The sequence below is a fragment of the Sphingomonas sp. CFBP 13720 genome, assembly GCF_014842075.1.
GTDB lineage: Bacteria > Pseudomonadota > Alphaproteobacteria > Sphingomonadales > Sphingomonadaceae > Sphingomonas.
Window position 1 is genome coordinate 171,039 of sequence record NZ_JACYVA010000004.1, and the last position, 56,497, is coordinate 227,535.

Genomic DNA, 56,497 nt, shown 5'->3' on the forward strand with positions numbered 1-56,497 from the left:
CGCGGATTTCGCCTTCGACCCCGCCGATCGCCTGTTGCAGCATACGCGCGAAGGCGGGGTTCGGCTTATCGACCGTAACGGGAAACTGAAGCCGTTTGTCATGATAGTACATGCTGGTCTCCGACAAGGTTGCTTACCGGATGAAACCCACGACGGCGGGTTAAGTTGTTGATTTTATGTATGCTTTAAGTTAGTTTCCGTTGATTGCAGCCTGTGTTGCGATGAACGTGCCTCCGCGTGGCGTTCTGCTTAACTTGCGTAAGGCGGCGGGTGCGCGGTTACCGGAAGATGTCCTTTGAAATGTGCGTGATCCGGCACGCCAGATCGGCTTCGCCCGACGCGACGATATAACGGTCCCCGCCATCGGCGATGCCGGTGGTGAACACTACGTCGCGCACGTACATCTGATGTTCGATCGGGCGAGTCAGATCGGGGTTCGCTTCAAGTAGCGGCGTATGATCGGTCGCGATCGTCCGGCCGGGATCGTCGCGGTCGAGGATCGACCAGTAGGTGCGATAGATCCCGACGATTTCTTTCGGCTCGACGCCGTGCCACAGGGTAAGCCAGCCGCGATCGGTCAGGATCGGCGGCGTGCCTCCGCCCATCCGTGCCGTTGCGACGGTCGCGGCATGCGGGCGGATGCCCGGTTTGCGATACGGCTTCCAGTGCAGCGCATCGGGCGACGAAGCGAGATTGATCGACGGCCCGGCCCGCCATTCGCTGTCCGGCGGGTAGGCGAAATACAGATCGCCGAGCGGTCGCGTCTGCGCCCAATATTGTCCGTCGATCCGCCCTTCGAAGATCAGCATATCCTTGTTCTGATGATCGAGGACAATATCCGCGAACGTCCAGTCGAGGCCGTTGTCCGATGTGTAGAGCGTGGTCGAATGACGTTCGGGACTGACCGAACAGGTCGTCATGAACCAGCGATCGCCGACCTTGCTGATCCGGGCGTCCTCTACGCCGTACATCTGGAAATCGGCATGCGGGGCGATCGCGCGGTCGTAATGATGCGCGACGACCTCCAGCCCGTCCGGCGTCAGTTCGACCGGCAGCAACCACGCAAGCGAGGTCAGCGCCATTACCTTCCAACCATTGCCCTGCAACAGGAACTTGCGCGGGTCGGCGGTGTCCGCCGCACCCAGCGGCCATGCGTCGAGTACGTAGCGACCGTCGCACCAGCGGATATTATGGACATGCCCGTCGAACACCGGCTTGCGCAGCGCCTCCGCGACCCGGACCATCATCAGCAGGTTGCCGTTGGGCAGCCGGGTCAGCGCCGGGTTGAACGCGCCGAGGACATAGGTCTCTACGCCCAGTTGCCCCGCCAGGGGGGATCGCGACAGGTCGACGTCGTCGGGGGTCAGTACCAGTTTGTCGACGGCGTGTTTCATTCGCCCGCTTCCCCGCGCGGGGCGATGGTCATCTGCTGGACGACCGAGCGGCGCGGCTGGGTCAGGATGAAACGGACGCCCGCCGCGATGTCCTCGGCCCGCAGCATCGTTTCCGCCTCGATCCGTTCGCGCTGCTCGTCGACGGAAATATCGGGGGTCTGCATGTCGGACCCGGTCTTGCCCGGTTCGACGTTGCTGACGCGGATGCCCTTCGGTCCGAGTTCGCGCCGCAATGCCTGCGAAAACCCCTGAATGCCGTATTTGATGCCGGCATAGATCGTCGACCCCGGCCCAAGGACATAGGCGCTCATCGACCCGATGAAGACGACGTCGCCACGGTCGCCCATGCGTTCGGCGGCGATGCGCGCGCCCAGCAGATAGGCGGTGAAATCAGCGGCGATCGCATAGCGAAGGTCGGCTTCGCTCGTCTCGCTCAGCGCCCCCGCCGCGACGGCGGCGTTGAGGACGATGATATCCGGTGTTCCGATGGCCGCTTCGGCGGCATCGAACAGTCGGGTGTTGTTGTCCGCTTCGGCAAGGTCGATCGCGATGCCTTCGCCGTGACCGACGGCCCGGATATCCGCGAGCGCTTCGTCCACATGCTTCGGATCGCGTCCGCAGATGAAGACATCCGCCCCCTCGCTGGCCAGCAGTACCGCGATGGCGCGACCGATGCCGGTAGTGCCGCCGGTGATGATTGCCTTGCGGCCTTTCAGGGGGACGTGTTCGCTGGCGGCTTGGGTAACGGGGGGCATCGGGCGTCTCCTGTAGGGTCCGATGTGCCAAGTCGCGTGCGTGCCTGAAGTTCCGACTTGAATCCAAAGGCTTCGCTGTTCGTCGTACGCGACCGTCCTCCCGTCGGGGCTGGGCCGGGACAGCCCGGTCGTGCTTCGATGCGCAGTCCGACCGGGTGCCTGTTCAGACCTCGAAGGACGCGAGGATCGGGCAGGGGCCGTCCCGGCCCGCAGCGCACTCCGTCGCCAGTCTTGTCAGGGCATCGCGGGCGCGTCCGAGTTCCTCGATTTTCGCATCCAGCGCTTCGATGCGGCTTCTGGCCAACGCACGGGCACGACCGCGATCCTCGCCCGCGTCCAGTTCCAGCAGTTCGCGTATCTCCGCGAGCGTGAAGCCCGCAGCCTGCGCCTGCCGGATGAAGCGCAACCGGCGGAGTTCCGCACTGCCGTACCGCCGGCCCCCGGTTCCGCGCGCCGGTGTCTCGATCAGACCCTTGCGTTGGTAGAAGCGGATCGTTTCGACGCCGACACTCCCTCCTTCGGCCAGTTGTCCGATCGTCAGTAATTCAGGGTCTTGACTCCGTACCATGGTACGGAACCTATATTCGTGCTGATACGATGGCAAGGAGTGGTACGATGCCGGACCCAGGCAAGCAGTCCCCGACCAGAAAGACGGCAGTCGTCTATCGCATGGTGATGCCTACGCACGTCTGTCCATACGGCATCAAGGCGCTGCATTTGCTGAAGCGCGCGGGATACGAGGTTGAGGACCATCATCTTGCGACCCGCGAACAGACGGATGCGTTCAAGGCGAAGCACGGCGTCGCGACGACCCCGCAAATCTTCGTCGGCGACGTTCGCGTCGGGGGGCATGACGACCTGCGGCGTTTTCTGGGCAAGCGGGTCGCGGACCCAAAAGCGACCAGCTATCGCCCCGTCATCGCCCTGTTTTCGGCAACCGCGCTGATGGCGTTGGCGGCAAGCTACGCCGTCACCGGGAACGTGGTGACCTTGTTGACGGCGGAATGGTTCATCGGCTTTTCGATGGTGGTTCTGGCGTTGCTGAAACTACAGAACCTCGAAAGCTTCGCGACGATGTTCCTGAACTACGACCTGCTCGCCCGACGCTGGGTGCCCTATGGCTATCTGTACCCGTTCGCCGAGGGGCTGGCCGGCGTGCTGATGATCTCCGGCGCGCTGCCGTGGTTGTCGGTTCCCGTCGCGCTGTTCATCGCGACGATCGGTGCCGTTTCGGTGTTCAAGGCGGTCTATATCGACCGGCGCGAACTGAAATGCGCCTGCGTCGGTGGATCGAGCAACGTGCCGCTCGGGTTCGTATCGCTTACCGAAAATCTGATGATGATCGCCATGGCGGTATGGATGGCGCTGGCCGCCGCCGGCCTTGCGACCGCAGCGGTCCACACGCTCCCCTGAACCGACGTCCCTGTCGCGCGCGGCCTCAGGCTATGGGTGGATCGCTATCGGCTCGCGCGGCGGGGCGGCTGCGATCCGCCAGATCCGGCCACCCTTGTCGTCGACGACCAGCAGCGATCCGTCGTTTGCCGTCGCGAGTGCGCGGGGGCGGCCATGGACATGATCCGGCCCGTCGGTAAAGCCGGTCAGAACCGGTTGCATCGGCCCCACCGCCTTTCCATCGCGGAACGGCACGAACACCACGTCATATCCGAGCAGCGTCGAACGATTCCATGATCCGTGCCGCGCGACGAATGCGCCGTCCCGGAACCGCGCGGGCAGCGACGTGCCCGCGCCGAACGCGATGCCGAGCGCCGAGGCATGCGCCCCGACCGCGAAGTCGGGCGTAATCGCCTTCGCTACCAGATCGGGCCGTTGCCCTTTCAACCGTGGGTCTGGGTTTTTGCCCCAATAGCTGTAGGGCCAGCCATAGAAGCCCCCCTCTTTCACGCCCACGATATAGTCGGGGACCAGATCGTCGCCCAGTTCGTCGCGTTCGTTGACCGAGGTCCATAGCCGTCCGGTTCGTGGCTCCAGTGCCATTCCCACTGGATTGCGGATGCCATCCGCGAAGACCCGCTCCCGCCCGCTTGCCAGATCGATCGCGAGGATCGCGGCACGACGCGCTTCCCGCTCCATGCCGAATTCACCGGCGTTACTGGCCGATCCGACCGCGATGAACAGGGTGCGCCCGTCCCGGCTCGCCAGAAGATTGCGCGTCCAGTGATTATTGTAGCCGGTCGGATCGAAGCGGGTGATCCAGTTGCGCCGCGCATGGTCGGCGATCCGCATGGTGCCGGGGGTGTAGGGGGTCCAGAACACGCCGTTCGCGTTGGCGATGTACAGTTTCCCGCCGATGAGTTGCATTCCGTAGGGCTGGCTCAGGCCGCCGATCAGCGTCTCGCGCACATCGGCGCGGCCATCGCCGTTCGTGTCGCGCAGCAGCAGGATGCGGTTGCGTCCGACCGCACGATAGTTCGGATCGTTGCTCTTGCGCTCGGTCGTGGCCTCGGCGACCAGCACGTCGCCGTTCGGCAGCACCACGGCGTTGCGCGGGGAATCCAGCCCTTCGGCGAAGACGTTGACGGCAAGCCCGTCGGCCGCGCGCACGCTGGCGCCTTCGTGAAAGGGCGTGGTGTCGGGCGTGTTGGTGACCGATTTCGTGCTGTACGGCGCGGGCAATACGGGCGTGTTGCCGATGCTGGGACCGCTGGTCTGGGCGTGTGCCAGACCGGCGGCGAGGATCATCGGCAGGGGCAGGAGGTAACGCGGCATGAGAGGCTCCGGTCCTGAACGGGGATGTAGTCGGGGGACGAACCGCATTACTTCTTCTGCGCCTGTAGCGTGATCGCACCGGGCTTCAGGCCGTCGGCGCGGACGTGCACGGTGAAGCGTCCATCGCCTGCACCGCGTACCAGCGCCACGGCGCTCCCGTCGCGCGGTTGGCGATCCGGCGAGGCGAAGGGCCGGTGGTCGGTGACCGATCCGTTGTCGGTCGCGATCAGTTCGCCGGCACCCTGTACCGAGAAATGCAGAAGCTGCTGCGCCGCGGGTACGGTCACGCCCTTCGCATCGACCACCAGCGCCCGGATATAGGCCATGCTGTCGAAGTCCGACCCGACCGTCGCCGCATCTGACGACAGCCGGATCGCCACCGGACGCCCGGCGGTGCGCAGCCCGTCCGATAGGCCGCCGACACGCGGATCGCGGCAGACGGCGCGCACTTCACCCGGCGCATAGGTGACGGCCCAGCGGCGCGGCGACGCGTCGGCGTTGATCGGCAGGGTGCCGAGCGAACGGCCGTTCAGGAACGCCTCTACCCGGGCGCAATTGCTGTAGACCTCGATCGTTTCGGGATGCGGTCGCGGGTCTGCGGGTGTCCAATCGTCGAACAGCGCGACCGGCGGCTGGGGCGTCGCGACCGCGATCATCGTCGGCAGCGTCGGCTGGTTCGGTCCACCGGCACCGTCGGTCGCCGGGCCGGCGGCATTCGGGATAGCGTTGCGCACGACATGGAGGACGGGTTTTTCCGACCACCAGCTTGCCCGCTCCAGCCCGCGAACATGCGGTGCGCCCGTCCGGTCGAGCAGCCCGGTATGGCGGCTGATGAACGGCCAGCCCGCGCGGTTCGATTCGCCGAGATAATCGATGCCGGTCCACAGGAACATGCCGGCATAAGCCGGGTTGTCGCGCACCGGCAGCCAGTTGAGCCGGTTATGGCCGTTCTCCGTCCCGACGATCCGGCGGCGCGGGTCCTGACGATGCGCCGCCGCTAGTTCGGTTTCGCGATAATTCTGGCCGACCACGTCCAGCATGTCGGCGAAACCATTGGCATAATCGCCCGTCACGTTCGGCCGGAACAGCCCCATCGTCACCGGTCGCGACGGATCGTTGGCATGCGCGACGTCGAGCAGCGACCGCAACGCCGCCTTCGCCTGTACGGGATAGGCGGTGTCGTGGATTTCGTTGCCCGCGCTCCACAGGACGATGCTGGGATGATTGCGGTCGCGCCGGATCATGTCGGCGGCATCGCGTTTGTGCCAGTCGCTGAAGAACAGGTGGTAATCCTCCGGCGTCTTGGCGACGTTCCACTGGTCGAACCATTCGTCCATCACCAGCAGGCCGAGTTCGTCGGTCAGGTCGAGCAGTTCGGGGGCGGGCACGTTGTGCGCGGTGCGGATGGCGTTGACGCCCAGCGCCTTCAACGCGGTCAGCCGCTGGCGCCACACCGCAAGGGGCACCGCCGCGCCCACCGCGCCGCCGTCATGATGGATCGCCACGCCCTTCAGCTTGACGGTGCGTCCGTTCAGCCGGAAGCCGGTGTCCGCCGTAAATTCGGCTTCGCGTACACCGAACGATACGGTTTCGCTGTCCAGCACCGCGCCCTGTTCGTCGAGGATGCGGATCGACGCGCGGTACATCGCCGGATCGTCGATGTCCCACCGGCGGGGGGATGTCAGCCGGATTTCCCGGGTCACGTTGTCCGTCCGACCGGCACCGACCGGCGCAAGCGGCGAGCGCGCGCGAGCGGCTTCGCGACCATCAGGACCGGTGACGACCACGTCCACCATCGCGCCACGCGATGTCGCGCCCGCATTGTGAATTTCGGTCGATACCGACACGGTGGCGGCATCGCCCGCGATCGACGTCGTGCGAACGAACGCGCCCCCTTGCGGTACATGGACGTCGCTGGTTTCGATCAGGCGAACGTGCCGATAGATGCCCGATCCGGTGTACCAGCGCGACGAGGGTGCCGCCGCCGTGTCCGCGCGTACCGCGACGATGTTTGGCCCGTCCCGGCGCAGGTGGCGCGTGATGTCGTAACGCAACGAGACATAGCCCATCGGTCGGTAGCCGACATGGTGGCCGTTCACCCACACGCCGCTGCGTTCCATGATGCCGTCGAATTCGATGAAATAGCGGCGGTCCGGCACTGGTACGACGTTCAGGTCGCGACGATACCATGCGATCCCGGACGGGAAAAAGCCGTTCTCGCCGCCCGCCTTCGCATCGGAAGCGACCGGGCCGGCGATCGCCCAGTCATGCGGAACCGACACGGTGCGCCAGCCCGCCGTGCGTGCGTCGGCGCGTTCGGCACCTTCGGGATCGCCCTGAACGAACAGCCAGCCGTCGGGCAGAGGCATAGTCTTCCGCTCCGCCGCCGTCGCTACACAGGAGAGGGTGATTACCGATGCAATCATCGCTGCCCGGCCGACTCCGCGACGCATCCGCCCCTTGCTGTGCATGCCACTCTCCCTGACCGCCATCGCTGCGCCATTCGCAGTCTATCGACAATTAATGAGACAGCTTTTCACATAGTGAACTGCGACAATCAATCCTTGGTATATGCACGATCGTTCGGACAACGGGTGCAATCGGTCGGGGAAGGGCAGTCGCACGTAATGTCTGCCGATCGCTCCGTCGGGCGCCATGCAGCGTTCGCGAAGTTTCCGGCTTTGATCCGCCGTGCGAACCGCGGCAGGCACCGACGCGAACGTCCGTCGCGTCGTCTCTCGGATGAACCCGGCCGGGCGCGCTCCCCGAAACGGCAGCGACCCGATCTCGACGCGCCGGCCGTTTGGCGGGGGGCTTACCCCAGATTTTCGGCGTACCGCCCTCGCAACGTCGACGCCGAAGCGTTATGTGCGTAGTATGTTGAATTCGGTCTCCTTGTCCGTCGTCCATTCTGTCGGTCGAGCCTGATGGTCTGGTACGAAAAGCTCGCGATCGTCGCTTTCATGGTGCTGTTCATGGAATGCTTCGCATGGGCGGCGCACCGATATGTCATGCACGGCTGGGGATGGGCCTGGCACAAGTCGCATCACGAGGATCATGAGGGCTGGTTCGAAAAGAACGATCTGTACGCGGTCGTCTTCGCGATCGTGCCGATCGTCCTGTTCGTCGTGGGGTTGTGGTGGGAACCGCTGTGGTGGGCGGCGCTTGGCATCACGGTGTATGGCGGCATCTATGCGTTCGTGCACGACATGCTCGTCCACCAGCGCGGCGGTTTCCGCTGGGTCCCCAAGCGCGGATATTTCAAGCGGTTGTTGCAGGCGCATCGTCTGCACCATGCGGTCGAGGGCAAGGACGGGACGGTCAGTCACGGCTTTCTGTTCGCGCGCAAGCCGGCGGTGCTGAAGGCGCAGCTGCGTGCGAACGCCGGCCGGTCGCCCCGTACGCCATCCCCCGGTGAGACCGCCGGTCCAGTTACATCCGATGCGCAGCGGTGAGCACGACGGTTTCCCGATCGCAAGCGGCCATGCGACGGCAGACGCGGATCGGCGTATCGTTGTCCGCCGCAATCGTGATCGCGTGGCTGGCGATCCATATCACCGGCATCTTCTTCTGGCGCTGGACCGTCCAGACGGCGCCGGTCGGCATCGCGATGATCGTCGTCCAGACATGGTTGAGTACCGGACTGTTCATCGTCGCCCATGATGCGATGCACGGCGCCTTGGCACCGCGCCACCCGCGACTGAACCGCGCGATCGGTGCCACTTGCCTGTCGCTCTACGCCTGTCTTTCCTACGCCACGTTGCTGCCGCAGCACCATCTCCACCATGCAAAAACCGGTCGTACCGGCGATCCCGATTTCCATGGTGGCGATCCCCGGCTGATCGGGTGGTTCATGCAGTTCTTCCGAACCTATTACTCACATGGCCAGATCGTCCGCATCACGGTGATGGCGTTGATCTACACGTTGCTGCTGGGTGCGCCGCTCGGCAATATCGTCGTCTTCTGGGCAGTACCGGCGTTGGGAGCGGTCGCGCAGTTGTTCGTGTTCGGAACGTGGCTGCCCCACCGCGACCGTGCCGAGCCGTTCAAGGATTCGCATCGCGCCCACAGCATCGAGGTCGGTCCGGCACTGTCGCTGCTGACATGCTTCCATTTCGGCGGCTATCACCACGAACATCACCTGTCGCCGGGAACGCCGTGGTGGGGACTCCCAGCGCGACGACGCGCGCTTGCCGTGCGGGATGCGGACGGGTGACGTTGCGGAGGGGAGGATTCGATGCAGTTCCAGTTCCCGTCACCGACGCGTTCGATTGTCGGAAACACGGTATCTGTTGCAGGCGGTCAGTCGGCTGAACTCCGGCGTTGGTCAGGTTGGTGCGGACGACCGCGATTGGAAGGGCAGGAACCGGGCTGTGGTTATCAAGCGCAGGTCCGCCGGGCGGCCTATTGCCGATAGAATGCTGACAGGTTGTTCCGTTCTCAGACCGCGTACGCGATTTGTCTAGGGAACGGTGACACGGAACCACGACGGTCCGTGATCGGCCTCGAGACGGTCTTGCTTTAGCGGAAGATCAGCGTTCCTGTGAGTTTCGTGGGTTGTATGTGTCGACAATATGTAAGTGCAACATGGATGACGATGTGGCTCCTAACCATGCCGCGTCACGTACGGTTTCATTCAGGCTGTTGACCTGAACCAGTTGGAGATCGTCAACCCTGTAGCAGTGTAGGTTCGTCCACCCTCTGCTAACGTATGTGACTGAAAAACCTAGGAACAGACGCGTCGCTGGCGGGGTTTTTCCATCCTACGCAATGGAGGCTGGCATGGCACAGAAGGGCGCAGGCGGAAATCCCGGAGCAGTAACAGCCAAAGGCGGCGACGGCGCTCGTGGCAGCCTTGGTACAGGTCGGGGCGGCGGCTCAGAAACAGCGGCAAAGAAGACCGCTAAAAAGAAATCCGATCAAGACGGCGATCACAGCGGTCAGAAGGTCAACGGCGCCTGACACTTGTTGTTGGCGGAAGATCGATGCGACCGTTTGCTTCGTACGGTCGCCATCGCAACGGTGACGGCAAGATCGGCCGGAAACACGGTAATCGGACGCTGCGCGGGCAAGACGTCGTGGTGTCGCATCGGGTGAGGATGAATGCGGAAAGCGCGTTATATTTTCGGAAGCCGTCCGAACCTCCGGTGACGAATTTGGGCATTAGCTTGGCCTGAACGAACTTTCGAAGCGCGGGTGGGGGATCACTTCCTGTGCGCGCACGCGGGCTTTCATGGCACGACGTGCGGCCACGCAAGCCGCTGTTCCGCCAGCAATGGACAGCGAAGCGGTTTTCCTGAACGTTATAACCTACATCGCTGTTCAGGCTGCGGAATCCGGTATGATGTCGCGATGAGAGCGCTGCGATGTCGGATATAAAGTCCACTGGTTCCTACTTCGCGGAACGTCGCAATGCGCGGTGCCGTCATCGATGGGGCGCAGGGATGCGTCGGGCCGTTACCGGCGCGTATGTTTCGGTCGGACGATCGGGTCGACACGACGATGAGAGGCCATCTAATTCACGATGCGGAGTTACGCACACGCGCGACGTCGTGATGATGCATCCCGACGCCATCACCGACGCAGGATCAACGACGGGGCAGGTGACCGCACCGGCGGGTCTCGTTGAGCTTGGCTTGGATCGGCACGTCGGCGGTCGGAGGGCGATGCCTTTCGTGCTTCCGTGCAGCGCATCGCTGGGCGATTACTAACAATGAACCTCTTGAGATCACGAAAATGTCTTGACCGGGGGCCGGAGGTGGCGGCGGTGCAGGCCCTCCCCGTGCGGACTAACGCCTGATGCGGACAGGGCGCGGGATAGTATTGCTGACCGCTGCAATCGTGTCGGGTTGTACCGGCGAGGCACGCACCGTGACGCCGGCCGTGCCACAGACGGCGCCGCGTTCGGATAGCGATCGGCGCATTCCGGCTTATCAAGCTAACTTCTATCAGATCGGCCAAGGCGGCCGCTATTTCGGATGGTATGGTTGCGCCGCCTGTCATCATGAGCGGGCCGATCCGGTCCGCAATCTGGCAGATGGTACGTGGCGGCATGGCGGGGGGTTCGCTGCCGTATATGCCGCGATCGCCGATCACCATCGTGGAGCCGACTATGGTCGCGTAATCCCGCCCGAACAACTTTGGCAGATTACTGCCTATGTCCGCGACTTGCCGACCCACACGCCGGAAAAACGCCGTCGAACCAGCATCGATCAATCCGCCGAGCCACAGGGGGATGCGTGGCGCGGCCCCTTATGACGCGCGGGCCGGCGGGCGTCGCCGCGCTGCTGCTTCTCGCTGGCTGTGTCAATATCCAGTCTCCGCTGGCACCGACAGGGGATCAGGCGAACGCGCTGCACCGGCTGCTTGTGCTGATGACCATCGTCTGTGGTGCAGTCTATGCCGTCGTCCTTGGCGGGCTGGTCTGGAGCCTGTGCCGTGCGCGACAGCGGCTCAAACGCGACCGAGACGACCGGCTTCTTGACCGGGGGCTGTGGACGGCGGCGGCGGTGATCGTCGTCGGGCTGACGGTGTTGATCGTCGGCAGCTTCGTCGCCGAGCGGGCGCTGGTCGCAACGCGTGACGATCCGGTGCTGCATGTCCGCGTGACCGGTCATCAATGGTGGTGGCGCATCCAATATCGTGACCCGGCTTCCGGTGGCTGGGTGGAAACGGCGAACGAACTGCATTTACCCGTCGGGCGGACGACCCGCGTGTCGCTTGGATCGGCGGATGTCATTCACAGCTTCTGGGTGCCGAATGTCGCGGGCAAGATCGACATGATTCCCGGTCGCCGCAACCAGATCGACCTGACCCCCCGTCGCGCTGGCTGGTTTCGCGGACAATGTGCCGAATTTTGCGGGACGCAGCACGCGCACATGGCACTGGACGTCAAGGTCGACGCGCCTGCCGACTTCGACCGCTGGCTGATCGCACAGGCCCGGCCCGCAGGCACGGGCGCGCCAGCGACGTTCGTACGAAGCTGCGCCGCTTGTCACACGGTTCGAGGAACGTCGGCGGTGGGGCGCGCCGGACCCGACCTCACCCATGTCGCCGCACGGCGATCGATCGCGGCCGGCACGCTGCCGATGACGCGGGGCGCGTTGCAGGGCTGGATCCAGCAACCGCAGGCGCTGAAGCCCGGGACGTCGATGCCGGCGGTTCCGATGTCGGCGGCGGACGGCCTGGCGGTCGCCGATTATGTTGCGGGGCTGCGATGATCCCGGCGCAGGACCGTATCGACCAGTTGAACGCGACATGGCGTGACCCGCCCGGCATTCGCGGCTTCCTGACGACCGTCGATCACAAGCGGATCGCCGCCCGCTACATCGTTACCGCGCTGCTGCTGATGTTCCTCGCGGGCATGCTCGCGCTAGACATGCGCTGGCAACTGTCGGTGGCGGACAATACGCGGATGACGCCGCAGTTGTATAACGAAAGCTTCTCGCTCCACGGCTCGACGATGTTGTTCCTCGTCTCGGTTCCGGTGATGGAGGCGATGGCGTTCTGGCTGGTGCCGTTAATGCTGGGGACGCGCAACATGGCGTTTCCACGTTTGGGGGCGTTTAGTTACTGGCTGTATCTGGGTGGCGTGCTGACGATGTGGGTCGCCCATGCGATGGACATCACGCCCGATCTGGGCTGGTTCGAATATCCGCCACTGTCCGGCCCGTCCTATTCGCCGGGCCACCGGGCCGACATCTGGGCACAGATGATCACCTTTACCGAGGTCGCTGCGCTGGCCGCATCGGTGAATGTCGCTGCGACCATCCTCAAGATGCGGCCGCCGGGCATGACGTTGGCGCGAATGCCGGTGTTTCTATGGGCAATGCTGATCGCGTCGATCATGACGATCCTGTCGATGCCGGCGATCATGCTGGTCACGTCGATGCTGATCGCCGACCGGCTCGTCTCCACGCATTTCTTCGCGCCCGCGGCCGGTGGCGATGTGCTGTTGTTCCAGCACCTGTTCTGGTTCTTCGGCCACCCGGAAGTGTACATCATCTTCGTGCCCGCGACCGGCTTCGTCTCGTCGATCGTCGAGACCTTTTCGCGCCGGCGCCTGTTCGGGCACAATGTCGTCGTGTTGGCGATCATGGCGATCGGTGCGCTGGCCTTTGGCCTGTGGGTCCATCATATGTTCGCGGTCGGGCTGCCGCGGCTCGGCAACAACTTCTACACCGCCGCGAGCATGGCGATCGGGTTGCCGGCGGGGTTGCAGATCTTCTGCTGGATCGCGACGATGTGGAGCGGGCGGCCATGGCTGGCAACGCCGATGCTGTGGGTGATCGGCTTCATCGCGACCTTCGTCGTCGGCGGCCTGTCGGGGATCATGACCGCGTCGGCCGCGCTCGACCTGCAACTGACCGACAGCTACTTCATCGTCGCCCATCTGCATTACGTCCTGATCGGCGGCGCGATGTTCCCGCTCTTTGGTGCCTTTTGCTACTGGTATCCCAAGGCGACCGGGCGGATGATGTCGGAACGGTGGGGGCGGCTTGCGTTCGCGTTGATCGTCGGCGGGTTCAATCTCGGCTTTTTTCCGATGCACTTCCTGGGGCTGATGGGGATGCCGCGGCGCATCTATACCTATCCCGCCGGCATGGGATGGGACCTGTTGAATCAAGTCGCCACCGCCGGCAGCGCGATCGCGGTACTGGGTGGGCTGGTATTCGTCGCCAACGCGATCGTCAGCTATTGGCGGGGCAGCCCGGCGGGAGCCGACCCGTGGCAGGGATCGACGCTGGAATGGTCGGCGGCTTCGCCCGCTCCGGCGTGGAACGTCGCCTATACCCCCATCGTCGACAGCCTGACTCCGATGTGGAACGGTGATCGACCGATCCGGGTTCTCGACGGCGTCGCGATCGAGCGGCGCGAAGTGCTGGTGACAACGGTGACCGATGCGGAGCCGATCTACCGGCAGGAAAGTGCCTCACCCTCGATCTGGCCGTTGGCCGCCGCGCTTGCGACCGGGGCGATGTTCGTCGCCAGCATCTTCACCCCATGGGCCGTCGCGATCGGCGCGGTGCCGATCGCGATCACGCTGATCGGCTGGTTCTGGCCCAGTCGCCCGCGCGCGGACAGCGGCCCGCTGGCGGTGCCGCGATGAAGTTCGGGCGCGGGATCGAGATCGAGGGCGACCTGTCGCGCCTGCCGGTCAGCACCACCGGCACGCGGCATCTGGTCTGGTGGGGCAATATCGGCTTCATGTTGATCGAAGGCACCGGCTTCGCGCTGGCGGCGGCGGCCTATCTGTACCTGATGACGCAGCATGCGAGCTGGCCGCCGCCGGGCGACCCGCTGCCCGACCTGCTGTGGGGCGCGGTCTTCACCGTCGGCATGTTGCTCAGTGCCATTCCCAATGTCTGGCTGCTGCGCTGTGCGCGGCGGAAGCATCTTGCGGGCGTACGCTGGGGCATGCTGGCGATGACCGTGCTGACGCTGTTGCTGATGATCCCGCGCGCGTTCGAATTCGTGCATCTGAACGTCCGCTGGCACGACGACGCCTATGGATCGGTCATGTGGCTGTTGCTCGTGTTGCACACAACCCATCTGGTCACCGAATGGGTGGAAACCGCGGTGCTCGCCGTCTGGCTGTTCACGCACGAGGTCGGCGACGATCAGTTCGCCGATGTCGAGGACAATTCCAATTACTGGACGTTCGTCGTCCTGTGCTGGCTGCCGCTATATGCGCTGATCTATTGGGCGCCGAGGGCGGCATGACGGTACGCGCCCGTGCATGGACCGGCATCGTCGTTCCGCCGCTGACATGGTTCCTGTTCGAACAGGGGCTGTCGGCGTTGCTTCATGCCGATTGCAGGCGGTGGTGGGCGGGAATCCTGTGGGGCATCGCCAGCGCCGCGATCTGCGCGGCTGCGTTGCGTCGGGTCTGGCCCTTGCGGCGCGACGTGGGCGATCAGGCGGATTTCTGGCTTGCCCGGCTGGCACCGATGATCGCCGGCCTGTTCACGCTCGCCATCTTGTTCCAGACCCTCGCCGTCCTGCTGGTGCCGTCATGCGTGCGTTGAGGCGGATCGTTTGCGTGGCGATAATGGCGCTGACGTCCGTCCAGGCATGGGCGCATGACACGAGCGTCGCCCATGACGAACCGCCGGACTGGACGCTGGACCCGCTGATCCTGTTCCCGTTGCTGTCGGCGGCGGCGGCGTTTGCGATCGGTTGGTGGCGATTGACGCAGCGGTCGCGGCGCGGGGAGGGGGCGCTGCGTCGGTCGGCGGGGCTGTTCGGGTCGGGTTGGCTGATCCTTGCCGGCGCACTGCTATCGCCGCTGCACCAGGCCGGCGAGCGGTCGTTTTCGGCGCACATGTTCGAGCATGAACTGATCATGCTGCTTGCCGCGCCGTTGCTGGTCGCGTCGCAGCCGCTGACGATCATGTTGTGGGCGTTTCCGGTAACGCTGCGCAAGCGGATCGGTGCGTTGGTCGTGGCGGTGCAGCGGCCGTGGCGCACGCTGTCGGCACCGGTCTTCGCCACGGTGACGCAGGCGGCCGCGCTATGGTTGTGGCATGCCCCGGCGCTGTTCGATCGGGCATTGTCGAGCGATGGCTGGCACGCCGCGCAGCATCTGAGCTTCCTCGTCACTGCGCTGCTGTTCTGGGCCGCGATGCTCGGTCACCGGACTGCTCCAGGCATCGCCGCGCTGTGTCTGGTCGTCACGTCGATCGTGTCGGGGGCGTTGGGCGCGCTGATGGCCTTTGCGAACAGCCCCTGGTATGCCGGCTATGCCCGCTTCGCCTTCGCGCCGTTCGGCATGTCGCCTGCGGAAGACCAGCAGGTCGCCGGTCTGTTGATGTGGGTGCCGGGCGGGCTGGTTCATGCCGGCGTGGCGCTGGTCATCGTCCGGCGATTGTTGCGGCCGGCGCATGCATAGGCGCCGCATTCCATCGAGCCTGATCTGGCTGACGCTGCTGATTGCCGCCGCCGTCGCCGCTGCAGGCGCGTCGGGCGTTGTGCTGTATCTACAGACCCGTCACGCCAAGCGGGTACAGGCCGATGCGATGACCGGCGGCGATTGGCGGCGTGGCAAGACCGCGATTGTACGTTACCAATGCGGCAGCTGTCATGTGATCCCAGGCGTCGACGGTGCCACCGGGCAAGTTGGACCAGACCTGACCGGTATCGGCACGCGCGTGATCTTTGCGGGCGATCTGGCTAATAATCCCGCTGCACTCACTCGTTTTATCCTGCATCCCCAGCGCGTTCGCCCCGGGAGCGCAATGCCGGAGTTGGGAGTGAGGCGCGATGAAGCGCGCAGTATTGCAGCATATCTCTACGCGCAGTAATAAATTGTTTGGTCTACCCCTAGGAATGACTGAAGTATAAACATTCAGTCTATTCAATTTCGTGCCTATTCAGCGGTGCCCTATTTTACGTGTGGCCGAATGAACGTCGAGACATCGTCCAGGACCGGAGCGTGACCGCGAAAGGGCCGTGCGAGCGCAAGCAGGATGCCGACATGGCCAAGCGTGCGATACGCACGTTGGTCGACAATCGCCCCGCCCGCACGCAGCTTGCCGGCCAGCGCCTCGCTGTTGCGTGGCAACACGACGGTATCTTCTGTACCGAACAAGAGGAGCGCGGGCGGATCGCCGGCGCCAGCCCATGTCACCGGCTGCGTTTCCGCCGATCGGGTACGCGGCGGAAGGCAAAACGACCGGCCTCGGCGTCGCAGAGCGCGAAGTCACAGGGACCAGCGAGACCGACGAACCCTTTGACCGTTGCCCGCGCATCTCGCAGCCAGCGAGGGTCGACGTCCAGCATTGCGGTGATATGGGCTCCCGCCGAATGACCCATCAGCACGGCCGAGTTGCCATCGCGCCAATATTTTCCGTCGTTCTCGGTCGCCCAGCGCACGGCTGCGGCACGTCCTCTACGAAGGTCGGATAATGGACTTCCGGCACTAGTCGATAATGCGGGACGATGGTCACGAAGCCTTGAGCGGCCAGCGCGCGGCCTACGAACGCATAACCGCCTCGCGTCCGCTGTTCCAGTTGCCGCCATCGAAGAACACGACCACCGGGCGTGGTTGTCCGCAATCGCCCGACGGGGTGTAAACGTCCAGTCGCTGGCGCGGACCTGAGCCGTACGCGAGCCTTGTCGCGACAAGAGTGCCGCCGCGATCCTTCGGTCCGATCATGGTGTCAGGAATGTTTGAGTGTCGGCACCGATGGCATGCTTTCTGGTTCCGTCGTTCACATGCATCCTTCAGCGTGCAGCATGGTGTAGGCAGGACGGATACTGTCAATGTTGCCAACCATCGTCCTGCAAAGGGGGCGACTGTGCTGGAAGGCGGTTTGATGCATAATTGCCGTCACTTCGCGTGGCACGTCCGACAAAGGAAGATGATTGATGTGGTCGAAACGGTGCAGGGTTGCCGACCGGAACGCCGCGCCTGCGGACTGCCTGTGTGGATATACGGGCTCCTGCCTCCTCCAACCGGATTCCGATGCAAGACATTGCTGCTGCTGGCGGCGGTCATTCCCACTATACAAGCGAACCTCTCAAACGGCGCGTGCGGAAAGCATAGGACCGTGATGGCCGACCCCGTCCTTTACAGCTTCCGTCGTTGCCCGTACGCGATGCGGGCGCGACTGGCGCTGGCCGTCAGCGGCGTTCGGTATGAACTTCGCGAGGTTCGCCTTTCCCACAAGCCCAGCGAAATGCTCTCGATTTCGTCAAAGGGCACGGTTCCCGTACTGCAGACGGCAGACGGAGCGGTAATCGACGAAAGCCTCTCGATTATGCGTTGGGCGTTGAACTCGCGCGACCCGGACGACTGGCTGGCCGGTGACGATCCCGTGCTGATCGCCAGCAACGATGGCGCGTTCAAGCATCATCTCGACCGGTATAAATATCCCGATCGTCACAATTCCGAACCTGTGGAGGATCGCGACCTCGGTCTATTGTTTCTGCAAGAACTGGATGCGCGAATAGGAACTGCTGGACAGATTGGTGCGAAACCAGGCCTGGCCGATGCGGCGATCGTGCCGTTCGTCCGGCAGTTCGCCGCGGTGGATCGTAGCTGGTTCGACGCACAGCCTCTTCCGAAGCTGCAGGCGTGGCTTGCGGGGCACCTAGCCTCGAATCTGTTCGAGCGGATCATGCTTCGGGTTCCGTCTTGGTGTCCGGGCGAGCGGGTCGTCGTCGTGCGGGGTGTAGTGCTTGCCGATTCCCACGCGGACGTCCATCGACCGGACGAGTAACAGACGGCAATGACCGGTTCAGAGGCCATTGAAAACCGCTGGAACGGCAGGTCGTATGTCGCGACTCAACGCGTTTGGAAGCTCGTACGAGTGTCGAGGGTGCGTTAAAGGTCGAGGCGTACCACGCCGACACGTGAAAGATCAGGATGGAGATCGACGGGACCTAACGCAAAGGTGGACGACATGTGGTGCGCATTCCGAGTGCGCTGTCGCTGCTCACCGCCGCGCCGCTCGGGATCGCTAATCTGCGCAGGCTGCTGGGGCGGCCCGAGGATGCCGTCGCCTTGCGTGCGCTTCCCGAAAGCCAGGGACCGGGCAATATATTGCCGCTGGTCGCAGCGTTCGAGCGTGTCGCGGAAGTCGTCAACGGTTCTGGCAAGTTGGGCGTTTCAGCGGAACACGTCGCGCCGACTGCGTGGGGCGGGCGGCAGGCTATCTTGCATCTGACGCGCTCGCCGGTCCACCTCTTGCCGGCCAGCTATTGTTGCCTTTCGCACTGGCGGATCGGTGTCACTCTGCTGCAACAATATCCCAGTAAATTAGTCGGAGATGGAAATAAACAACGCCGCGCATATGGCGCGAAGGGTCCTTATCGGGAGGATCGAAATCCTGGCCATCGGCCGGACCGACGCGACGCTCAGCTACGAAGGGAGGCTGGCCGCGGAGAACGGATGGACCGACACGTTTGCCGGCAGGGTGGCAGCGGAATATCGTCGCTTCATCGCGCTAATTGCGATCAGTAGCGATCAGCTTACCCCTTCGGACGCGGTCGATCAGGCGTGGCATTTACATATGGCCTATAGCCGTGACTATTGGCACGGCCTGTGCCGCGATATCGTCGGACGCGATATTCATCACGAACCGACATCGGGTGGTCCTGAGCAACGCGAACAGTATCGCGACCGCTATGCGCATACGCTTCAACTGTACCATGCTACTTTTGGCAATGCCCCGCCCGCAGATATCTGGCCTGATCCGTCAGAACGCTTCGCCAGGATTTTCGAGCGGGTTGACCGGACCAGAATGATGCTGCTGGGTGCGGAAGAAGCGACGCTGATCGGGCTTGCTTCCGCCGGCCTGGCGAGCCTGATCGTGCTGGGGATGGTAACGCTGGTCGCTGCCCTGCTCATCTGCGTCACGATCGTCATATGGATGCTTGCCGCACAACTAGCGGCAGGTACGGCTCGTCGACGTTTTGATCTGAACTTTGGCAGTGGCGACGCATGTGGGCCGGACGGAGGCAGTAGCGGTGATAGCGGCTGCGGTGGAGGATGCGGCGGGGGGTGCTCGTGACGGACGTGACCCCGTTTCTTCATCCACCCGGAACTAGAGACCGGCCTCGAAGGGGCGGACGTAATAAGGCGGAAGCACTTCGCGGAAGAGCGGATCTTCGGCGTCCTGAAGGAGGCTGAGACGGGCGCTTGCTTCTGGCGACGGACGACTTCGCCCGTGGGCTTCTCGCCTGCCTGCAGACGGTGTTCGTCATGTCGAGGCGCCTCGACATGAACCATATGGCATCGCGGCTGTCTTCGAAGACATCTTTAGCAGTCACTGGGATCTTATCGAACCTCCGGATACAGCGCTCGGCGTCATCGTCTTGCAAGCATATCGTAACGGCCGCGTCACGAGCCTGATCTAGTCGCCCAGCTATCCTAGGGGGCACTTCATGATCGATTATTCGGGGCGCGTCGTCGCGCTCACGCTGCTTGTTTCCGCTTCGGCAGCCGCCTTGCCGGCATATGCGCAGGACGTGGCCGTGCCGGATTCCACACCCGCCGAACCGCAGGTCGAGCCAGCGGACGATATCGTCGTAACGGGCCAGCGTCGCGCGCAACGGGAGTCGATCGCGACCAAGCGCGACTCCTTTGCCATCGTCGATGCGATTTCCTCCGACGATATCGGCAAGCTGCCCGACCACAATACCGCCGCCGCGCTTCGTCGCATCCCCGGCGTTTCGGTGCAGGAAGACCAGGGCGAGCCGCGTTTTCCGGTGCTTCGCGGCCTGCGCTCCACCTATAACCGCACTACCGTCGACGGCGCGATCGTCTCGGGCGTGGACGAGGACGGACGCACAGTGCCGCTCGACATCATCCCGTCGGTAATGGTCGGCAGGGTCGAGGTCATCAAGACGGTGACACCGGAAAACGACGCCAATGCGATCGGCGGCATCATCAACATCGAGACGCGCAGCGCGTTCGCGGCGAAGCGGCCGTTCCTGAACGCACTGGCGTCCTATGGCGTGTACGAACAGCAGGGCGATGTCCGCAACGATCGCCCGTCGCTGCGGCTGGCCTTCGCCACCGGGCGCACGTTCGGCGATCAGGACCAGTGGGGTCTCGTCGTCGGCGGCAGCTACGAACAGCTCGATTACGACATTCCACAGGTAGAGGTCGCCGCGCCGTCGGTGCGCGAATACACCGCTGCGGGTGCGCCGGTCGATTCAGGCAGCGCGCGCGGCAACGGTATCCAGGTGCCGACGCAGGTTCGGCTGTTCTGGTACAATAACAGCAAGAAACGCTATGGCGGGAACGCGAAGCTCGAATATCGCGTCGCCGACCTGTTTCATTGGGAAATGAGCGGCATCTACGCGAAGACGCAGGACGACGAGGAACGGATCGAATTCCGTACCGAGCCGCTCGGCAACGTCGCCAGCCAGACGCCGACCGGCGGCAGCTTCGCACGCGGGCGCAACATCGTGCAGCTGAACCAGCCGATCACCAACCGCGAGATCGTCGTCGGGCGCACGGCGTTCGACTGGAAGGCGGACGATCGATGGACGGTGGACGGCGACGCCATTTATTCGCAGGGTCGGCTCTACACCCCCAACACCTCGATCGAGTTCCGCACGCGTGATGCGCAGGGGGCCAATTACGGCTTCGACTATGACACGTCGGACTTTTATCCCGTCTTCACGCCGATCAATCCTGCGCAGAACCGCAACCCCGCCAATTTCTTTCTTCAGCAACAGCGGGATGCGTCGGTGCGGACGCTGGAGAAAAGCGGCCAGTTCCGGCTCAACGCCGCGTGGGACGATGGCGGCGCGGTGAAGGTGAAAGCAGGCGCCGTCGCGCGGACCACCCGGCGCAGCTTCGCCAGCACACAGATCAATTATACAGCCCCGACCGGCTTCACCTATACGCTCGACGCGGTGGATGCGCCGGGTCCGGACGCCCTCATCGCCGGTCGCTACCTGCTGACCCCGCGGATCGACGTCGCGCAGGCGATGGACTTCTTCGATGCCAACCGGAACCGCTTCGTGACCACCGGGGCGCTGCCCACCGGCGATTACCGGGTGCAAGAGGATGTGGTTGCCGGCTATCTCCAGGCGAGCTACCGGATCGACACGCTGACGTTGCTGGCGGGCCTGCGCTACGAAGGGACCAATGTGCAGTCGCAGGGCGTGCGGGCGGTCGGCCGCGTGCTGACGCCGGTGGAAAGCCGGGGCGAATATGGCAACTGGCTCCCGGGCCTGCATCTGCGCTGGGACGCGCTGCCGGACGTGGTGGTGCGCGCCGCCTATACGAACACGATCGGACGGCCCGATTACGCGTCACTGGCGGGGAGCGAAACCCTGTCGTTCGATGGCAGCCAGCCGACGCTCAGCCGCGGCAACCCGAACCTGCGCCCGCGCAAGAGCCGTGGCTTCGATGGTTCGATCGAATGGTATCCGCGCGACGGCGTCGTGTCGATCGGGCTGTTCGCCAAGGATATCGACGACGAGATCTTCACCCTGACGAACGTCGAGACGCTGGATGTGGGGCGCGGCGCCGAACAGGTCGTCGTCACTACCCCGCGAAACGCCAACACCGCGACGATCAGGGGCGTCGAACTGAACGTACAACAGGCGTTGACCTTCCTGCCCGGCGCGCTGTCCGGCTTCGGCGTGGCGGCCAACGCCACCTTCCTCGACACCCGCTTCACCTTTCCGACCACCGCCGGGCCACGGGTGACGGGCCTGTACCTTCAGCCCGATTCCACCGCGAACGCGACCGTCTATTACCAGCGCGGGCGCTTCGAAGGGCGCGTGTCGTGGAATTATATCGGCGGCTTCCTCGAAACGATCAACGACACGATTCCCAATGCCGACCAGTATTGGAAAAGCCGTTCCACCTTCGACGCCAACGTCAGCTTCCGCATCACCCCGCAACTGACCATCTATGCCGAAGGACAGAATCTGTCCGATGCCGGCCGCCGGGAACTGACCGGGCCAGGGGGCGCCTATCTCCAGGAATCGGCGGAATATGGCCGCACCTTCTGGGCCGGCGTGACGGCGAGCTTCTGATGCGCGCTGCGCTCATTCTCACCCTCGCGGCGACCGGTGTGGGCGGTACGGCCGAAACCGTCCGCCGCCTGCCCGCAGCCGAGGCGCGACAGGGCGTCGCGGTGGGGCCGCGAGACCTGTACGCGATCGCCAATTACCGGATCGCGCGGTACGACAAGCGCACCGGCGAAAAGCGCGCGGCATGGGAAGGTGACAAGACGCGCTTTCCCCACCTCAACAGTTGCGCCGTGATCGCGCGCGATCTGGTCTGCGCGCTATCCAACTATCCAGCCGTGCCGCAGTGGAGCGCGGTGGAATTCTTCGATCCCGTCACGCTGGCACATCGGCGCACCGTCTCGCTCGGGCAGCAGATCGGGTCGCTTACATGGGTGGACCGGCATGACGGTGCGTGGTGGGCCATGTTCGCCAATTACGACGTGAAGGGTGCCGAGCTGGGGCGCGACCATCGCCACACGCTGCTGGTCCGCTTTGACGACCAGTGGCGGCGCACCGAAAGCTGGGCGCTCCCCGCATCGATCCTCGACCGGATCGCGCCGATGAGCGTTTCGGGCGGGGGTTGGGGGCCGGACGGCAGGCTCTATCTGACGGGGCATGACCGACCCGAACTCTATGTCGTGACGTTGCCCCGTGGCGGCGCCGTGCTGGATCATGCCGCAACGATCCCGATCGAGGCGGCAGGGCAGGCGATCGATTGGGACGAACACGAACCCGGCATGCTGTACGGCATCGATCGGAAGGGCGGAACGATGCTGAAGATGCGCGTGCCTACGGCGGGCCGTTGATGGACTTGTCAGTTTCCGAAGTTGATGTCAGCAGATGGCGGATCATAATGCACCGAATACAGAGCCGCTAGAGGCTGTTATGAAACTGCGGCGCTGGCGATGACCTGCCTCATCATGAGGCAGGCGAAGGCAACGACGTGAAGTTCCGCGAGTGTTTCGGCATAGCGTTCGTAATTTTTGACGAGGCGTCGGAAGCGTGTGGCCCACGCAAATGACCGTTCGACGACCCAGCGTCGCGGCAGGAGGACGAAACCACGTTTGGCTTCTGGCAGCTTGACGACTTCGAGAGCGATGCCGTGTTTCGCAGCGGCGTTGGCGGCGCGCTGGCCGGTATAGCCCTGATCGACCCGGGCATGCTCGACGGCGTCGTCGGTCACGGCCTGCAAGCCTGTCTGGTGTCGTCACCGAACAGGGCGTCACCGTGAAAGTGAACATCATCCGGTTGAAAGATGAGCCGGGCTGGTCGCTCGAACTCGAAAACGAACATGGGACGTCTACGGTCTGGGACGACCTGTTCGCGACTGATGATGTCGCGCACGCCGCTCTTCGTCAGCCTGTCGATGAAGAGGGTATGCGCGCCTTCCTCGACCAAGCTGTCGTCATTCCGTTCAGGCGTTGAGGCGGGGGAGTGCCGGTGATTTCGCAGCTAGCCATTTCCGGCTATCGCTCCCTGCGCGACATCAAGCTGCCGCTTGCTCCGCTGACGATGGTCACCGGCACCAATGGAACCGGAAAGTCGAGCATCTACCGCGCACTGCGCCTTCTTGCCGACGTGGCGCAGGGGCGTCTGGTGAACTCACTGGCGCGGGAAGGTGGCCTGCACTCAACATTATGGGCAGGCCCAGAGCGCATCAGCAACGACATGCGGACCGGCAAGGTGCCCATCCAGGGAACCGTCAGATCCGGCCCGGTCAGTCTGCGCCTCGGCTTTTCCGGTGACGATCTGGGCTATGCGATCGATTTGGGCCTGCCGTCGCCAGGCTTGGCGTTCGCCTTCGATCCGGAGATCAAGGTAGAGGCTATGTGGACGGGCGGCGTTCTTGGGCGGTCGAACCTGTTCGCTGAACGTCGCGGCCCAATGATCCGCGTCCGGCGTGTAGCGACGGGCGAATGGCGCACGGGGATGAAGAATCTTCATCCCTTCGACAGCATGGTCACACATTCATCCGATCGCGAGGACGGGTTGGAAATGCTCCTCATGCGCGAGCGCATGCGCAACTGGCGTTTCTACGATAATCTGCGCACCGACGTGGAAGCGCCGGCGCGACGGGCTCAAATCCTCACTTACACGCCGGCGCTGGCTAATGACGGTGCCGACCTGGCTGCAGCGATCGAGACCATCCGTGCGATCGGCGATAGCGGGGCCTTCGACGATGCGATCGAGGACGCCTTTCCGGGATCGTCGGTAGGCAGCGGTGAGGACGGCAATGTGTCGATGCGGCAGCGAGGTCTGCTCCGGCCGTTGCGCGCCAGCGAACTGTCAGACGGCACCTTGCGCTACGTGATGCTCTGCGCAGCGCTGCTCGCACCGAGCAAGCCGGAAATCCTCATCCTCAACGAGCCGGAATCCAGCCTGCACCCGACCTTGCTGGATCCGCTCGCAAGGCTTCTAACCACGGCGGCGAGGACCTGTCAGATCGTCGTCGTGTCCCACAGCGAACGACTGGTCACTAGCTTGGCGAATGACTCCGACACCAGAACCTATCGGCTAGAAAAGGACTGCGGCGAGACATTCCTGCATAGTGATGAAGATCATTACTGCCGCTGGGTGTGGCCCTCACGCTGATCGCCCCTCTCGTTCCCCCTGCGTTCTTGGCTGGCGTACGTCAAACACACTTTCGTGCCGTCACCCCAGAGTGGCTGAGAAAGCGCCGGATCGCCATGGTCGTACAGCAAAACGCCGCAACCGGCGTGAGCGAACGCCTTCGGCCTATCGATCCAGATACTGTTCCTTCACACAGGTCAGCCCATGCGCCATGACGATCAACGGACGCCGCCCAGGGCCGATGTCGGGCCTATAGAGCCAGCCCCGCAAGATGCGCCCCTCAGACGCGAACTCCACATTCTCTCGCATGTTGGCTGCCCCGGTCCCTTATCCCGACGTCGTGGTAGAACCCCGCGTCTCGGCATGCGCGCGGATCGGCCGATCGATACGCCGGATCGGCCATACTGCCGCGGAGCCGTGGAGCCCTCGTCTCGATCAAATCGGCAGCTTGCTCCTGATGGTTCCGCCCTTGACCGGTTCGGCCGCATAACATTATGGTATGGCCGTTCAACAATGTGAGAGCATAGATGGGACGTCCGCGGGAGTTTGACGAAGACTGCGTCCTCGAGGCGGTGATGGAGACGTTCTGGCAGTACGGCTATGAAGGGACGTCCACGCAGAACCTCGTCGACGCGACCGGTCTCGGCCGTGGCAGCCTGTATGCCGCCTATTCGAACAAGGATGGATTATTCGAGCAGGCCCTTCGGCGCTACCGGTTGCGTTCCCGCGCGAATATCGAGCGGCTGAAAACATTCGAAAGCCCGCTGGCAGGCATTCGCGACATGATGACACGGACGGTCGATGAGGATCTCTCCGGAAGTCGTCGTGGCTGCCTCGTCACCAACAGCGCGATCGAAATGGCGCATCGTGATCCGCGCATCGCTGCCCTCGTCGCGGAGAATTTCCGCATCATGGCCGCCGGCCTTCGTGCGGCGATCGAGCGCGCACAGTCGGCCAGAGAGATATCATCGGATCGCGATCCCGAGGCGTCGGCGCTGTTTCTTCTCACCACGATACAGGGACTGCGCGTGATCGGCCGGACGACACCACCCGATGCGCGCGACATGCTGTTCGCCGTTGTCGATCAGGCTTTGACGAGCCTGCACTGACCAATCGCTATTTGCCCTTTTATGGAATGATCGTACCATAATGGAGATTTCAATGCCTGTCGAAACCAGCCTCCCCACCATAGCGGTGCTCGGCACCGGCATCATCGGTGCCCCCGTTGCGCGCAATATTGCCCGGGCCGGGTTCCCCGTTCGCGTCTGGAACCGCACGCCCGCCAAAGCCAAGGCGCTTGAGGAAGACGGTGTCCAAGCGTTCCGGACGCCGGCCGACGCCGTACGCGACGCCGACGTCATCTTGACCGTGCTGAAGGACGGTCCCTCGGTACAGGAGACCATCGCGGATGCGGTAGAAGCACTCAAACCCGGAGCGGTATGGCTCCAGCTCAGCACCGTCGGCGTTGAGGCCACCGACACGCTGGCCGGGATCGCGGCGCACGCGGGACTGGTATTCTACGATGCGCCCGTGCTGGGCACGCGCCAGCCCGCCGAACAGGGGCAGCTGGTCATCTTCGGGTCCGGACCGGTCGACGTGCGAGCGGTCGTGCAACCGATTTTCGATGCGATCGGCAAGAAGGCTATCTGGATCGACGACAAGCCGGGGGCGAGCAGCCGGCTGAAGCTCGCACTGAATGCATGGGTGTTCGTGCTGACCCATGGCGCGGCGGAAAGCCTGTCGATCGCGCAGGCGTTGGGCCTCGATCCTGCGTTGATAATGGAGGCGGTGGCGGGAGGACCGCTCGACTGCGGCTATCTCCAGACCAAGGGGAAGGCGATGCTTGCGGGCGACTATGCGACGAGCTTCTCGGTCGAGAACGGCGCAAAGGACGCGCAACTGGTGCTGGACGCGCTGGTGGGAACCGACGTTCGCGCGGACCTCGCAGCCGCGGGGCTGGAGCGGATCGCGGCGGGGCATGGCGGCAAGGATATCGCGGCGTCGTTCCTAGCATGACACAGATGCGATCCGATACGACTATGCCGTTGGCAGACAGCCCGGCGACCATTGAAACCCTGCCGATCGGGAAGCTGCTGGCGTTCACGACCGCCGGCTTTCTCGCCATCATGACCGAAACCATGCCCGCGGGATTGCTGCCGCAGATCAGCGGGGGTCTCGACATCAGCGCGGCGCTAGCGGGGCAAATGCTCACGCTCTACGCGCTCGGCTCCGTCGTCGCCGCGATCCCCGTGATCGCCGCGACGCGCAGCTGGAATCGCCGACCGTTACTGTTGCTCGCGATCGGCGGGCTGTTCGTCTTCAACAGCATCACGGCGCTGTCCTCCACCGTCGCCATCACGCTGATCGCCCGCTTCGTCGCGGGCATGGCGGCCGGGGTCATCTGGGGACTGCTTGCCGGCTATGCGCGCCGCCTCGCGCCGGCGCATCTGCAAGGGCGCGCGCTGGCGGTCACGGGGATCGGCCAGCCGATCGCGCTGGCGGCCGGCGTGCCGCTCGGCGCGTGGCTCGGCATGATGCTGGACTGGCGTGCGGTGTTCTGGATCATGTCGGCGGTGGCGCTGCTGCTTGCCGTCTGGGTCCGTCTGGGCATTCCGGATCATCCGGGGCAGCCTGCGGCGCAGCGGCTGCCGATCGCGCGTGTCGCGGCGCTTCCGGGCATCGCGTCGATCCTGCTTGTGCTGTTCGCCTGGATCACCGGGCATAACATCCTCTACACCTATATCGCGCCCTTTCTGACCATGGCTGCACCGGACCTGCGGCTGGACATGGTTCTTCTGCTATTCGGCGTTTCCGCTGTCATCGGGATATGGGCCACGGGCTTGCTCGTTGATCGCCATCTCCGCCCGCTCACCCTGCTGAGCCTTGCCGGCTTCGCGGGATCGGCGCTTCTGCTCTCGGTCGTCACCCAGTCACCGATGTTGGTACTGGCGGGCATCGTCACATGGGGTCTGACGTTCGGCGGCGCGCCGACACTCCTGCAGACAGCGCTGGCGGACGCCGCGGGCGACAATGCCGACGTCGCGCAGTCGATCCTGGTCACGGTCTTCAATCTCGCCATCGCGGTCGGCAGCGTGCTCGGCGGTATTGTCGTGGGGCAGGGACATGCAAACTTGCTACCCTATGCGATGCTGACCTGCGGAGCCGCGGCGTTAATTGCAGCGTTGATGAAGCTGCCCCAGTGCGTCGCCGCATCGGTTCGATGAGCGGGAGGCCCTGCGTGTGGGCTGGCACTATTTCCGGTCGGCACCTCGTTCGGGCCGCACGCCTTCATCTCGCGCCGAACTTCGGCACGGCAGCGTCTGCGGCTCGCGCAGGAGGTTGTCGGCCATGAAGGATACGAAGGCCGACACCTTGGGCGACGGGTGGCGACTGGCGGGCCAGAGGATGTGGAAAGCGCCGACCTCGCGCAGCTGATCGTCCAGCACGCTGACCAGCGAGCCGCGCCGAAGCTGCGCCCTGACGGCAAACTGCGGCAGGCAGGCCAGACCGAAGCCTTCCTGGGCGAGGCAGATCTGCGGCTCCAGCGTGCTCGCCACCGATGTCACCGGCAAGGTCAGGTCGAGGTCGACACCATCCCGCGTCAGCGGCCAGCGCTCCAGCTTGCCGGTCGAGGGATATTTGTGATGATGGCAGGCGTGGTCGATCAGCTCCTCCGGCGTCGACGGTGTACCGTGGGTGGCCAGATAGTCGGGTGAGCCGACGATCCGGTGCGAGAAGGCACCCGCGCGGCGCATCATCAGGCGACTGTCGCGTGCCTCGCCGGTCCGGATCACGGCATCGAACCCCTCGTCGATCACGTCGACGATCCGGTCGGTGAAGTCGAGATCCGGTTCGATCTCCGGACAGGCGCGCATGAACGCCATTATGGCGGGCATCATCAACATCCCGATCAGCAGCATGCTGACACCCAAGCGCCCGCGCGGTGCCTGACGGGTCTGCGACAGCTCCAGCTCCGCTGTGCAATATCTTCCCAAAGATGAGTGCGGTCGTGTTTCGAACAAGCATGCGACGGTGGCGGCCCCATCGTGCGATCGCCGCGATGGGTTCGATGGAAATCTATGCCGGTCCGACTGTGAGCGAACGTAACAAGGTGCTGCTATTCACCACGCGCGAACATGATGCCGTGTCTTGGGGCGATGTGCGGGATATCCGAAACACCGAGTGGCACCTTTATCTCGTTCATTGGGACGAAGAACATGGACTCCTCTACATCAACAGCTCAAACAACAGCAGCATGCACGAAGATTTGCACAAGGCCGTGGATGGCGACGATACGGCCATATTCAAGAGAGAACTTGTATTTCGTTCGCTTCATAACGTGAACCGGCTGGACCTGACGAAGCTTGGTCTTAGCGATGTGATCAACGACCGGCTGAGATTCAGCCTCCATGTGGGGCCGGACATCACTGATACATTGCCAGAGGCGATGCGGACTAACAAGCGAAAGTCCAACCTCTTCGCACATGGTTACGAGGACGGCGTGCGAGTAATGGTTGGCTGCTCGCAAAAGGGCCGAGTGTGGTCGATGATGACCGCCGAGGACCTCGCATCCTGGGTTGAATGGTGCCACGCGGTCGGTGCCAAGCTCCGCGATGATACGATCCCGACCCAGGATGTCTTCGCCAACGTGATCTTGCCGGTGGAAATCAGTGAGCGTCCCGCCCTAATTCCACCTCTGATCGATTGGCCGGAGGAATTGCTGAAACGTGCCGAAGACGCGATCACGATCACAATTGATAGAGAATCTGTGCTGTTCTTTGATGTGGAACTGCAAGTTTTGGATTTTACGACCGACACGCCGATCCGCTTTCGAGTCGTCACTCCCAACAAGATCGCCGACTATATCGTTCGATTCGCGCCAGATGGCCTCTCCTACGAACCACAGGGCGCTTTTGCGGCCGACATCACGATTGGGCGCACTACAAGATCGCTTGGGGACTGGTTCCACAGAGAGCCGCCTGCCATACGCTTCGACAATGGCGGCTACCTTCAGGGAACTGAGCTGTTCGTGCCTCCGATCGGCGCCGCGCGAAAGCCGTTCGGCCGCGATCGGATCGTCGAATGGGATTGGGCGGGTGTCGACCTCGCAAAGGATCCGCAACGCGTCGAGAAGCGACCATACTCAACACAGCAGCGCGTAATTGATCGCCTTCTCGCCACTACCACAGAGGACGAATTCCCCATCATTTTTGATGACGACGATGCTGGGGAAGCCGCCGACATTGGCTGTATCGCGATTAGCAACGGCAGGCTGGTGATCCATCTTTACCACTGCAAGTTCGCAGGATCTCCCAACGCTGGGGCTCGTGTCGACGATCCTTATGCGGTGTGCGGCCAAGCGCAACGTAACACTCAATGGCGTAGTGCAGTGCCGGAACTCTTCAAGCATCTTCGTCGCCGCGAGGACGGCCGCCGGGTAAAGCTCGCGGCTGCCGGGATTAATCACGTTTAGCGATTCGAGCGCGGTGATCTTCGCGGCTTGCGCAATCTAGAGCGGGATGACTTCGCTTTGAATCGGCGGGGGATTCCCCTGTGGAGATAAGTCTGATTCAAGGTGGGGGCCGGAAGAGGAGGCTGGCCCTGGATGGCGAAACCGTATTCGATGGACCTGCGCGAGCGGGTGGTAGCGGGGGTGACGGAGCATGGGATGTCGTGCCATGCTGCGGCATCGCGGTTTGGGGTAGCGGCCAGTTCTGCGATCAAATGGGTGCTACGACTTTGCAGCTCGATGACGTGGCCGGCCTCGTGTTTACCGAGGGCACGCACGTGCCCGAAATCTACGCGCGATCAGCAAAGCCAAAGAGTTTCCGCCGCATTCCGAGAGCGGCGCCGCGGGATGGGCACTGGTCTTCGATCCCGCCGTGATCGATCCGAACATCCCAATTCATGCGCTGGAGAAAGGGGTGTTCGAGATGTTGGCGGAACCCGGCCTGCGTATGCACGAGCTCGACTCCCCCGGTTCGCGCGACCGCGACGTCTTCTTCGCGCAGTTGCGGGCAGATGGCGTCCAGGACGTCACCGTCGTCGGCGTGGCCGCCGACTATTGCGTGCGCTGGGCGGTCGAACGCCTGATCGCGTGCGGGTTCCGTGTAACCGTGCCGGCCGATCTGACGCGCGGAATCGCCGCCAAATCGACGCGGTGGCTGGGGATGAATGGACCGGCGCGGCCGTGGCGATTATGTGATCGGCCCGATGACCAACGATATCCGCTTTTTCAAGATGCTGTCGCTGTGGCTTCGACACCAACCCGATGCGGCTGGACTGACGCTTGATCCGCAAGGGTGGACCGAGGTCGATGCGGTGCTTGCCGCCTTGGCCCGGGGCGGCGTCGCGTGCGACTGGCAGGAACTGCTCCGGATCGTCGAAGAGAGCGACAAGCAGCGCTTCGAGCTTTCCGATGATGCCAACCGGATCCGCGCACGACAGGGTCATTCGGTCGCTGTCGATCTGGACTGGCCGCGCGTGTCGCCACCGACCTTATCGTATCATGGTACGGTCGAGCGCTTTCTTGCCGCAATCCTCGCGGAAGGTTTGAGGCCGATGCGCCGTCACCACGTTCACCTGTCACCCAATATGGAGACGGCGACACGCGTCGGCGCGCGCCGCGGCCAGCCCGTGATCGTGGCCATCCGCGCCGCCGCCCTCGAAGACGATGGACAGGCGTTTTACCTGACATCCAATCAGGTCTGGCTTACGGAAGAGGTGCCGCCGGCCTATATCCAAATACTCGACTAAGCCCGCCGCACCAAATGGCTGCCGTTGGGCTGCTGATCGAACACCCAGCGCTGCCCGGTAAAGCGCTCGATCACGTCCGCCGCGGTGCGCGCGTGTTGGCTCGGCTTCACGGTGGTGAAACTGCCGCCGCCAGCGAGTGCAAACGGCAGCAGCAACTGATCCGCCACATAGGGTCCGGCAAACGCATCTGACGCAAGGAAACCTGCCATCCGCTGCGCCGCCGTCTTTGCGAGCGACTCCGCCGACACGCCGAGCTTGCCGAAGCCGGTGACGATTTCACATCCATTCTCGAAGACTGCCTCCAGCAGAAACGCGTTGCCGGGCCCTTGCTCTTCGGGAAGCTGACGCACCGCAAAAGCATTCTCCGGCCAATCCGACAGGATAGCACGCGCGGCCTTGATCTCCCGCTCGGCGATGTCGAACGGTAGGGCGGCGAACATCGCGGTTGCCGACACCGACTGCAGCGGTCCGCGATCGATGCACTCGATCGGTGACAGCTTTCCCGGAACGATATCGACCTCGATCTGCCCACCGCCGCGCGGGAAGAAACCATGCCGCGTCAGCCGCGCAGACACCTGCGGCCCCATGCGGTTGATGACCGACAGGAACGCGCGCTCGATGAAGTCGAACGGCGGTGCCATCATATTGTGCGTGCCACCCTCCAGCACGAGCCGCGACGGCTCGCCTGCGAGCAGCAGAGGCATTAGCACGGTTTGAAGTACCAGGCTGGTGCTGCCCGCCGTGCCGACCGCGAATTGATACTCGCCCGGCGCGACCCGGCCTGGCGTGAAGGCGATCTCCGTCGAGCCGACCGACGCGCCCTCGCACACCGCCCCACCGATCGTCAGCGCGGCTTCGACCGCGGTCAGATGCTGGCGCATCAACCCCGGCTTATCGCGGCCACCCCGAATATTGCTGATGCGGAATGGCTGACCCGTAACCAGCGACAGTGCGAGCGCATTGCGCACGACCTGCCCGCCGCCTTCTCCTTCCGCGCCATCAATGATGATCATGTGTTCACCAGTTCAAGAAAAAGTTGGTCCGCCCGATCGACAAAGCGATCGCGCAACTTACGTGTCGGAAGCTCGCCCGCCCGATCGAGCTCGCTGCGGATCAGCGCGTCGATCTCGGGCAGCCTCGCTCCGTTCGCGCGCTCATTGGTGCGCGCCTTGGCCTCGACCAGCGCATCGATCTGCTCGACCAGCCCGGACGGCAGATCGCTGGCAGCAATTAGCGCCTTGAGATTCATCGGTGGGCGCGATGCCGGGTTGAGTCGGATTGCACGGATGGCCAGCGCGGGGCGCAGCGCATAAAAATACTTCTTCACGGGCACCGGCTCCCCGCCATCGAGCCACCGATCCGCGTTCAGTTTGCCTGAGCGTCCATAATGGTGAGCGATGGCGCGCGGGTTCAGCAGATCGTCCGCGAGCTCCCTCAGCCGGGGAATAAAGGGATCATCAGGCCAATAGCGAATCGGTGATTCAATCCATTCGCTCACGACCGCGTTCGACTTGGGAAGCAGGCCAAATGCCTTACGTACGTCCCAGCCGTTCAGATCGATCTCGTCAACAATCTTGTGTTCGATAACGTCGCGACCCGGCACCAGCGACAGATACCAATCGCGCGGCCGCACATAAATGAAGCGGACGTCAAAATCGCTGTCGGGCGATGGAAAGCCCCACGCCCGCGAGCCCGACTCTATCGCCATCAACAGGCGCACACCTTCGGTCGCCTCGACGGCATCGAGCCGCGCTTCGATTTCACGCCGGATTTCTGGCGCAATGGGGTCGTGAACCGAGGTAGTCATCGGAAATTCCAGGAAGGGTGGCGGTGCATGCCAAGGGGGCTAGCCCTTGACGCACACCACCTGCTTCAGCGTGTGGACGATCTCGACCAGATCCGCCTGAGCGGCCATGACGGCCTCGATCGGCTTATAGGCCTTCGGCGTCTCATCGATCACGCCCTCGTCCTTCCGGCACTCGACGCCCGCCGTATCGGCGATATGCTCGTCGAGGGTCACCAGCTTCTTAGCGGCCGTCCGGCTCATCACGCGGCCCGCTCCGTGCGAGCAGCTGTCGAACGATTCCGGATTGCCCAGCCCGCGCACGATGAACGACTTGGCGCCCATCGAACCCGGAATGATGCCCATCACACCCTTGGCGGCACGCACGGCGCCCTTGCGTGTGACCAGCACGTTCTGGCCGAAATGGTTCTCGCGCTGGACGTAGTTGTGGTGGCAGTTGACCGCCTCCATTTCCGCGTCGAACGGCTTTGCGATCTGACCCCGGAGCGCGCGGATGACGTTGGTCATCATTGTGCGCCGGTTGAGGGCCGCAAAGTCCTGCGCCCAGCCGACCGCCTCGACATAATCGTCGAAATGGTCGGTCCCTTCGGGGAAGTAGGCCAGATCCTCATCGGGCAGGTTGATGAACCACTTGCGCATGTCCTGCTTGGCCAGTTCGATGAAGAACGTGCCGATAGCGTTGCCAACGCCACGGCTACCCGAGTGCAGCATGATCCACACCCGCTGCTCGGTATCGAGGCACAGCTCGATAAAGTGATTGCCGGTGCCGAGCGTGCCGAGGTGCACAAGGTTGTTGGTCTTGGCCAGCTTCGGATACTTCGCGACGATCCGCCCGAAACGCTCCGCGAGCGTCGCCCAGGCGTCGACGATAGCCGGCTGCGGGTCGCCCCACGATCCGGGATCTCGCTTGCCCTGTTTCACGTCGCGACCATGCGGCACGGCGCGTTCGATCGCCGAACGGATGCCTTCCAGATTATGCGGCAGGTCGCTCGCCACCAGCGAGGTCCGCGCCGCCATCATGCCGCAGCCAATGTCGACGCCAACCGCCGCCGGGATGATCGCGCCCTTCGTCGGAATCACCGAGCCGACGGTCGCGCCGATGCCGATATGGACGTCGGGCATTACAGCGACATGCTTGAACACGAACGGCATTTGCGCCGCGCGAGCAAGCTGCGCCCGCGCACCGTCTTCGACCGGCACTCCGCGTGTCCACATCTTGATCGGCACGCCGCCTTCGACGTGCTGGTAATCGTACATCGTCTCGGTCATCGCGACCTCCTCTTTCAAATCGTATTAGTGCCGCCTCGGCGCGGCGACGACGGAATGACGAGACTTCTCCCGAGCGTGCACCCGAGGGGAGGGTTTGAACCTCCTGATTCCCAATGTAGTCCCGTCGGCATTCGCCGCGCGTTGGCAGTCGTCGCTGGCGACCAGGACAGGCGGGACATCCCGGATTGCTCCGGGGCGGACTCGAACCGCTCGGCCTTTCGGCGTTTACCGATGTAGTCCCGCCGGCATTCGCCAGCTGTGTAGTCAGGTTCGGCGACGAGTTGAGGAAGAGACAGTAGCCCGTGTCCTGACCGCTAGACGACGGGTCAGCCGGCTTGCACCGTGCTGACCCGGCCGGATTCGAACCGACGTTTCGGGCGTGATGTAGTCCCTTGGGCATTCGCCGAATCGATTTGTCACGACGACAAGATTTCGGAAGACAGTCTGTGCTCTAACCGCTGAGCTACCCACTTGCGTGGGGCGGGATTTGAACCCGCGACACCATGTAGTCCTGCCAGCATTCGCCATGATTCAAAATGGGGCCGTGGCGACAAGAGTGACGAGAATGTCCTTGAGCTACCGCTGCAACGGGGGGACTCGAACCCCATCTTCCGGTCTGCATCACTGCTTCCCGGATGCTCTACTCTGGACGTTCGGGTTTCCCCTTGGAGCAATGTAATCCCGTCGGCATTCGCCACGGCCCTGTTTCTTATACCTCCACTTGCTTGATGATCTCGACCCAGTCTTGCGTCTCGCCAGCGGCGAAGCGCGCGATCGTGTCGAACACGGCGTCGGAGAAACCCCCGACGTTCAGGATGTCCGCCCGGCTCCCAGCTTGCGTCGTCCCATATGGCTGGATGTCGATGCAGACGAGCTTGGCCCCGGGGTTCCGGGTCTTCAGCTTGTCCCACTCCTTCATCGTCGCCGTCGTCCCGTGCCGGGTGGCATCGACCCAAGACTCATTGTCGGAGACGATCACCACCAGATCGACACTCGCCCGCTCCGCATTCAGCATCGCCAGCGGCGCCGAGACGTTCGTCCCGCCCCCGCCGACGCCGGCCAGCTTCGCCGCATTCACGGCGACGCGGGCATTGGCATCGAGCTTCAGCTTCACGACCGACTGTTCGAACGGCATCACGCGCGCGTCCCGATTGGTCCGCAGCATTGCGGCTGCGACCAACGCCGCCACATCGATGCAGCGGACCTTGGACGAGGCACCCTTGCGGTAGCCCGTCGCGGGCGACGACATCGATCCCGACACGTCGGGGCAGACGACCACGCGGCCCGGCACCAGCGGCAACGCCGCGAGCGATTGCTCGAGCGCGTCCTCCAGCGCCGCCTGAGCCTTGAGCGGCACGCCATCGCCGGCCTGCCCCAATGCCACCATCAGTTGATAGGGCATCGGCCGGACCTTCGCGAGCGCTTGCCGGTCGGCAAGCCGAGCCGCAACCGCGTCGGTGACCCCCGCCATGCCGAACGCGCCACTCCGCGCCAGCGTGTTGAGGTTCATCCGCAGCGCCTGCCACCCGATCCGCGTCGCAAGCTCCGCCCAATTCTCCGCCGTCAGCGGAAAAGCGGTCAGCCATTCGAACGGCACCGGCGGGAGCGGCAGCGTAGCATCCGCCTTCCAAGCCTCGAACGAGGCGATCTCGGCGGGCAGAGCGGCAACGTCATAAGGACGCCCGATCAGCCAGCCATAAAACGCCTTGCGCGCGGCATCCGCCGGCTTGGGGTGAACCATCCGGACGATGTCGGCGAGGCTCGGGTCCTTGCCGGTCGCCGCCGCCATCAATTGCGGCATCGTCGCCTGCTCCAGCCAACGCTGGACCAACCGCTTCGGCCGCGTGCCCAGCGACGTCCGCCCGACCTGCCCCGAGCGCATGATCTGCACGAAGTTGCGCAGCATCCGCCCGTTGTCGATCACGCGCCCGAAGACCGGCACCGCCAGATCGGGATCGGCGACCGTGAGGTACGCCGCTAGCAACGCCGGCATGTCCTTCATCGCGCCCGACGTCCGGGCGTAGACCGCAGCCTGCGCCACAAAATACGGATCGACCGCCTTGGCTGCTTCCAGCACATCGGCAAGCTGCGTTTCGGCAGCGCCATAAAAAGTGTCCGCCAACGTTCCCGTCGCAGCAAGCTGCGCCAGCTTCGCCTCGGGCCGATAAGCATACGCCGGTGTGCCCTCGCAGTTCACGACGTCAGGTCGCGGCTGCATCAGCCTGGCAACCGCCGAGGCGAAAAGTCCCTTGTTGGCCATCGTCCAACTCCTCGAATTCTGCCGCTTAGGGGCGGCTGGCTTATTCCAGCCGCCCCGTGTCCGGTCCGCGATCGAGAAGGCCGAAATATCGCCTCGCTCGATGCTTAATACACAGCAGGAGGTGTGCCAGTTTGCTCAGGTGAATCTCACGAAAATCATAAACTACTGATATTCAGTGGAATTCTAAGGCAGCCGACAGTATGCAACCAGAAGTGGTAGTCGTGACGATACTCCAAACAATGTATCGATCTTGATAGCATTTTATCCTATGGGATAAGTATGAAGTTACTCACCGTCATTGGATTTCTAGGGTCGACGCTTGATGCGAGCAAGTTTGGTCCGTCGCGATGGAACAAGTGGCGGCCAAGCGTCGGCGTGACGATGCACGAGGATTTGCGCGTCGATCGTTTCCTCCTGATCCACGGTAGCCCGCACAGCCGCCTCGCCGCCTATGTTGCCGAGGACATCGCCTCGGTCTCACCCGAGACATCGGTCGAACTGCGCTTGCTCAACTTCACAGACCCGTGGGATTTCGAGGAGGTGTACGGCAAGCTGCTCGACTTCGCCCGCGCCGAGCCATTCGATCCCGAGATTGAGGATTATCTCGTCCACATTACCACCGGCACGCACGTTGCGCAGATCTGCCTCTTCCTGCTGACCGAGGCGCGGTACCTGCCCGGGCGACTGTTGCAGACGCAGCCCGAGCGCGGATCGATCAACCCGGCGGGAACCTGGAATACGATCGACCTCGATTTGTCGCGCTACGACAGCATCGCGACGCGCTTCGCCGTCGCGAGCACAGAAAGCGCGTCCTTCCTGAAATCCGGCATCGACACGCGCAATGCCCCCTTCAACCGCATGATCGATGAGATCGAGCGCGTGGCACTGCGATCCAAAGCCCCGATCCTGCTGATGGGACCGACCGGTGCGGGTAAGAGCTTGCTCGCGCGTCGGATCTACGAACTCAAGAAATCGAAGCACCAAGTCGCCGGGCCGTTCGTCGAGGTGAATTGCGCGACCCTAAAAGGCGACGGCGCGATGTCCGCACTTTTCGGCCACCGCAAGGGGGCCTTTACCGGTGCCGTCGCGGATCGCCCAGGCCTGCTCCGCGCGGCCGACAAGGGCATGCTTTTCCTCGACGAGATCGGCGAATTGGGTCTCGACGAGCAAGCAATGATCCTGCGCGCGATCGAGGACAAGCGCTTCTTGCCAGTTGGCTCGGACAAGGAAGCCGCGTCCGAATTCCAGCTAATCGCCGGCACCAATCGCGATCTAGGCGAGGCCGTCGCAGCCGGAGCATTTCGCGACGATCTTTATGCCCGCCTCAATCTTTGGACGTTCACGCTTCCCGGCCTTGCCGACCGGCGCGAGGATATCGAGCCCAATCTCGACTATGAACTCGACCGCTTCGCCGAGCGCGAAGGCAACCGCGCCAGCTTCAACAAGGAAGCGCGCCAGCGATATCTGATGTTCGCGACCGCGCCCGATGCGCGCTGGCCCGGCAACTTCCGCGATCTGGCCGCCAGCGTCACGCGCATGGCGACCCTCTCTTCCAAGGGCCGCATCGACCTGGACTGCGTCAATGCCGAGATCGCACGTCTGCAGAGGCTGTGGTCGGCGCAGACCGAGGGCGCGGCTGGCGTGCTGGCCGAAATTTTGGACGCGACGGTGCTCGCCGAAATCGACCCGTTTGACCGCGTCCAGCTGGCCGAGACCATCCGCATATGCCGCAACAGTCGCTCGCTTTCCGAAGCAGGTCGGGTGCTTTTTGCTGCCTCGCGAGCCAGACGCAGCACCGCCAACGACGCCGACCGGCTTAGAAAATACCTCGCCAGGTTCGGCTTGGACTGGGGCTTGGTTTCTCAAGCTCAGGTAAAGGGACGATTTTAACGACCGGCCGGTTTCGCGTGTTTCGGTTGTCCGCTCTATGTCTGGAATTAGGGCGCGTTGCCGATGGTCTGCTCTGCGCAGCCCGATTTGCAGCTTTCGGCAAGACCGGACGTTCGCCGACCTGATGTGAGCGACTGGCTTTGGTCGTAAACCGCCGTTCGGCTATATCAGGCGACAAAATCGGCAATCTGCTGTCCGCGGATAGAAACAGGCTTTCTTCGCTTGGTCTGCATCAGACGGAAGCGAACCTCGACAGGTCAATTGCTTATCCCACATTTCGCCGAATCGCCGATACGTGGGATAAACTGCAGCCGTCTGCTGGCTCGGCGATATCAGATCGCGTCAGCCGCTCTAGCTCATGCGTTTCATGCGCTTTATAATGCTTGGCCAGTCAACGTCCGGATAGCTGATCTCGTAGCACCTGCATGTCGGCGCCACGCCCGTAGAGCGTGCTGACCAATCCGTTGGCATGTGGGCACCGTTGATTACGTTTCCGGCGACTGCACGCTCGTGGCCGCGCGCTGCGAACCCGGCGTTCCCTTGAACAGGATCGGCGATGGCAGGATGCGTGTGCGCGCCGGATCGATCTTCAGCGCGCAGGCCGCGCATAGCCGGTCCAGAATAGCCTGGCCGATCGCCTCGTAGAGCGCCGGCTCGATCGCATGGGCAATACCACTGTTGTGGCGACCGCGAGGATCGCCCAGTCGACGGGATGCAACGACGGAAGGGCGGAAATCCGTTGTAGCGTCTCGAGCCAGGGCAGGGGGCTGAAGTCCGAGATTGCCCCGAGCATGGCCTTGCGGTCACCGAAGTTCTGAAGGTCGGTCCGTTCCGGCGGATTGCCGAAGTCATATCGGGCAGCGGGGTCATGGTCCGTCAGGCCATGGACATGCCGGAATGCCCCCAGTTCGAGCGACGCCAGCTTCTGAGCCATGCCCTGCAGTTGTTGGTCGCTGACGCCGTCGAGATTGGCGTCGACCATGGTCCGGGCTGAGCGGAGCTGCTTGCTGGCAAGGCTGCGACGCGCGGCCGTACGCTTCTGCTCATACACGATGGCATGCGGGTGATAGCGCTGACGGGCTTCGTCGGGATCACGGGTGTCGAGCGTGCGCTTATACTCGCTCGCGCCGCCGTCGAAGAGCGGGCGGAGTGCGACCGGGATGACGCGGCGGAAGTGGAAAATGCCGGTGCGAGGATCTTTGAAGGGGGCGGCCATACGGATCACTTTTTACGCATCCTTTGTACACAAGGATGGGTAAAGCGTCCGTGAAAACCTCAAAAACCCCGCTTTGCCGCCGCTTAGGCAGATGCTGGTGACCCCTACGGGAATCGAACCCGTGCTTCAGCCGTGAAAGGGCCGCGTCCTAACCGCTAGACGAAGGGGCCTTGAAGGCGTTGAGGGCGGTTAGGCGAGGTTGGGCGATCGGTCAACAGGGTTTTGCATCAATCTGCCCATGCAAGGTCGTCGATATGCAATTCGGCCGCCGGTCGTGCGCCCCAGTCGTCGAGTTTCGCGCGGCCTGCCAGCCACAGGCGACGATGCGCGGGCGCGCCCAGCAGCGCCGCGCCGAGTTCGGTTTCGGCCTGGCGAAAGGCTACGCCCTTGAAACTGCGACCGTCGTCGCCCGCGACGATGGCGCGGACATGGCCGGTGCCGACGATATCCGCCTTGACGATGCGCACCGGTCCTGCCGCGACGCGGGGGGCGGGCCAGCCCATGCCATAGGGGCCACCGGCCTCCAGCGCCTCGATCAGTAGCGGATTGACGCCGCCGGGGGCCAGCACGGCATCGACCAGCAGGGCGCGGTCCTCGCGCGCACGCTCGACCGGTTCGGCCATGCGGTCGTGCAGGAAATCGGCGAGGGCGGGAATTGCGTCCTCCGCCACCGTCACGCCCGCCGCCGCCGCATGGCCGCCCCCCGCGACGACCAGCCCGAGTTCCTTCGCCGCAAGGATCGCGGCACCCATGTCGACGCCGGGGATCGATCGACCCGACCCCTTGCCCACGCCGTTTTCGTCCAGTGCGATGACGAGAACCGGGCGGCCGAGTCGTTCCTTCAGCCGCCCCGCGACGATGCCGATCACGCCGGGATGCCAGCCGCGCGCGGCGACGACGACGCAGCCCCGGTCGGACTGGGGTGCTGCCAACAAGTCGGCGGACAGTTGCACGTCGCCCTCGATCATGCGGCGTTCGTCGTTCAACCGGTCGAGTTCGATCGCCAGCGCCTGCGCCTCGCCCGGATCTTCGGTCGTGAGCAGGCGGACGCCGAGATCGGATTTGCCGACGCGCCCGCCCGCGTTGATGCGGGGGCCGAGCGCGAACCCCAGATCGGTCGCGGTCGGGGCGCGGGTCAGGCGCGACGCTTCGATCAGCGCGGCGATGCCGACGTTGCGGCGTTGCGCCATGACCTTCAGCCCCTGTGCGACGAACGCCCGGTTCAGGCCGCGCAACTGCGCCACGTCGGCGACCGTGCCCAGCGCGACGAGGTCGAGCAGGTCGAGCAGCTTCGGTTCGGGGCGATCGGCAAAGAAACCGCGCCCCCGCAGCGTGCGGAGCAGCGCGGCACCCAGCAGGAAGGCGACGCCCACGGCAGCTAGATGCCCGTGTGCGCGGCCGACATCCTCGTCGAGCCGGTTGGGGTTCACCAGCGCCAGCGCATGGGGCAGGGCGGTGGTGCATTGATGGTGATCGACCACGACGACGTCGACCCCGGCATCGCGGGCGGCATCGAGCGCGTCGAACGCCTGCGCGCCACAATCGACGGTGACGATCAGCGTCGCCCCTTCGCCCTGCAGCCGCAGCATGGCCCCGGCGGTGGGGCCATAGCCTTCGAGCTGACGGTCGGGAATGTACGGGCGAGCGGTCAGGCCGAGGTCGCGGAGCAGCCGGACCATCAGCGCGGCGGAGGTCGCTCCGTCCACGTCATAGTCGCCGAAGATCGCGACGCGTTCGCCCGCGACGACTGCGTCGGCCAAACGATCGGCGGCGCGATCCATATCGCGGAACCCCGACGGATCGGGCATGAAGGCGCGGATGCTGGGCAGCTTGTGCGCCGCAAGATCCTCACGTGGGCAACCGCGCGCGAGCAGGATACGGGTGACCAGATCGTCGGCGACGAACCCGGCGTCGGATACGTCGCCCGCCAGTCCGCGCCACCGCCATGGCTGGCCGAGGATCGAGCGATGGATATCGAGAACGGGACGCATCTTGCTGCCTTTAGGGTGCGGGCGGTGTGGGGTCCAGCGGGAGGCGAAGTTGAGGAAGTCGAGGCGCTGGCGGGGTTGGCAGAAAGGAGTGGTTCACGCGAAGTCGCGATGACGCGAAGGGGAAGAGAAAAGGATTGTTCGCGCGGAGGCGCGGAGGCGCGGAGGAGTTACGCCCGTGGCACCGTTTCCCGCAGCCGCGATGTTCCGTTATCGTCGTCGTGGACACGGGATTGCGTTCGCGATCGGCATCACCGAAGCACCTTCCGCACCTTCGCGTGAAAAGCCCATTCTTCTTCGCGTCTTCGCGTCTTTGCGTGAACCGACCTGACTTGCCGATATCCGGGTAACGGGGGAGAAGCGTGCCCGTCCCGCGACGCTGTCATATCGCGATCGTCCAGGACAGCGGTCGGTCAGTCCTCGCCGAAGCGGTCCTCGACCAGTTGCACGAGCTGTCCGACGACGGCTTCGGCACCGTCCCCCGACGCGCTGATCGTGATGTGATCGCCCTTGGCCGCGCCCAGCATCATCAGGCCCATGATCGACGTGCCGGTGACGCGCGATCCGTCCTTTTCGACCGATACCTCGATCGGCTGTGCGGCGGCCATCGTCACGAACTTGGCGGAGGCGCGGGCGTGCAGACCGCGGCGATTGGTGATCTGGACCGTGCGGGCGACGCTCATGCCGCTGCCTCGCCCAGCACTTCGGAGGCGACCGAGATATATTTCCGACCCGCCTCTCGCGCGGCGGCAACTGCTTCGGCAACCTTCATCGCCTTTCGCGCGCCGCCAAGCCGGATCAGCATTGGCAGGTTGATGCCCGCAATCACCTCTACCCGCCCGGTTTCCATCAGCGAGATGGCAAGGTTGGACGGCGTTCCTCCGAACAGGTCTGTCAGCACGATGACCCCGCGACCGGTATCGACGTCGGCGATCGCCTTCGCGATATCGGCGCGGCGTTCCTCCATATCGTCTTCGGGGCCGATACAGACGGTGGCGATGCGTTCCTGCGGGCCGACGACATGTTCCATCGCGACTACGAACTCCTGGGCGAGACGGCCGTGCGTCACCAATACCAAGCCGATCATGTCAGTCGCTGTTCCTACATCCGTCATGGCGCCTGCACTGCGCCTTCAAGCGAATCCTGCGGCGCACTGCCGAGGTCGCGATGCTGTATCGTGGGCGAAAATCCCTGTTCGCGCAACCATCCCCCGATCCGTTCGGCGACATGGACCGAACGGTGCCGTCCGCCGGTGCAACCGAATGCGATCGTGACATAGGATTTGCCCTCCGCATGATAGCGCGGCAGCAGCGTGGCCAGCATCGTTTCGAACGATGCCATCGCGGCGGGATAGGCCGGATCGTCGGCAACATAGGCGGCGACGTCGGCATCGCGACCGGTGCCGGGGCGCAGGTCGGGCACCCAGTGCGGGTTGCGCAGGAACCGCATGTCGAGCACGATATCGGCATCGCGCGGTACGCCGCGCGAAAAGCCGAACGACTTGACCGTCAGCACCGTTTCGCCGTGGCCCTTGCCGCCGAACGTGCCGCGTACCCAGTGCGCCAGATCGTTCGCGGAAAATTGCGTCGTGTCGACCAGCCGGTTTGCGAAATCGCGCAACGGCGCCATCAACAGCCGTTCGCGCTCGATCCCGTCGGTCGCCGGGCGATCGGGGGCCAGCGGGTGGCGGCGGCGGGTTTCGTTGTAGCGCCGCTCCAGCTCGCCCGTGTCGCAATCGAGGAACAGCGTGCCGAATCCGTAATCGGGCCGGTCGGCGATCCCCTGAACGATCTGACGCGCGTCGAAATCACGGGTGCGCGCGCCAATGCCAAGGGCGAGGGGGCGTTCGGTCCCCGCATCGCGTCCGCCGGACGCCAGCAACCCTTCCAGCAAACGTAGCGGCAGGTTGTCGACCACTTCCCAGCCGAGGTCCTCCAGCGTGCGCAACACCGTCGATTTGCCCGCACCCGACATGCCGGTGACGAGCAGGATAGGGGGGGCGTTCATGACAATGGCCTTTTGATGAGCAGCTCGATCTTGCACGGCGTCGACGCCTCTATCAGCGTAAGCCGCGCCATCGTCAAAGCAACGCCGCAAAACGTCGTGGTTTCCGGTCGAGGCATGCGCGACGGTGCCGAATCCGCCGTCACTACCAGCGCGACGGGCAGGCCGGCTACGAACGGCATCGACACGATCCCGACCCCGCGGACCTCGATCCGGCCGGCGATCCGGTCGGGCGCCCGGGCGAACAGCCGGTCGCCGATGCGTTCGACGATCGTGCGGTCGTCCGCGACCAGCGTCCAGCCGCGATCGATGAGGCGCAGCGTCAGGTCGGACTTGCCCGATCCCGACGGGCCTTCGATCAGCACCGCCCGGCCATCGATCGCGACGCACGATGCGTGGATGGTTTCGGCCGTGGTCATAGGATGCCGGCCGGTAACTGGACGACGAACCGTGCGCCTTCGCGCCGGTCGCTTCGGGGTTCGACCGCGATCGTGCCGTCATGCCCCTCGACGATGGTCCGTGCGATGGCGAGGCCCAGACCGGAATGCTGGCCGAACGCCTCGCCCCCCGGGCGGACCGAATGGAACCGGCGAAAGATGGCGACGCGTTCGCCTTCCGGCACGCCCGGCCCCTCGTCCTCGACCGCGATCTCGATCAGGTCGCCATCGTTGTTCCCGGTAATGGTGACGGTGCCGCCGGGCGGCGAGAAGGACAGCGCGTTTTCGATCAGGTTGGCGAAGACGCGCTCCAGCCTCCCACCCTCGCCCGACACGACCAGCGCGTCGTCGTCGGGATCGAAGCGCAGGGTCACGTCGCGATCGATCCCGCGATCGACCCGATAGTCGACCAGCGCGGCGATCAGCCGGCGCAGATCGACCGGTTCGAACTTTGCACGCGCCAGTTGCGCATCGAGGCGCGACGCATCGGATATATCGGTGATGAGCCGGTCGAGCCGGCGAACGTCGTCCTGCACGATCTCCAGAAGCTGCCGTTGCAAATCGGGGTCGCGCACGGTCGCAAGGCCGTCGACCGCCGACCGGAGCGAGGCGAGCGGGTTCTTCAATTCGTGCGTAACGTCGGCGGCAAAGGCTTCGGTGGCGTCGATCCGGCTGCGCAGTGCGCCGCTCATGTCCGACAGCGCGCGGGCCAGCATTCCGATCTCGTCACGGCGGGACGGCAGGCGGGGAACGACGACCTCTCGCGCACGGCCGAGGCGGACGAGAATCGCGGCGCGCGCCAGCATCCGCATCGGACGGACGATCGTCCGCGCGAGGAATAGCGACAGCAGCACCGACAACAAGGCGGCGACACCCAGCACCATGCTGAGCCGGAAGCGTTCCGACCGCACCGTCTGGGTAATGTCGCGCGCGTTGACGGTCGACATCAGCACGCGGTCTTCGGGCAGGGCGGCGGCGGCGGTGACGACGGGGGTCCGGTCGGGCGCGCGCCAGACGGTGCCCGCCGCCCCGCCGGTCGTGCGCACCGTCACCACGTCAGGCCAGCGCAGTCCGCGTCCCGGCGCGCGTTCGCGGTACAGCGGATCGCGTTCGTTGCCGACCACGGTGTCGATCGCGGCGTCGAGCGCGCGGGCGATATCCTGTTGCCATCCGTCCTTGTCCGGGTCGAGCAACTGGAAATTGCGCGCTCCCAACGCCCGGCTGTCCGCGACCAGCCGCCCCCGCCGGTCGTAGATGCGCAGCCGCATCCCCGATTTGCGCGCGAAATCAACCATCCCGTCGGTCCGGTCGTCGGGCGGCAGCATCGACAGCGCCTCCGCGATCAGCCGCACCTCGCGCTCCGCCTGCGCCACGCGGCCATCGAGAATGCGTGCGCGATAACTGTCGAGATAGAAGAAGCCACCCGCCAGCAGCGCCAGTGCGAAGATGTTGACGAACAGGATGCGCGGGGTCAGCGAAACGCGTCCCGACCAGCGTAGCGACAGCGCCCCTTCGTCCGCCAGCGGGGTCAGCGAAGCCTCGTCGCTCCGCTCAATCGTCGGCGAAGCGATAGCCGGCACCGTAGAGCGTCTCGATCGAATCGAACTGTTTGTCGACCTGCCGGAACTTGCGGCGCAGGCGCTTGATATGGCTGTCGATCGTGCGATCGTCGACATAGATGTCGTCCTGATACGCCGCGTCCATCAACTGGTTGCGCGTCTTGACGATGCCGGGGCGGCTGGCCAGCGTTTCGAGGATCAGGAATTCGGTGACGGTCAGCGTGACGTTCTCGCCATCCCACGTCACCCGGTGGCGTGCCGGGTCCATGGCAAGGCGGCCGCGCTCCAGCACCGGTTGCGGCGCGTCGTCGCTACCTTCGCCGCCGGGCTGCGCCGGTTCGGCACGGCGCAGGATGGCGCGGATGCGCGCGATCAGCAGGCGTTGCGAGAACGGCTTGGCGATATAATCGTCGGCCCCCATCGCAAGACCCAGCGCCTCGTCCAGCTCGTCGTCCTTCGACGTCAGGAAGATTACCGGCAGCCGGCTCTTTTCCCGTAACCGGCGCAGCAGCTCCAGCCCGTCCATGCGCGGCATCTTGATGTCGAGCACGGCAAGGTCGGGCGGGTTCTCCGCAAACGCCTTCAACGCGACCTCGCCATCCGAATAGACGCGAGTGACGAATCCCTCCGCCTGCAACGCGATCGACACCGACGTTAGAATGTTGCGGTCGTCATCGACCAGCGCGATCGTCGCGGTCATTGCGGGCGGCCCTTCTGCATCCTGATCGACCGGTACGGGAAAGGGGCCACGTGCTCAATGGCGATCTGAACGCAGCCGTTCCGGTTACGGGAGCAGCAACCAGCCCGCGACCGCGCCTGCCGTGAGGAGCGCGGGCGCGACCCATGCGCCTTTCAGTCGCCATGCCAGCCACAGTGCGGGCACGAACAACCCCAGCCCGACCAGCGGCTCCGTCACCCGCAGCCCGGTCGCAGTCCCCAGTTGCACGAAGGTCGCGGCGATGATGCCGACGACCGCCGCCGCCACGCCGCCGAGGAACCGGTGCAGCGCGGGGTTCTCCACCAGCGCCTCCAGCCGTTCGAACAGGATCAGCGAAAAGGCGAAGGCGGGAAGGAACATCCCGGCGGTGATCGCCAGCGCGCCGCCCAGTCCGCCCGCGACATAGCCGACGAACGTCGCGAAGATGACGAGTGGGGCGGGCAGCACCCCCGCCAGCGCGATGCCGTCGAGGAACTGGCCGTCACCGATCCACCCGCGCCCGACGGTGTCGCCACGGACATAGGGGATTGCGGTATAGGCACCGCCGAAGGTCAGTAGTCCCCCCTTCAGGCCGGCGATGAACAGCGCCGCCAGCGTGACCGGGGCGGCGGCGATGACGGGTGCCGGTCCGATCGGGACGGGACCGTGCAACGCGATCGCGGCGGCGATGCCGGCCGCGACGATCGCCAGCGCCAGTGCGGGCCGATGGGTGAGGGCGTGAACCCCGCCTGCCACGGCCAGCGGAATCCAGAACGGTACGCCGAGCAGCGAGACCGCCATAGCGCCGAGTGCGAGGATGGCGAGCGTCCGGTCCTCGATCACATGCTGGCCGATGCGGACTACCGCCCGCGCGATGATTGCCAGAATGACGATCTGAACGCCCATCAGGACGCCGGCCAGACCGGCGTTGCCTGCGATATAGCTGACATACAGCCATCCCGCTCCCAGCATTAGCACTAGTCCGGGCAGCATGAAGCCCAGCCCGGCAAGCAATCCCCCTGCGCGGCCACGGGCGACCATACCCAGATGGACGCACAATTCATGCGCCTCTGGCCCGGGCAGCACCTGCAACACCGCCAGCAGCCGGTTGAACCGGCCCGGGTCGATCCAGCGTTCCTCGTCGACCAGCGCCTGCCGCAGCATCGCGATCTGCGCCACCGGACCGCCGAAGGCGAGTGCGCCGAAGCGGAGGAATTTCAGGAACAATGCGGGCAGGCTCAATCGCCGGGGTGCGAACGGGACGGCAGCTTCGATCATCATACGCTCCTATGCGCCGCGGACGCGACGAATGGAGCGGACTTGGACGAAGGTTCGTCTGAACGGGCGTCCGCACCGGCCCGTGACGTCTACAATGCGCAGCCCGTCGAACGTCGTCAAGCGCGGAGGAACGTCCACCGGTCGTCGGTACTGTCGCCTGCCACGAATCGATATCCGTCGGCATCGAACCCGCGCATCGCATCGATCGACGTCACGTGATGTTCGCACATCCACCGGGCCATCGTGCCGCGCGCCCGCTTGGCATGGAAGCTGACGAAGCGCGGACCTTCCGGTCCGCCCTCGCGGAAATCGATGTTTATCACGCGGATGTCGGGTGCCAGCCGTCCGTCGACCGCCTTCCAATATTCCTGGCTGGCGAGGTTGAGCACGACATCAGATCCGCTTTGCGCGACATCCTGCGCCAGCAGTCCGGCGATGCGGTCGGCCCAGAACGCGTAGAGATCCTTCGCCCGGCCGGGCGCCCAGCGTGTGCCCATCTCCAGCCGGTAGGGGCGGATCGCATCGAGCGGGCGCAACAGGCCGTATAGCCCCGACAGAATGCGCACATGATTCTGCGCGAACGTCAGTCCGGCTTCTTCGAGCGAGGCGGCATCGAACCCGGCGTACACGTCCCCGGCGAACGCGAGCAATGCCGGGCGTTCGGGCGCGTCGGCGAATTCCCGATAGCGCCTGGCGTTCAGATCCGCGAGCTTCGGCGAGATCGACATCAACGTCGCCAGCTTTGCCGCGCCCAGCCGCGCCGCGCCGCGCGCGATCTGTTCGGACGGTTCGGCGAACCGGGGCCGCGTCGCCTGCACCGCCGGAAGCGGCGTTTCGTAATCGAGCGTCTTGGCAGGGGATAGAATGGCGATCATGATCGCGCGCCTAGCGTCGGCGTTCGATCGCGTCAAAGCGCACGGGAGCCGATGCGTTCAACGCGCGTTCAGCGACGGTCGGGCAACCGGCGGTGGTCGTGCGCGCTTGTCTGCACGACTGCCACGACCTAGATGGGCGACGCCCGCCGGGCGTGCGTCCGGCATCAGTTTCGGGAGAGTTTTCGGCATGACGTTCGTTTCCAAGGCTGCCCTCGCCGCCACGCTCGGCCTGGGTGCAACCCTGGCGATCGCGCCGCCGGCCGACGCCCAGCGCAAGAAGGCGGAAGCGGCCCCCGCCGCCCCGCAGGTTCAGGTGGGTGAGGCGTTCCGCGTCGCCGCGCTGGCCGCCGATGCCGCGATCAAGGCAAAGGACTTCGCGACCGCCGACCAGCAGATCGCCGCCGCACAGGCCGCCGCGGTCGCCGGCAATGTCGACGAAGCCTATTTCCTTGCCCAGCTGAAGGTCGGACTGGCGCAGGCGAAGAACGATCGTCCGGCAATGGCCACCGCGCTCGATGCCCTGCTCGCCAGCCCCAAGCTGGCGGCAGCCGAACGTGGCACGTTGCTGTACAATCGCGGCGTGCTGGCGCTCGACCAAAAGCAGCCAGACGTCGCGCTGCGTAATTTCGAGGCGGCGCGCGCCGCCGGCTATGCCGACCCCGAACTCGACCTGCGTCTGGCGCAGATCAATATCCAGGGCGGCAAGCTGGACGCCGGGATCGCGGCGATGGAAAAGGTCGTCGCCGCCAAGAAGGCAGCCGGTCAGCCGGTCCCGCCGCAATGGTACGACTACACGATTTCCCAGTTGTACAAGGCCAACCGGTCGGTCGAGGCCGGGCAGTGGGCGCGGCGTCAGCTGACCGAATATCCGACGCAGGCGAACTGGCGCAAGGTGCTGATCCTGTTCCGCGACCGCACCGACAACAAGGGTGCGGCACTGGGCAATCAGGCGCGCGTCGACGTGTTGCGGCTGATGCGCGACACGAAGTCGCTGGCCGACCAGAACGATTACCGCGAGTATGTGCAGGCGACGCAGGATCTGGGCCTGCCGCACGAAACCGTCGCGCTGATCGACGAGGGCCGCTCGACCGGCAAGATCCCGGCATCGGCGACGGTGTTCAACGGTCTCAAGACGTCGGCGCAGGGTCAGGTCGCGTCGTACGGTTCGGCCGCAAGCCTTGAAACCCGGGCCAAGGCGGCACCGAACGGCAAGGCGGCGGCAGCCGCCGGCAACGTCTATCTGGCGACCGGCAACAATGCCAAGGCGGTGGAGCTGTTCCAGCTTGCCCTGCAAAAGGGCGGCGTCGATGCGGACGAGGTGAATACGCGCCTCGGCATCGCCTTTGCCCGTGCGGGTCAGGCACCGCAGGCCAAGGAATCGTTCGCGAAGGTCACGGCGGCTCCCCGCAACGAGATTGCGACGTTCTGGACGCTGTACGTCGATCAGCCGCGGATCGTGGCGTCGACGCCGGTCGTCGGCAACAACTGACCGGGGAGCGGAAGGGGCATTCCCCCTTCCGCTTCTACGCGCGGGGTGAGGAAGGCGGTCCAGCGATTCGGCAGGTCGCGAGCGTGGTCGGTCGGACGACGCATTACCGGATGCTGGAGCGCCGTTTCACCTGCGCCATGTCGTTCTCTCAGCATCATGGCTGATGCGTTCGGGGTCGCCCGTTCGTGCCGGGTAGCGACGAGGCGAAGTCGAAGAATAATCGGGTCGGATCGTTCCCCGGACGATCCTGGACCATGTGGCGCATGGTTCGCCCGGTCCGTATCGAAGCATCCGTACAGCCTTTCGATACGCCATTCGACAGGCTCAACGGCACTCAGGATACGGGGTCGCACCTTCCATCGTGACGCTCTGTCGGTTAGGTCGGGCGAGCGTCGGGCGGATGTCCATTCCGCAGGCCACCGCGCGTCAGCCCTCGGCGGAAACCGGTATGCCCGGCAGTGATTTCGCCGTGCGGACCGTCGGCGACGTCTTTACGCTGGCGACGTTGGGCGCGGTGATGAGTTGCGTGGTCAGCATCGACTGGAAACTTTCCAGATCGGCCGCGACGATCTTCAGGATGAAGTCGATTTCGCCGTTGAGCATGTGACATTCGCGGACTTCGGGAATCTCCGCGACATGTGCCTCGAATGCTGCAAGGTCGCTGCCCGCCTGGCTTTTCAGGCTGACAAGCGCGAAGACGGTGATCGTGAAGCCCAACAGGCGCGGGTCGAGCGTGGCGTGATATCCCCGGATCGCGCCGGCCTCTTCAAGTGCGCGGACGCGGCGCAGACAGGGTGGGGCAGTCAGTCCGACGCGTTCGGCTAGTTCGACATTCGTCATCCGTCCGTCTTCCTGCAACAGTGCCAGAATCTGCCGGTCGATACGATCAAATGCCATAAATGCACTTTCGGGTTTGGATCAGTTGATGGCGTTGCGTACAGCATAATAAAATTACGCGGAAGCGCAATTGTCCCACATTGCGACGTATCGAAAATGACCAGTTCCTGAACTGCGTTTCGCCCGTTAAGGACACTTTGCGCCATGAGCTTCCATGGTGATTTCGCGAGAACATGGTGCGCTTCGACGATACCCTCGAAACGGTGCTTGCTGCCGATCTGTCGGGCGAGAGCGCGCGTGCCTCGGCATGGCGGCAGCTCGTCGACCTGATCGGGCGGGGCCGCGTTGCGGCGGACGATCGGGCGATCACCACCTTGCGGACGTTGCGCGACGGCGTTCCCCGCACGGTGCGAATGGGCAGCGCGCGCGCCATCGAACATGCTTCACCGCCTGCCGCGCTGGTCGAAGTACTGGCGACCGACCGTATCGAAATCGCGGTGCCAGTGTTGCGCGGCGCAACATTGTCGATCGCGGAATGGACGGCGTTGCTGCCCAAACTGGCGCCGGCAGCGCGCGGCGTCCTGCGCAACCGACGCGATCTGGACCCTGCGGTGCAGCGTGCGCTGGAAAGTTTTGGATCGACTGATCTGGTGCTAGGCGACGATCGTCTGGTGATCGCTCCCGACGTGCCGGTTCCGCTGGCGCTTCCCGAGGCGCCTGTTCCGGTCGCCGTCCCGCTGGCTCCGGCTGTCTCCCTGCCTACCCCGGTCGCCGAGGCCGAGCCCGCGCCCGCCGGGCCGTTCCGAATCACCGACGTCATGGCGCGGATCGAGGCGTTCGAGCGCGTGCACGAACGGCCGTTTGCGGCGGCACCCGTCCAGCGGCGCGATGAATTCCGCTTCGAAACCGATGCGACCGGTGTGATCCGCTGGGTCGACGGGGTGGCGCGGTCGCCGGTCATCGGACTGTCGCTCGCGATCGGCGGAGAGCCGGGCCATGCGCAGGTCGATGCGGTGGCAGCAGGGGCACTGCGCCGCCGCGCGCCGTTTCGCGACGCGCGGCTGGCGATCACCGGGGACAGCGACGCGGCGGGCCATTGGTGCATTTCGGGCGTACCCGCGTTCGATCATGCCAGCGGGCGCTTCACCGGCTATCGCGGCACGGCGCGTCGTCCGCGTCGCGACCAGCGGGCCGAGCCCGTCGCGGGCCGCGATACCGGCATCGCGCAGCTACGCCAACTCGTTCATGAATTACGGACCCCGGCGGGCGCGATCGCCGGGTTTGCCGAGATGATCGAGGCGCAATTGCTGGGGCCGGTGTCGCCGGTCTACCGATCGCGCGCCGGTGCGATCCTCGACCATTCACGCGATCTGGTCGCGGTGATCGACGATCTCGACCTCGCCGCGCGGATCGACGGAGATGCGCTCGACCTGCGTGCGGATCGCGTGGCGCTCGATCCGGTGTTCGCGACGATCGCGGGCGACCTGACGGCATTGTGCGAGTTGCGCGGATCGCTGCTGGAAATCGAGCCGGCGGCGATCGCCGTTCTGGGGGATCGTCGTGCGGTCGAGCGTCTGCTGGCGCGGCTGCTAGCGACGTTGGTGTCGGCGAGCGCGCCGGACGAGGCGATCCATGTCCGCATGGGTGTGGAGGCCGACGGCAACGTCGCGATCGTGTTCGACCGGCCCGCCGCACTCGACGCGTGGCCCGGCGACAGTGTGTTCGACGTCGATGACGGCGACGAGGACCCGGCGCTGCTCGGCACCGGATTCGCGTTTCGCCTTGCGCGCAATCTCGCGGTGGAACTTGGCGGGGTGCTGTCGTTCGGCAGTGCGACCTTGACGCTGCGCCTGCCTGCCGCCGATACGGTTACCATGGGGCAGGCACAGCAGCAGTGAGCGCGGGGTTTCGGCCGGTTCCGACCGGTTGCCCGATCGCGTGGCCCAAGGATTTCGGCAAACGCTTCACCGTGTTCGTAGATACCGAGGAATCGTTCGACTGGAACGGACCATTCCGGCACGACGGATGGAGCGTCGCGGCGATGGCTGCACTGCCCGCCGCGCATGCCCGCTTCGTCGGACATGGCGTGGCGATGACGTATCTGATCGACTATCCGATCGCGACCGAACCGGTGGCGATCGGCGCGATCCGGGCGATCATGGCGCAAGGCTCCGCCACGATCGGTACGCAGCTTCATCCATGGGTCAATCCGCCGTTCGACGAAATCATTGGCGTCCGCAACAGTTTCGCGGGGAATCTTCCGCCTGCGCTGGAAGCGGCGAAGCTCGACCGGCTGGGCGATGCCATCGCGGCGATCACTGGCGAGCGGCCGGTGGTGTATCGTGCGGGACGCTATGGGCTGGGGCGGGCGACGCTGGCGCTGTTGGCGGCGCGGGGTTACCGGATCGATAGCTCGATGCGGGCAGGCTATAGCTATGCCGCGCAGGGCGGCCCCGATTTCCGGGGGATCGGCAATGCGGCGTTCCGGGAAGGATCGATCCTCGAACTGCCGTTGACGACGGTGTTCACCGGCATGTTGCGACGGGGCGGACAGCGTTGGTACGATTACGCCGCCGCGCTGCCCCATGGGCCGGGCGTGCTGGCGCGCAGTGGGTTGCTTAATCGGGTGTCGCTGACGCCCGAGGGGATGCCGCTTGCGCAAGCGTGCGAAGCGATCAGGGTGGCGGTGGGCGAGGGCACTCAGTTGCTGAACCTGTCGTTCCATTCGCCCAGTATCGTGCCGGGGCACACCCCCTATGTCCGCGATGCCGCCGATCTGGCGGCGTTCTGGGCATGGTGGGACGGCGTGCTCGACCTGTTCGACCGGTTGTGCGTCCGGTCGGCATCGGTGGCGGAGGTGCTGGCGGCGGCTGCGTGACCGGTTGGGCGGCGGTACGCCAGCTATTGCGGCAGGAGCAGCCGGAACACCGTCGCGGACGCCGGTTCCAGTGTCAGCGTTCCGCCATGCGCCAGCGCGATCTGGCGCGCGAGGCTGAGGCCGATGCCGGTACCCTCGGGCTTGGTCGTATGGAACGGCCGGAAGATGCGCGTGGCGGCGTCGGGCGCGACACCGGTGCCGTCGTCCTCTACGTCGATCGCGAGGCCCGCTTCGGCCGGCTGGAACCGCAGCGTCACGCGCGTCGTCCCGGGTGCCTCCGCCGCATTTTGCAGCAACGCCCATAGCGCTTGGGCGATCTGGTCGCGATCGAGCGGCCATGTCGCTTGCGGAGTCTCCACTGTCAGGGCGATGGCGGGCCAGCGGCCGGCGAACAGTCGCGCAAGATCGCCCGCCATTTCGTCCAGTGCCGACGCTGCGCGCGTCGGCTGGGGCAGGCGGGCGAGCGCACGATAGGCTTCGGTGAAGCGCTGCAACCCTTCCGCCCGCCGCGCCAGCGTGCCGAGGATCTCGCGCAGCAGGGCCGGGTCGACGCCCGGCCGATCGACCGCCGCCGCGCCGCTTTCGGCAAGCGACACGATCGGGGCGAGACCGTTGAGCAGTTCGTGGCCGAGGATCTGGATCAGTTCGGCCGTGGCCCGCGCTTCGGCGGCGTGTTCCTCCTGTTCGATGTCGATCAGCGCGGCGACGCTCCGGCCGGAAAGACCGCCGGTGACGGTCACGCGGTCGATGCGCCAGCCCCGGCCGTCGTGGCGCAAATGGGTGACGGCGGGATCGCCCAGTTCGGCGGGCATCGGCAAGATGCGGTCGTCGGTCGCGAAACGCTGCCGGGCGGCGCGGTTGAGCGCGCGGGCACCGGTCTGGTCGATCCCGATCAGCGGCGTCGGCGCGGCATCCAGCAACAGGCGCAGGACCATCGCGGGGGCGTCGCTGGCGTCGGCGTCGGTTGGCGGCGGCGCAGCCGTCAGCGGCTGGACCAACGCCCATGCGTTGAGCAGGCAGAGCCACAGGGCGACGAGGACCGACCCGGTCAGCAGTCCCCAATATCCGCAATTCCACGCGACGACGCCCGCCGCCCCGCAGGCGACGAGGCCGGGGCCGGTCACGATCGTCGCAAGGCTGCGGCTAAAGACCATAGCGCGCCATGCGGCGGTACAGCGCGCCCCGGCTCAGCCCCAGCGCGGTGGCGGCGTGGGTGACGTTGTGACGATGTTCGCGCAGCGCCGCCTCGATCATCGCCCGCTCCGCATCGGTCAGGTCGAAATTGGCGTCGGTTGCGGTGGGTGCTGCGCCGGGTGTTGCGGGCGGCATCAGCGTGGCGACGTCGATCATCCCGGCATCGGCCAGCAGGACCGCTCGTTCGACCGCCAGCGCCAGCCCGCGCACCTCGTCCGACCATATCGCCGCGCGTATCGCCGCTTCGGCGGCGTCGGTCAGCCGCGCGTCGGGACGTCCGAAGCGTTCGGCCGCGATCCGGGCGAAGTGCCGGGCGAGCAGGATCGCGTCGTCCTGACGCGCGGCGAGCGGGGGCACGGCGACTTCCATCGTGGCGATCCGGCGGCGCAGCGCCGGGACGAGCGATCCGACATCGTCCGCCGTCGCGATACAGCGGACCGCCCCCGGAAGCCGGTCGAGCAGCCGCGCCTGTGCGACCGGGTCGAGCGTATCGGGATGGCGCAGGATGACTGTCGCTTCGGCTCCGTCGATCCGGTCCCACGCGCCGGGATCGCGCAGGTCGATCCGCAGCGGCACAGAGGCGGCGTCGGCGGACGCGGCGTGGATGGCGAGTGCGGTCAAAAGGCGACCGCTTCCCGGAGCACCGGTGACGGTAACGCCGGCAGGAGTCGGGCCGACGCGGCGGATCAGGTCGCGCAGGCGCTGCATCGTCGGGCTTTCGCCGAGCAGTCGCACCGGTTCGACGCCGCCGACCACGCGAACCGGGGCGGGGGCCGCGCCACGGGCGATCGCGTCCTCGACCTTCGCGATCAGTTCGGCGTTGCGCCATGGTTTCATGGCGAAGTCGCGCGCACCCGCCCGCATTGCCGCCACGGCGATCCGCACGCCGCTATGCGCGGTGATGACGACGACGCATGCGGCGGGATCGTCGGCGACGATCCGGTCAAGGCAGGCCAGTCCTTCCTCGCCGCTCGATTCGCCGGGCCGGAAATTCATGTCGAGCAGGATCGCGTCGTATCGCGCCGATGCCAGCCGCGAATAGGCGTCGTCGGGACCGGTCGCCACGTCGAGCCGATAGCCGGCGAGCCGGAACGCGATCTCCATCGCCCGCGCCACCGCCTGATTGTCGTCGATCAGC

General features: G+C 64.8%; 54 protein-coding genes, 1 tRNA gene and 2 pseudogenes (2 of these 57 only partly in view). 29 read left to right on the top strand and 28 right to left on the bottom strand.

Features of this window, described 5'->3' with window-relative positions; translation table 11 throughout:
• The 4 genes from IFT55_RS10525 to IFT55_RS10540 all read right to left on the bottom strand — a co-directional run.
• A protein-coding gene (locus tag IFT55_RS10525; protein WP_192091800.1) for a manganese catalase family protein crosses the window boundary here: on the bottom strand, window positions 1-112 show its beginning. The gene continues 743 nt to the left of window position 1, outside the view; the window shows 112 of its 855 coding nt (coding positions 1-112); the start codon lies at window positions 110-112; its stop codon lies beyond the left edge, outside the window.
• Between the two features lie 166 nt (window positions 113-278).
• Window positions 279-1,394, bottom strand: a complete 1,116-nt coding sequence (locus tag IFT55_RS10530; protein WP_192091802.1) for a glycoside hydrolase family 130 protein — start codon at window positions 1,392-1,394, stop codon at window positions 279-281.
• A complete protein-coding gene (locus IFT55_RS10535; protein WP_192091804.1) occupies window positions 1,391-2,149 on the bottom strand; it encodes an SDR family oxidoreductase in 759 nt (252 codons plus the stop codon). Before IFT55_RS10535 ends, IFT55_RS10530 begins: the two co-directional genes overlap by 4 nt.
• Window positions 2,150-2,312: 163 nt before the next feature.
• Entirely contained in the window at window positions 2,313-2,717 is a 405-nt protein-coding gene (locus IFT55_RS10540; RefSeq protein ID WP_192091806.1) for a MerR family transcriptional regulator, read from the bottom strand.
• A gap of 47 nt (window positions 2,718-2,764) precedes the next feature.
• Here IFT55_RS10540 and IFT55_RS10545 point away from each other — a divergent pair, with 47 nt between their 5' ends.
• Window positions 2,765-3,562 (top strand): glutaredoxin, encoded by a 798-nt coding sequence (locus tag IFT55_RS10545; RefSeq protein WP_249403757.1) that lies wholly within the window; start codon window positions 2,765-2,767, stop codon window positions 3,560-3,562.
• Window positions 3,563-3,592: 30 nt separating this feature from the next.
• Here the strand turns inward: IFT55_RS10545 and IFT55_RS10550 are convergent, their stop codons facing one another.
• Together IFT55_RS10550 and IFT55_RS10555 are read right to left on the bottom strand one after the other, a co-directional pair.
• A complete protein-coding gene (locus IFT55_RS10550) occupies window positions 3,593-4,876 on the bottom strand; it encodes a PQQ-dependent sugar dehydrogenase (protein WP_192091808.1) in 1,284 nt (427 codons plus the stop codon).
• 47 nt (window positions 4,877-4,923) lie between these two features.
• On the bottom strand, window positions 4,924-7,245 hold the full coding sequence (locus IFT55_RS10555) for a glycoside hydrolase family 2 TIM barrel-domain containing protein (RefSeq protein WP_197976411.1): 2,322 nt from the start codon (window positions 7,243-7,245) through the stop codon (window positions 4,924-4,926).
• A 558-nt stretch (window positions 7,246-7,803) separates the two neighbouring features.
• Here IFT55_RS10555 and IFT55_RS10560 point away from each other — a divergent pair.
• The 10 genes from IFT55_RS10560 to IFT55_RS10605 all read left to right on the top strand — a co-directional run bounded on the left by IFT55_RS10560 (window position 7,804) and on the right by IFT55_RS10605 (window position 16,179).
• Window positions 7,804-8,331: a sterol desaturase family protein gene (locus IFT55_RS10560; protein ID WP_192091816.1), complete on the top strand. Its 528-nt coding sequence runs from the start codon at window positions 7,804-7,806 to the stop codon at window positions 8,329-8,331.
• A gap of 29 nt (window positions 8,332-8,360) precedes the next feature.
• Complete coding sequence (locus IFT55_RS10565; protein ID WP_192091818.1) at window positions 8,361-9,092, top strand: fatty acid desaturase; 732 nt, start codon at window positions 8,361-8,363, stop codon at window positions 9,090-9,092.
• Between the two features lie 566 nt (window positions 9,093-9,658).
• Window positions 9,659-9,838, top strand: coding sequence for a hypothetical protein (locus tag IFT55_RS10570; RefSeq protein WP_192091820.1), 180 nt, complete (start codon window positions 9,659-9,661; stop codon window positions 9,836-9,838).
• A gap of 861 nt (window positions 9,839-10,699) precedes the next feature.
• A complete protein-coding gene (locus tag IFT55_RS10575; RefSeq protein ID WP_192091822.1) occupies window positions 10,700-11,134 on the top strand; it encodes a hypothetical protein in 435 nt (144 codons plus the stop codon).
• Window positions 11,116-12,096, top strand: a complete 981-nt coding sequence (locus IFT55_RS10580; protein ID WP_192091824.1) for a c-type cytochrome — start codon at window positions 11,116-11,118, stop codon at window positions 12,094-12,096. The genes IFT55_RS10575 and IFT55_RS10580 overlap by 19 nt, the downstream gene beginning before the upstream one ends.
• Window positions 12,093-13,985, top strand: a complete 1,893-nt coding sequence (locus tag IFT55_RS10585; RefSeq protein WP_192091825.1) for a cbb3-type cytochrome c oxidase subunit I — start codon at window positions 12,093-12,095, stop codon at window positions 13,983-13,985. The genes IFT55_RS10580 and IFT55_RS10585 overlap by 4 nt, the downstream gene beginning before the upstream one ends.
• Entirely contained in the window at window positions 13,982-14,599 is a 618-nt protein-coding gene (locus IFT55_RS10590) for a cytochrome c oxidase subunit 3 (protein ID WP_192091827.1), read from the top strand. The genes IFT55_RS10585 and IFT55_RS10590 overlap by 4 nt, the downstream gene beginning before the upstream one ends.
• A complete protein-coding gene (locus IFT55_RS10595) occupies window positions 14,596-14,904 on the top strand; it encodes a hypothetical protein (protein ID WP_192091829.1) in 309 nt (102 codons plus the stop codon). Before IFT55_RS10590 ends, IFT55_RS10595 begins: the two co-directional genes overlap by 4 nt.
• Before the next feature lie 23 nt (window positions 14,905-14,927).
• Entirely contained in the window at window positions 14,928-15,767 is an 840-nt protein-coding gene (locus tag IFT55_RS10600) for a cytochrome c oxidase assembly protein (protein ID WP_192091831.1), read from the top strand.
• Window positions 15,760-16,179 (top strand): c-type cytochrome, encoded by a 420-nt coding sequence (locus IFT55_RS10605; protein ID WP_197976412.1) that lies wholly within the window; start codon window positions 15,760-15,762, stop codon window positions 16,177-16,179. The genes IFT55_RS10600 and IFT55_RS10605 overlap by 8 nt, the downstream gene beginning before the upstream one ends.
• Before the next feature lie 80 nt (window positions 16,180-16,259).
• Here IFT55_RS10605 and IFT55_RS10610 read toward each other — a convergent pair whose 3' ends face one another.
• Together IFT55_RS10610 and IFT55_RS10615 are read right to left on the bottom strand one after the other, a co-directional pair.
• Window positions 16,260-16,505 (bottom strand): hypothetical protein, encoded by a 246-nt coding sequence (locus tag IFT55_RS10610; protein ID WP_192091833.1) that lies wholly within the window; start codon window positions 16,503-16,505, stop codon window positions 16,260-16,262.
• The gene (locus IFT55_RS10615; protein ID WP_192091834.1) at window positions 16,502-16,750 is read right to left on the bottom strand and encodes a hypothetical protein; all 249 of its coding nucleotides are present in this window, start codon (window positions 16,748-16,750) and stop codon (window positions 16,502-16,504) included. The genes IFT55_RS10610 and IFT55_RS10615 overlap by 4 nt, the downstream gene beginning before the upstream one ends.
• 680 nt (window positions 16,751-17,430) lie before the next feature.
• Between IFT55_RS10615 and IFT55_RS10620 the strand changes: the two genes are divergently transcribed.
• The 4 genes from IFT55_RS10620 (at window position 17,431) to IFT55_RS10635 (ending at window position 23,163) form a co-directional block, all read left to right on the top strand.
• Complete coding sequence (locus IFT55_RS10620; RefSeq protein WP_192091836.1) at window positions 17,431-18,099, top strand: glutathione S-transferase; 669 nt, start codon at window positions 17,431-17,433, stop codon at window positions 18,097-18,099.
• A 549-nt stretch (window positions 18,100-18,648) separates the two neighbouring features.
• On the top strand, window positions 18,649-19,392 hold the full coding sequence (locus tag IFT55_RS10625) for a glycine-rich domain-containing protein (protein ID WP_192091838.1): 744 nt from the start codon (window positions 18,649-18,651) through the stop codon (window positions 19,390-19,392).
• Window positions 19,393-19,765: 373 nt separating this feature from the next.
• Window positions 19,766-22,381, top strand: coding sequence for a TonB-dependent receptor (locus tag IFT55_RS10630; protein ID WP_192091840.1), 2,616 nt, complete (start codon window positions 19,766-19,768; stop codon window positions 22,379-22,381).
• Entirely contained in the window at window positions 22,381-23,163 is a 783-nt protein-coding gene (locus IFT55_RS10635) for a hypothetical protein (protein WP_197976413.1), read from the top strand. Before IFT55_RS10630 ends, IFT55_RS10635 begins: the two co-directional genes overlap by 1 nt.
• Window positions 23,164-23,240: 77 nt before the next feature.
• On the opposite strand, the pseudogene IFT55_RS10640 reads toward IFT55_RS10635, so the two are convergent.
• Window positions 23,241-23,549: pseudogene (locus IFT55_RS10640) on the bottom strand (transposase); the annotation flags it as partial.
• A gap of 35 nt (window positions 23,550-23,584) precedes the next feature.
• Between IFT55_RS10640 and IFT55_RS10645 the strand changes: the two are divergent.
• The 5 genes from IFT55_RS10645 to IFT55_RS10665 all read left to right on the top strand — a co-directional run bounded on the left by IFT55_RS10645 (window position 23,585) and on the right by IFT55_RS10665 (window position 28,152).
• On the top strand, window positions 23,585-23,782 hold the full coding sequence (locus IFT55_RS10645) for a hypothetical protein (RefSeq protein ID WP_249403758.1): 198 nt from the start codon (window positions 23,585-23,587) through the stop codon (window positions 23,780-23,782).
• A 15-nt stretch (window positions 23,783-23,797) separates the two neighbouring features.
• On the top strand, window positions 23,798-24,949 hold the full coding sequence (locus IFT55_RS17690; protein ID WP_192091841.1) for an AAA family ATPase: 1,152 nt from the start codon (window positions 23,798-23,800) through the stop codon (window positions 24,947-24,949).
• A 506-nt stretch (window positions 24,950-25,455) separates the two neighbouring features.
• Window positions 25,456-26,037 (top strand): TetR/AcrR family transcriptional regulator, encoded by a 582-nt coding sequence (locus tag IFT55_RS10655; RefSeq protein ID WP_192091843.1) that lies wholly within the window; start codon window positions 25,456-25,458, stop codon window positions 26,035-26,037.
• Between the two features lie 52 nt (window positions 26,038-26,089).
• Window positions 26,090-26,944 (top strand): NAD(P)-dependent oxidoreductase, encoded by an 855-nt coding sequence (locus IFT55_RS10660; protein ID WP_192091844.1) that lies wholly within the window; start codon window positions 26,090-26,092, stop codon window positions 26,942-26,944.
• Window positions 26,945-26,967: 23 nt separating this feature from the next.
• Window positions 26,968-28,152, top strand: coding sequence for an MFS transporter (locus tag IFT55_RS10665; protein ID WP_192091846.1), 1,185 nt, complete (start codon window positions 26,968-26,970; stop codon window positions 28,150-28,152).
• Between the two features lie 27 nt (window positions 28,153-28,179).
• Here IFT55_RS10665 and IFT55_RS10670 read toward each other — a convergent pair whose 3' ends face one another.
• Window positions 28,180-28,950, bottom strand: coding sequence for a LysR substrate-binding domain-containing protein (locus IFT55_RS10670; RefSeq protein WP_342029285.1), 771 nt, complete (start codon window positions 28,948-28,950; stop codon window positions 28,180-28,182).
• 47 nt (window positions 28,951-28,997) lie between these two features.
• On the opposite strand from IFT55_RS10670, the gene IFT55_RS10675 reads away from it, so the two are divergent.
• From IFT55_RS10675 to IFT55_RS10685, 4 genes and pseudogenes are all read left to right on the top strand, one after another.
• Window positions 28,998-30,401: a hypothetical protein gene (locus IFT55_RS10675; RefSeq protein WP_192091847.1), complete on the top strand. Its 1,404-nt coding sequence runs from the start codon at window positions 28,998-29,000 to the stop codon at window positions 30,399-30,401.
• Between the two features lie 132 nt (window positions 30,402-30,533).
• A pseudogene (locus IFT55_RS17425) lies at window positions 30,534-30,659 on the top strand (IS630 family transposase); the annotation flags it as partial.
• A 151-nt stretch (window positions 30,660-30,810) separates the two neighbouring features.
• A complete protein-coding gene (locus tag IFT55_RS10680) occupies window positions 30,811-31,221 on the top strand; it encodes an isochorismatase family protein (RefSeq protein WP_192091849.1) in 411 nt (136 codons plus the stop codon).
• Window positions 31,142-31,684, top strand: coding sequence for an RNA 2'-phosphotransferase (locus IFT55_RS10685; RefSeq protein WP_192091851.1), 543 nt, complete (start codon window positions 31,142-31,144; stop codon window positions 31,682-31,684). The genes IFT55_RS10680 and IFT55_RS10685 overlap by 80 nt, the downstream gene beginning before the upstream one ends.
• Here IFT55_RS10685 and rtcA read toward each other — a convergent pair.
• The 4 genes from rtcA to IFT55_RS10705 all read right to left on the bottom strand — a co-directional run bounded on the left by rtcA (window position 31,681) and on the right by IFT55_RS10705 (window position 36,879).
• Window positions 31,681-32,697 carry an RNA 3'-terminal phosphate cyclase gene (rtcA, locus tag IFT55_RS10690; protein ID WP_192091853.1) on the bottom strand — a complete coding sequence of 339 codons (1,017 nt, stop codon included), beginning with the start codon at window positions 32,695-32,697 and terminating at the stop codon, window positions 31,681-31,683. The genes IFT55_RS10685 and rtcA overlap by 4 nt on opposite strands.
• Window positions 32,694-33,491 carry a nucleotidyltransferase domain-containing protein gene (locus IFT55_RS10695; protein ID WP_192091854.1) on the bottom strand — a complete coding sequence of 266 codons (798 nt, stop codon included), beginning with the start codon at window positions 33,489-33,491 and terminating at the stop codon, window positions 32,694-32,696. Before IFT55_RS10695 ends, rtcA begins: the two co-directional genes overlap by 4 nt.
• Before the next feature lie 39 nt (window positions 33,492-33,530).
• Window positions 33,531-34,757: an RtcB family protein gene (locus tag IFT55_RS10700; protein ID WP_192091856.1), complete on the bottom strand. Its 1,227-nt coding sequence runs from the start codon at window positions 34,755-34,757 to the stop codon at window positions 33,531-33,533.
• Window positions 34,758-35,466: 709 nt separating this feature from the next.
• Complete coding sequence (locus tag IFT55_RS10705; protein ID WP_249403759.1) at window positions 35,467-36,879, bottom strand: vWA domain-containing protein; 1,413 nt, start codon at window positions 36,877-36,879, stop codon at window positions 35,467-35,469.
• A 417-nt stretch (window positions 36,880-37,296) separates the two neighbouring features.
• Between IFT55_RS10705 and rtcR the strand changes: the two genes are divergently transcribed.
• Window positions 37,297-38,907 carry an RNA repair transcriptional activator RtcR gene (rtcR, locus tag IFT55_RS10710; protein ID WP_192091858.1) on the top strand — a complete coding sequence of 537 codons (1,611 nt, stop codon included), beginning with the start codon at window positions 37,297-37,299 and terminating at the stop codon, window positions 38,905-38,907.
• Window positions 38,908-39,496: 589 nt separating this feature from the next.
• Here rtcR and IFT55_RS10715 read toward each other — a convergent pair.
• The 3 genes from IFT55_RS10715 to recJ form a co-directional block, all read right to left on the bottom strand.
• Window positions 39,497-40,123, bottom strand: coding sequence for a DUF6538 domain-containing protein (locus IFT55_RS10715; protein ID WP_342029293.1), 627 nt, complete (start codon window positions 40,121-40,123; stop codon window positions 39,497-39,499).
• A 95-nt stretch (window positions 40,124-40,218) separates the two neighbouring features.
• Window positions 40,219-40,293: transfer RNA gene (locus tag IFT55_RS10720), tRNA-Glu, on the bottom strand.
• 57 nt (window positions 40,294-40,350) lie between these two features.
• Window positions 40,351-42,114 (bottom strand): single-stranded-DNA-specific exonuclease RecJ, encoded by a 1,764-nt coding sequence (recJ, locus tag IFT55_RS10725; RefSeq protein WP_192091860.1) that lies wholly within the window; start codon window positions 42,112-42,114, stop codon window positions 40,351-40,353.
• 175 nt (window positions 42,115-42,289) lie between these two features.
• Between recJ and IFT55_RS10730 the strand changes: the two genes are divergently transcribed.
• Window positions 42,290-42,442: a hypothetical protein gene (locus IFT55_RS10730; protein ID WP_192091861.1), complete on the top strand. Its 153-nt coding sequence runs from the start codon at window positions 42,290-42,292 to the stop codon at window positions 42,440-42,442.
• 82 nt (window positions 42,443-42,524) lie between these two features.
• On the opposite strand, the gene IFT55_RS10735 is transcribed toward IFT55_RS10730, so the two are convergent.
• From IFT55_RS10735 to yaaA, 8 genes are all read right to left on the bottom strand, one after another.
• Complete coding sequence (locus IFT55_RS10735; RefSeq protein WP_192091862.1) at window positions 42,525-42,794, bottom strand: HPr family phosphocarrier protein; 270 nt, start codon at window positions 42,792-42,794, stop codon at window positions 42,525-42,527.
• Complete coding sequence (locus IFT55_RS10740; protein ID WP_192091864.1) at window positions 42,791-43,198, bottom strand: PTS sugar transporter subunit IIA; 408 nt, start codon at window positions 43,196-43,198, stop codon at window positions 42,791-42,793. The genes IFT55_RS10735 and IFT55_RS10740 overlap by 4 nt, the downstream gene beginning before the upstream one ends.
• Window positions 43,199-43,221: 23 nt before the next feature.
• Window positions 43,222-44,118 carry an RNase adapter RapZ gene (rapZ, locus tag IFT55_RS10745; protein ID WP_192091865.1) on the bottom strand — a complete coding sequence of 299 codons (897 nt, stop codon included), beginning with the start codon at window positions 44,116-44,118 and terminating at the stop codon, window positions 43,222-43,224.
• Window positions 44,115-44,534 (bottom strand): HPr kinase/phosphorylase, encoded by a 420-nt coding sequence (locus IFT55_RS10750; RefSeq protein ID WP_192091867.1) that lies wholly within the window; start codon window positions 44,532-44,534, stop codon window positions 44,115-44,117. Before IFT55_RS10750 ends, rapZ begins: the two co-directional genes overlap by 4 nt.
• On the bottom strand, window positions 44,531-46,123 hold the full coding sequence (locus IFT55_RS10755) for a stimulus-sensing domain-containing protein (RefSeq protein WP_446740722.1): 1,593 nt from the start codon (window positions 46,121-46,123) through the stop codon (window positions 44,531-44,533). The genes IFT55_RS10750 and IFT55_RS10755 overlap by 4 nt, the downstream gene beginning before the upstream one ends.
• The gene (locus IFT55_RS10760; protein ID WP_192091869.1) at window positions 46,104-46,811 is read right to left on the bottom strand and encodes a response regulator transcription factor; all 708 of its coding nucleotides are present in this window, start codon (window positions 46,809-46,811) and stop codon (window positions 46,104-46,106) included. Before IFT55_RS10760 ends, IFT55_RS10755 begins: the two co-directional genes overlap by 20 nt.
• Before the next feature lie 84 nt (window positions 46,812-46,895).
• Window positions 46,896-48,086 (bottom strand): chromate efflux transporter, encoded by a 1,191-nt coding sequence (chrA, locus tag IFT55_RS10765; protein ID WP_192091870.1) that lies wholly within the window; start codon window positions 48,084-48,086, stop codon window positions 46,896-46,898.
• Window positions 48,087-48,202: 116 nt separating this feature from the next.
• Window positions 48,203-48,961 carry a peroxide stress protein YaaA gene (yaaA, locus tag IFT55_RS10770; RefSeq protein WP_192091871.1) on the bottom strand — a complete coding sequence of 253 codons (759 nt, stop codon included), beginning with the start codon at window positions 48,959-48,961 and terminating at the stop codon, window positions 48,203-48,205.
• 187 nt (window positions 48,962-49,148) lie between these two features.
• Between yaaA and IFT55_RS10775 the strand changes: the two genes are divergently transcribed.
• The gene (locus IFT55_RS10775; RefSeq protein WP_192091873.1) at window positions 49,149-50,450 is read left to right on the top strand and encodes a hypothetical protein; all 1,302 of its coding nucleotides are present in this window, start codon (window positions 49,149-49,151) and stop codon (window positions 50,448-50,450) included.
• 426 nt (window positions 50,451-50,876) lie between these two features.
• Here the strand turns inward: IFT55_RS10775 and IFT55_RS10780 are convergent, their stop codons facing one another.
• Window positions 50,877-51,347 (bottom strand): Lrp/AsnC family transcriptional regulator, encoded by a 471-nt coding sequence (locus IFT55_RS10780; RefSeq protein WP_192091875.1) that lies wholly within the window; start codon window positions 51,345-51,347, stop codon window positions 50,877-50,879.
• A gap of 173 nt (window positions 51,348-51,520) precedes the next feature.
• On the opposite strand from IFT55_RS10780, the gene IFT55_RS10785 reads away from it, so the two are divergent.
• Together IFT55_RS10785 and IFT55_RS10790 are read left to right on the top strand one after the other, a co-directional pair.
• Window positions 51,521-53,185, top strand: coding sequence for a sensor histidine kinase (locus IFT55_RS10785; protein WP_192091876.1), 1,665 nt, complete (start codon window positions 51,521-51,523; stop codon window positions 53,183-53,185).
• Entirely contained in the window at window positions 53,182-54,165 is a 984-nt protein-coding gene (locus IFT55_RS10790) for a WalW protein (protein ID WP_342029286.1), read from the top strand. The genes IFT55_RS10785 and IFT55_RS10790 overlap by 4 nt, the downstream gene beginning before the upstream one ends.
• Before the next feature lie 23 nt (window positions 54,166-54,188).
• Here the strand turns inward: IFT55_RS10790 and IFT55_RS10795 are convergent, their stop codons facing one another.
• Together IFT55_RS10795 and IFT55_RS10800 are read right to left on the bottom strand one after the other, a co-directional pair.
• Window positions 54,189-55,319, bottom strand: coding sequence for a sensor histidine kinase (locus IFT55_RS10795; RefSeq protein WP_192091878.1), 1,131 nt, complete (start codon window positions 55,317-55,319; stop codon window positions 54,189-54,191).
• On the bottom strand, window positions 55,309-56,497 hold the 3' portion of the coding sequence (locus IFT55_RS10800; RefSeq protein ID WP_342029287.1) for a sigma-54-dependent transcriptional regulator. 59 nt of this gene lie beyond the right edge of the window; 1,189 of the gene's 1,248 nt are visible here — the last part of the coding sequence; its start codon lies off the right edge, out of view; its stop codon occupies window positions 55,309-55,311. Before IFT55_RS10800 ends, IFT55_RS10795 begins: the two co-directional genes overlap by 11 nt.

Excerpts from the sequence above, each read along its gene's own strand:
- IFT55_RS10775 (WP_192091873.1), top strand. The coding sequence starts at position 49,149 with ATGACGTTCGTTTCCAAGGCTGCCCTCGCCGCCACGCTCGGCCTGGGT.
- IFT55_RS10555 (WP_197976411.1), bottom strand. The coding sequence starts at position 7,245 with ATGCCTCTGCCCGACGGCTGGCTGTTCGTTCAGGGCGATCCCGAAGGT.
- IFT55_RS10700 (WP_192091856.1), bottom strand. The coding sequence starts at position 34,757 with ATGACCGAGACGATGTACGATTACCAGCACGTCGAAGGCGGCGTGCCG.
- recJ (WP_192091860.1), bottom strand. The coding sequence starts at position 42,114 with ATGCGTCCCGTTCTCGATATCCATCGCTCGATCCTCGGCCAGCCATGG.
- rtcA (WP_192091853.1), bottom strand. The coding sequence starts at position 32,697 with ATGATCATCATTGATGGCGCGGAAGGAGAAGGCGGCGGGCAGGTCGTG.
- IFT55_RS10780 (WP_192091875.1), bottom strand. The coding sequence starts at position 51,347 with ATGGCATTTGATCGTATCGACCGGCAGATTCTGGCACTGTTGCAGGAA.
- IFT55_RS10595 (WP_192091829.1), top strand. The coding sequence starts at position 14,596 with ATGACGGTACGCGCCCGTGCATGGACCGGCATCGTCGTTCCGCCGCTG.
- IFT55_RS10665 (WP_192091846.1), top strand. The coding sequence starts at position 26,968 with ATGCCGTTGGCAGACAGCCCGGCGACCATTGAAACCCTGCCGATCGGG.
- IFT55_RS10585 (WP_192091825.1), top strand. The coding sequence starts at position 12,093 with ATGATCCCGGCGCAGGACCGTATCGACCAGTTGAACGCGACATGGCGT.
- IFT55_RS10675 (WP_192091847.1), top strand. The coding sequence starts at position 28,998 with ATGGAAATCTATGCCGGTCCGACTGTGAGCGAACGTAACAAGGTGCTG.
- IFT55_RS10570 (WP_192091820.1), top strand. The coding sequence starts at position 9,659 with ATGGCACAGAAGGGCGCAGGCGGAAATCCCGGAGCAGTAACAGCCAAA.
- IFT55_RS10735 (WP_192091862.1), bottom strand. The coding sequence starts at position 42,794 with ATGAGCGTCGCCCGCACGGTCCAGATCACCAATCGCCGCGGTCTGCAC.
- IFT55_RS10540 (WP_192091806.1), bottom strand. The coding sequence starts at position 2,717 with ATGGTACGGAGTCAAGACCCTGAATTACTGACGATCGGACAACTGGCC.
- IFT55_RS10695 (WP_192091854.1), bottom strand. The coding sequence starts at position 33,491 with ATGACTACCTCGGTTCACGACCCCATTGCGCCAGAAATCCGGCGTGAA.
- IFT55_RS10625 (WP_192091838.1), top strand. The coding sequence starts at position 18,649 with ATGGAAATAAACAACGCCGCGCATATGGCGCGAAGGGTCCTTATCGGG.
- IFT55_RS10550 (WP_192091808.1), bottom strand. The coding sequence starts at position 4,876 with ATGCCGCGTTACCTCCTGCCCCTGCCGATGATCCTCGCCGCCGGTCTG.
- IFT55_RS10785 (WP_192091876.1), top strand. The coding sequence starts at position 51,521 with ATGGTGCGCTTCGACGATACCCTCGAAACGGTGCTTGCTGCCGATCTG.
- IFT55_RS10545 (WP_249403757.1), top strand. The coding sequence starts at position 2,765 with ATGCCGGACCCAGGCAAGCAGTCCCCGACCAGAAAGACGGCAGTCGTC.
- rapZ (WP_192091865.1), bottom strand. The coding sequence starts at position 44,118 with ATGAACGCCCCCCCTATCCTGCTCGTCACCGGCATGTCGGGTGCGGGC.
- IFT55_RS10635 (WP_197976413.1), top strand. The coding sequence starts at position 22,381 with ATGCGCGCTGCGCTCATTCTCACCCTCGCGGCGACCGGTGTGGGCGGT.
- IFT55_RS10530 (WP_192091802.1), bottom strand. The coding sequence starts at position 1,394 with ATGAAACACGCCGTCGACAAACTGGTACTGACCCCCGACGACGTCGAC.
- IFT55_RS10715 (WP_342029293.1), bottom strand. The coding sequence starts at position 40,123 with ATGGCCGCCCCCTTCAAAGATCCTCGCACCGGCATTTTCCACTTCCGC.
- IFT55_RS10660 (WP_192091844.1), top strand. The coding sequence starts at position 26,090 with ATGCCTGTCGAAACCAGCCTCCCCACCATAGCGGTGCTCGGCACCGGC.
- IFT55_RS10560 (WP_192091816.1), top strand. The coding sequence starts at position 7,804 with ATGGTCTGGTACGAAAAGCTCGCGATCGTCGCTTTCATGGTGCTGTTC.
- IFT55_RS10795 (WP_192091878.1), bottom strand. The coding sequence starts at position 55,319 with ATGGTCTTTAGCCGCAGCCTTGCGACGATCGTGACCGGCCCCGGCCTC.
- IFT55_RS10590 (WP_192091827.1), top strand. The coding sequence starts at position 13,982 with ATGAAGTTCGGGCGCGGGATCGAGATCGAGGGCGACCTGTCGCGCCTG.
- IFT55_RS10565 (WP_192091818.1), top strand. The coding sequence starts at position 8,361 with ATGCGACGGCAGACGCGGATCGGCGTATCGTTGTCCGCCGCAATCGTG.
- rtcR (WP_192091858.1), top strand. The coding sequence starts at position 37,297 with ATGAAGTTACTCACCGTCATTGGATTTCTAGGGTCGACGCTTGATGCG.
- IFT55_RS10760 (WP_192091869.1), bottom strand. The coding sequence starts at position 46,811 with ATGACCGCGACGATCGCGCTGGTCGATGACGACCGCAACATTCTAACG.
- IFT55_RS10630 (WP_192091840.1), top strand. The coding sequence starts at position 19,766 with ATGATCGATTATTCGGGGCGCGTCGTCGCGCTCACGCTGCTTGTTTCC.
- IFT55_RS10740 (WP_192091864.1), bottom strand. The coding sequence starts at position 43,198 with ATGATCGGCTTGGTATTGGTGACGCACGGCCGTCTCGCCCAGGAGTTC.
- yaaA (WP_192091871.1), bottom strand. The coding sequence starts at position 48,961 with ATGATCGCCATTCTATCCCCTGCCAAGACGCTCGATTACGAAACGCCG.
- IFT55_RS10685 (WP_192091851.1), top strand. The coding sequence starts at position 31,142 with ATGACCAACGATATCCGCTTTTTCAAGATGCTGTCGCTGTGGCTTCGA.
- IFT55_RS10750 (WP_192091867.1), bottom strand. The coding sequence starts at position 44,534 with ATGACCACGGCCGAAACCATCCACGCATCGTGCGTCGCGATCGATGGC.
- IFT55_RS10600 (WP_192091831.1), top strand. The coding sequence starts at position 14,928 with ATGGCGCTGACGTCCGTCCAGGCATGGGCGCATGACACGAGCGTCGCC.
- IFT55_RS10535 (WP_192091804.1), bottom strand. The coding sequence starts at position 2,149 with ATGCCCCCCGTTACCCAAGCCGCCAGCGAACACGTCCCCCTGAAAGGC.
- IFT55_RS10655 (WP_192091843.1), top strand. The coding sequence starts at position 25,456 with ATGGGACGTCCGCGGGAGTTTGACGAAGACTGCGTCCTCGAGGCGGTG.
- IFT55_RS10620 (WP_192091836.1), top strand. The coding sequence starts at position 17,431 with ATGGCCGACCCCGTCCTTTACAGCTTCCGTCGTTGCCCGTACGCGATG.
- chrA (WP_192091870.1), bottom strand. The coding sequence starts at position 48,086 with ATGATCGAAGCTGCCGTCCCGTTCGCACCCCGGCGATTGAGCCTGCCC.
- IFT55_RS10605 (WP_197976412.1), top strand. The coding sequence starts at position 15,760 with ATGCATAGGCGCCGCATTCCATCGAGCCTGATCTGGCTGACGCTGCTG.